The sequence below is a fragment of the Actinosynnema sp. NPDC091369 genome (assembly GCF_044757065.1).
GTDB lineage: Bacteria > Actinomycetota > Actinomycetes > Mycobacteriales > Pseudonocardiaceae > Actinosynnema.
Window position 1 is genome coordinate 1 of record NZ_JBIVUG010000002.1, and the last position, 56589, is coordinate 56589.

Consider the following 56589-nt stretch of genomic DNA (forward strand, 5'->3'; position numbering starts at 1 on the left):
CATCCCCGATCGACTACGAGAACACCCTCACCCCGACACCGGCTACGCTGACCTCAGCCGCATAACCCCGTGTCCAACATCCGGGGTGAAGTCCCGTGGTCGTGACGAGCAGTGTGCCGTCCGGGGCGAATTCCACGGCGTTGATCATGCTGTCGATGCCGCTGATCGTCGCGATCGGACTGCCGTCGAAGAAATCCCGTAGGTGCACGACCCCTTCGGTCCTCGACGGGAGGTCGACGGTCCCAATGCCTCCTTCAAACGCGAAACCCTCCAAGGCGCCCAGAGTTGGGGCAGTGCAAGGGAAGCACGCCTGACGGTGTTCGGCTGGGCACACCGCTACAACACCCGACGACGCCACTCCCACCTCGGCCAGATGTCCCCGATCGACTACGAGAACAGCCTGCTACCAACACCGGCTACGCTGACCCACGCCGCATAACCCCGTGTCCAACATCCGGGGTGAAGTCGCGACCTCCTTGCCCGCCGTCATGCAGCCGGATCCCGTCCCAAGCGTCCCGGCCGCCCACGAACCTTCCGCTCGATCCGCCTCCTGGTGCTGAGCCTGGCACACGAGAATCTGGGCTGGGGCTACCGCCGCATCCAGGGCGAGCTGCTCGTTCTCGGCATCACAGTCGCCGCCTCCACCGTCTGGCAGATCCTGTGGCCTGCACCGCGCGACGGAAAGCCCGCACCGACTGCGGACACGTCCGTCAGGTGATAGCCCGACCGGCCACGGGACTGCTGTGCAGCGCGTGCCGGTGCAGGCACCCGGACACGCGGGCGGCGAGCGCGGCGCTGGCCGGACGACAGCGAACGGCGTGCTCACCCACCTCGACCGTTCCAGGCCCGTGTGGGTCAGGTGCGGCCGAGGAGGGTGCGGGCGGCGGGCAGGTCGCGGTGGCCGGTGAGGAAGTGCTGGACGGCCGTCTCGAATTCGTCGCTGTTCAGGGTGCCGTCGGCGTTGTGGTCCAGGTCGTGCAGGGCGGCGATGAGTTCGTGGCGGCGGGGGCTGTGGTCGAGCAGGCGGCTGTACTCGACCTGGCGGACCTCGCCGTTGGCGTCGCGGTCGATCAGGTGGCGGATCGCGGCGGCGACGGCGCCGTAACCGCGTTCGGGGTCGGGTGGGCCGGGGTAGCGGTTCTCGGCGAGGGCCGTGCGGTAGGCGGCGAAGGTGACGGCGCCGTCGCGCGGGGTGCCGGTGGCGGTGAGCAGTTGCGACCACCAGGACTGGAAGGCGTCGTGGATGATGGTCTCGTCGTCCTCGTCGAGGTCGAGGTGGGAGCTGAGCTCACGCGCCATGGCCAGCAGGTCGCTCCACCGCAGCACGCCGTCCCCGGTCTGGTCCAAGACGGTGGTGAAGAACGACTCCGGGGTGAGCTCGACCCGGGACCGCGGGGTGGCGGCGGCCCTGATCGACGCGGAGGCCAGCGGCAGGTAGCGCCACGGCTTGGGCAGCAGGTCGGCGGCCAGGCGCGCCGCGTGGTGCACGCCGGTCACGAGCAGTTCCGCGCCGGGGACCACGGTCAGGCGCAGGCGTTGGCGGTAGGTCTCGGGCAGCGTGGCGACGGTGGCCTGGACGGCGGCGGAGACCAGCAGGTGCCGCAGCGGCGCCCAGACCAGCGCGGGGATCGGCAGGCCGGGCGGTGGCGGGACGCGGTGGATGCTGCCCGACAGCAGGTCGCGGACCGTCGCGTTGTCCTCCAGCACGTCGGCGACCGTGCGGTCGAAGTAGTCGCGGAACTCCTCGGGTGTGGCGGGCATGTCGTCCTCGGCCAGGCCGAAGACCCGTCCGAGACCTCGCCACTCGTCGTAGAAGCGGCCGGTCTCCTCGGCGGACAGGGGATCCCCTCCCAGCCGCTGCATGGTCAGCACCGAGTCGAACAGGGTCAGGTGCACCCACGCCCGCGCCGGCACGTCCGCGGCGGTGAACGCCCGGCCGTGGTCGTCGGTGCCCTGCATCCGGCGGTGCAGGCGCTCGAGCCGGGCCAGTTCGCGGCGTTGCTCCGACGCGCTGCCGTAGACGTAGGTCTGCAGGCTGTCCACCGTGCGGATCAACCGCCGCCACGGGTGGGCGTTGTAGACGGAGAAGCGGCTCACGGCGGCGCCGATCGCCGGATGGGCGGCCTGCAGCACCAGCGACCGGTGCATCACCAGCAGCAGCCGCCACTGCCCGAGTCGTTCCCACGTGGCCGATCCCGGTCCCAGCGGCACCTCGGCCGTCATCCGCCACCTCCGCACGGGTACCTGAACGGTCCCAAGCTAGCGGCACACGTCCACGACGAGGACACGTTCCGTGACAGGTTCACTGGATGTGATGGCCGAGGTTTGGCGCACGGTCCCCACGTCGACTTCCCGCGCACGACGTCCTCCTTCACCGAGGTGGGAAATCCAGACCCCACATGGCCCGGTGCCGCCGCCCGCAATCGCCCGGTGTGGTGACGTACCGGCGGCCGGGCCGCGGCAACAGGGTCACCAGGAGGAACTCCACGACGACCTGCACGTGCGGCTCACGCCGAGCAGCGCGACGTGCTCGACCACTGGTGGCGCATCGCCACCATCATCCGGTACGACCCGGCAGCCCACCGACGAATGCTCGCCCGCGTCGACCAGGCCCTCACCTACCAAACCCCGCCGCGGCTGCGGACATGGGACGAACTGCGAACGGGATCGACGGCGGACGGCCCGGCCGCGCCTCATCGGTCAGACCGTCCAGGCGGTGCTCGAGAAACCTCGTGCGCCACTTCGTCACCTTCGTGGGGTGAACCCTCGAACCCTCGGCGATCCGCTTGTCGGACAGGCCATCCGCGCACGCGAGCACGATCCGCACCGCAGTCCGATCCGCGTCATCCACCCACACCAGCTCTGATAGGCGGAGTTCCGGCGGGGAACACCAGCTGATCACCGTGCCGAACGGAGAACGCCGGGCCGTGCTCGTCGCCGGCTCACGGCCTCGGGTGGGGGACGTGTCGCCGGAGGAAGGCGACCTGGTCTTCGACAGCCGACTCGAACGTGGGGTTCTCGAAGCAGTCGAAGTGGCTTCCGGCGTAGCGGCGCAGTTGGCCGTGTGGTGCGCTTACCGCCGTGGCCGCCGCGTCGGCGGACGAGACGACCGCGTCTTGCAGCGCGATGCCGACGAGCAACGGAGTGGTCAACCGCGACGCGGAACTCCCCGGGCGGTACCGCAGCAACCCCAGCAGGCCCCGTGCTCTGATCTGGTTGCGCCACGCCGGCGCGTCTTGGGCCAGCCGGAGCAGCACCCGGCGGTCCGTGGTGTCGCGCACCAGTGCCGTGCGACCGGGTTCGCCGATCACCGGGATCATGACGGGTGACAACCCGAGTCGGCTCCGCGCGGCATCGAGCAACCCCGCGGTGAGCAGTCGCGCCGTTTCGAGCGGTCGCCGCAGCGCCACGTCGGAGGTCATGCCGACGAAGGGGGTCAGGGCGATGACCGCCACGATCCGGGCGTCGTCCGCGGCCACTTCCAGCACGTGTCCGCCGCCCAGGGAGACTCCCCACAGCACGATCCGCTCGGGATCGATGCCGGCAGTGGATCGCGCGCACCTGATCGCCGCCCGGTAGTCGTCGGCCTGGCGTCGCGGGTCGACCAGCAGGCGTGGCTTGCCGGTGCTGGATCCGAACCCCGCGTAGTCGAACGCCAGCACCGCCATCCCGTTCGAGGCGAACCGCTCGGCGTAAGCGGGCAGCCCGAGGTCGCGGGTGCCGCTGTAGCCGCTGGCCATCACGACGCAGGCGACGTCGCCCCTCTGCCGGTCCGGGAGGTAGAGGACCGCAGCGCAGACGGCGTCCCCTGACGCGAAGGTGACATCTCGGTGGTGCACCACGCCCGACTCCCCGTTGATCACGACTCCGGCGTGTCCGTTTTGATGCCGCACATGAGCGCGATCACGGCCTGCGTCCGGTCTGCCACGCCCAGCTTGCGGAAAATCGAGTGGAGGTGATTCTTGGCCGTTTGCTCCGAGATGTCCAGCGAACGCGCGATCATCCTGTTCGACATACCTTTCCGCAGCAAGTCGGCGACGTTCCTCTCACGCGGCGTCAACTTCTCGTAGCAAGTTTCGCAGACGAGGTCCGGATACTTCTCCCAACCTCGGACGAGGCGCCGGACGATCAGCTCTTCCACCTGTATGAGGAGCTTCACGGTCCGGTGCCGGTGGGCTCGCACGGAATGCAGCAGGTCCAGCAGGACCTGCTCATCGTCCGAACCGGATCCGCCGGACGAAGGTGAGACCACGGATCACCCCGCGAACGTCCCGATCCGAACCGCATGGAATCGATTCCCGCCTGCACTGCGGTGATGTCATCCTCTCACTTCACGTCCCGAGTCCGGAATCCTCCGTTCGAAGGTCCGGTGACGCCACGGCATCATGAGATGGAATACGGGCGGAAGAAGACAGCCCGAGCAACTCCTCGGGCACGTCGAGCAAATCGTGCAGTACCCGCAGGGCCGGTGCCACCCGTTCACAAAGCCCGTTGCTCGCCTCGTCGAGCCGGCGGACCTGGGCCACCGTGAGCAGCCCTTCGCAGAGGTAGAAGTCGGCATGCGCGGCCACCTCGTCCAAGGCGTGCATGGCGGCCAGCGCACGCCCGGCCTCGATCGCGACCGCCGGAAGGCTCTCGACCGAGTCGAGCACGGCTTCGACCAGGAGGCGCGCAACGTGGGCTTCCACGAGTTCCTTCCCTCCCAAGCTCCTGTTGTTCCAGGCGTCGAAGCCAGTCTGCCCTCGGCGACGAGCCAGCCGGAGGGCGTCGACCAGTCTTTCGTGCAGGACGCGTTCCCTGGCGCGGACGAGGACGAGCCACAGCGGCGGGGCGGACAAGTCCGCGTCGTCGGTTCGCCCCTCCTCCGGAAGCGGAGGGGCGTAGTGGTCGCCGGCCGCCATGGCACGCGCGGCCTCCAGCGTGATGAGGTAGCTGTCCCCTGCCGCGGGCCCGAGCATGTGCGCCATGCCCTGGTAGTCGACCCACCGGCCCGAGGTGAACGCGCCATGAGCTCCGCACCGCAGGCCGCACGTGGTGATCACCCGCTCGGCCACCTCGTTGGCCACTGCCTTGACCAGGCCGTACGTGCGGTTCAGCCCGGGGCCCGGCAGCCAGGCGGAGCCCTCCACGTCGACCGGCAGGCCGGCCGCCGATCTGACGCGCGCGGTTTTGACGCGATCGACCAGGCAGGTCAGCGCGTACGTCGTGGACAGGGCGCCGAAGAGAGGGCGTTGCTGCGCTCGGTGGTCCAGCACGGGCCGCTCCGAGGTGAACGGGGACACCGTCACACGTGTCTGCGCGTACCGCAGCGCGGTGACCACGCCCACCCTGGTGACCGCGGCCAGCGCCGCTGCCGACGCGATCCAGGCGTTGTGCCGGATGTCCAGCGAGCGCCGGAGACGGCGCTCGGGGTGCTCAAGGGGGTCGTGCAGCGTCCCGTCGGCGTCGAGGCGGGTGTCGTCCGACAACAGCGCCGTGCGGGGTAGCCGGAGGCTGTCGAACTCGATCAACGCGTAGTCCAAGGGGAGCATGGGCGCCTCCGGCAACGCGGTCACCCGGACGCCGGGCGCGAGGCCGTCCGCGGTGCGGATCCGCGCCACGAACGGGAAGACGCCGTGATCACGGCCCCGCACCCGCAGTCTGGCGTACACGACGCCGGTCTTGGGTGCTCCGGCGAGCCCGACGTTGGGCATGAACTTCCGCGCCGCGCTGTCGGGTGTGCGCAGCACGAACTGCTCGGTGGTGGCGTCGTAGTCGGCCACGGTGCGGATGCCCAGGTGGCTGTTGCCCCGCCCGGCTTCGGTCACCAGCAGGGCGCCGAAGGCCGACATGTCGTCGAGTTCACGGACGTGGTTCTGCGCGCCGTCGCCCCCGAACTCGACCAGGGCACCCAGGCTGAGGCACACGTGCAGCGTCAGGGCCAGGAACACCGGCGGGTCGGCGACGGCGGTCCACTCCAACGCGGTGAACAGGCGGGGCAGGTCCCGCAGCAGAGCGCTGCCCGGGGGCAGGTGCTCGCCGACGACGCGCAGCCGGGTGTAGGTCAGCTCGCAGCGCTGCCGGTAGTCCAGGCCGCTCCGAGGCTGGAACGCCTCGTGCCGGAACAGCTCGGCCAAGAGACCGCGGAAGTCGTCGTCAACCGGTGACACCATGCAGCTCCTTGCCTCGTGGCGCGGTGTCGACGGCCCGCACACCGGTCAGGGCCACCAAGGGGGTGCCGTCGGGCGCGAGGGCCGTGGCACCGTCGGCGTCGGCGACGGTGACGCCGGTGCCGTGTCGCGCCAGCAGTTCGACGTCGTTGTCACCGGTGAAGAGGGCTACCCGCTCCACCGCCGTCGGTATCGGCAGGTGGTCGTGGTCGGGCGGGCGGGCGGGCGGCGATGAGCGAGCACTGGACCAGCGCGTCGATCAGCAGCACCGGCAGGTGCAGGCCGGCGAGCCGTTCGGTCCAGCTGTCCAGGTGCGGGCGGAACGATGCCGAGGCCCGTCCTTCGCCCGCGCGTACACCTGCCAGGCAGGCGAACGGTCCGTCGAGCGCCACCGGCCCGGTGGGGGCGTAGCGGAAATCAACCTCGGGCAACTCTCCGGCCAGGCGGTGGTGGGCCGCCTCCGGCACGGGGCGTCGTCCATCGAAGAGCACGACCGCCTCGGCGTGCGGGCGGTCGCGCCGGACCACGCGGCCGTCCGGCACGACGAGGTCGCCCAGCACGCTGATCCGCGTCGCACGGCCCACGTCTTCGGACACGTCGACGTGGTAGGACCGGTCCGGTTGCCCGAAGAGCCTGATCGGCGCGTGGAAGACCAGTCCCGCCACCTCGACCGGCGTGTCGTCGCGCCCGTCGCGCAGAGCGGCCGCCACCGCGAGTTCGGCGATCCACGCACCGGGCAGGGTCGGCAGACCGTGCAGCCGGTGGTGGTGCAGGTAGCCGTCGAGTTCGAGCTGCGGGCGCCAGACCAGTCGCCGGCCGTCGGCGGAGGGCTCCAGTTCTACGGTGTGCCGGCGGTTGGTCGCGAGCAAGCGCTTCTCCGCGGCGCCTAGGCAGGTCACCTCCGGATCGGGCAGTCCCCGGCGCAGCTCGCCTCGACGCCGTACCGCTCGCCCTCCCCTGGAGTGCGTTTCCCGTGGGCTGCGCCATCGGCGGGCGACCGCCGCGCTGGAGAGCTGCGTACCGCGTCCGGACGATGTGATCTGTGGTTGGGTGGGCTCCGAGTGGTCGGAGGTTGCCATGGACGGTGGCGTGTTGGGATCGGGTGACGTGCTGGCGGCGGCCGAAAGCGCACCGCCGGTGGAGTCGGTCGAGGTGGTCGCCCGCGACCTGGCGAAGCGGTTCGAGGCGTTCGACGTGTCGTTCCTGCTGGTGGACCTGGTCGACGAACGGCTGGTGCGGTTGACGTCGACCACGCAGGGCCTCAGCGGAGACAGCGCGGACAGCGTCAGCCTGCGGGGCAGTGCCTACGAGGAGGTGCTGCGCACCCAGCGGCCGTGGCAGGAGCAGGACGGCGACGGGGTGCGGGTGGTGCTGCCGGTGACCAACCGCGGCGACTGCGTCGGCGTGCTGGAGGTGACCGTGCCTTCACTGGACGAGGGCAAGCTGGCGCAATTGGGGGAGGCCGCGCACGCGCTGGCCTACGTCATCGTCACCGACCGCCGGTTCACCGACCTCTACCACACCGGCCGTCGCACCACCACGATGAGCCTGGCCGCCGAGATCCAGCACCAACTGCTGCCCACGGCGTCCTGCTGTGAAGCCGCCCAGTTCACCGTCGCAGGCGCCTTGGTACCCGCCGACGACATCGGCGGCGACACCTACGACTACACCCTGGACCACGACACCCTCCACCTGTCGATGACCGACGCCGTCGGTCATGACGTGGCCTCGGCGCTGACCGCGACCCTGCTGGTCGGCGCGCTGCGCAGGGCCCGCCGAGCAGGCCACGACCTCGCCGAGCAGGCACGGCAGGCCAACCAGGCACTGCTCGACCACAGCGGGGGATCGCTGGCGACGGGGTTGCTGCTGCGCGTGGACCTGCACGAAGGCCGGGTCGACCTGGTCAACGCCGGTCATCCCGCACCGCTGCTGCTGCGCGACGGCGTGGTGCGACCGGTCGAACTGGAGATCGACCTGCTCTTCGGCGTCCTGCCGCACCGGTACCGGGTGCAGCGGCTCGACCTGCGCCCCGGTGACCGGCTGTTGCTCGTCACCGACGGCACATTCGAACGCGACGCCGCCGACGCCGACCTGCCGGCGCTGCTCCGCGACACCCAGGAACTCCACATCAGAGAGGTGGTGCGGGCGATGACCAGGGCCGTGCGCCACGCCTGCGGCGACCACCTCCAGGACGACGCCACCGTGCTCTGCCTGGACTGGCACGGGACCAACCGGACCGAACGCCACGCCGACAACGGCGCCGACCCGGACACCGCCTCACCCGCTTGAAGCTTCGCGCGATCGAGCAAGGCCGCCAAGCCCGCATCAACCGCCAACGAGTGACATCGGGACGACCCGCTCGCGCCTCGGCCCTCCTCCTTGCCGTCGACGCCCTCCCGGAACCTGTCGACGACACGGGCGGACACGAGGGTCCACGAGCGGTTGCGAACACCTGTTCGCATGACACCCGAGTTCGATGGTGAACCGATTGGCCCCACCGCGTATGGGTTGCACAGGTTTCGGGGAACCCCATCCGATGAACGATGCCCGTTCGAACCTCACCGCAGGAGACACTCCGACCACGGACAGCGTGACCGGGTCACGTGACGCGGCGACGATCCCGCACGACCAGCGCAGCGCTGACGGTCAGGCCGACGCCGGCCGGACCACAGGCCAGGTTGCGGTCGACACCCCGGTGCACTGCGACGACCTCGCCACCGTGCGCGACCGTATCGGCGAGGTACTGCACGCGTGTGACGAGGACTTCATCGTGGACGTGCAGCTGGTGGCTACGGAGCTGGCGTCCAACGCCTGCGACCACGCCGACCACCCCCGACACCTGCTGCTTCGCCGGGAAGTCCACCCCGACCGCGGACCCGAACTCGTCGTCGAGGCCCGCGACGCCACCCCCGACCGCACCCCGGTCGTCGGCTCCTCCAGCATCAGCCCTGAAAGGGGCAACGGCATGAAGATGGTCGAGACGATCTGCAACGACTGGGGCGTCCGCCACGAGGACCGCGGCAAAGTCGTCTGGGGCCGCATCCCCATCCCCTGAACGGTTCACACCTCACGCCCCCCGTGCCGCTACCGGTTCCCCTAAGCAGCCGCCCACCAGTCGACCAGGACACGCCCGAACCGCCGCCCTTCCACCGCCGTCAAGGTGACCAGGCAGGCTTCAGGCCGCCCGAGCCGTTCCGGCGCTTCCACCGGGTGCGCTCGACGGAGGTCCGCTCCCACGAGGGCAGCGGCGGGCGGTGGACACCGTGGACATCGGCCGCACGGCGGACGGTCACGATGCGGAGAGGACTCCCCCACGACCGATGAGCTGACCACCACGCTGCTCGGACACCCGGGCGGCACCACCGACCTCGTCGTCCGGGGAGAGATCGACTTCGCCACCGCGCCCCAACCTCCGGCAGGCGCTGACCGACGCCGCCACCTCGGGCGCGACCGCACTCGTGGTCGACCTCCGCGAGATCACCCACCTCGACAGCGCAGGCATCGACCTCCTCTTCGAACACGCCCGACACGTCCGGCTCACCGTCGCGCGCAGCAGGCACCTCTGTCGCGTGCCGCAGATCAGCGGCCTGGTCGGCGTCGCGCCGAACGGACCGCTCAGGTCGTTCGCCGCGGCGGCGCTCCCGTCGAGCCATCGGCGGACGCCGACCCACCGTCCGGTGTCGCGGTCCCGCGACTTGGTCACGGGCCGAAGTCAGGTGTCACCCGGTCGGGCCTTGTTCCACCTTAGATGGACTGAAACCGCGAGCGACGGGAAGCCGTGTGACGAACCGTTCCGAGGAGGTGGGCGACCGTGCGCCACGGTGTCCGGATCGCGCGCTGTGCCGCACAGCCGATCCTCGTCATCTCACCTCCCGGCCTGCTGACCACCGCCGTCGGGTTCGACCTGCTGCGCATCCTCACCCACCGCACCGGATTCGACGCGACCGCGGCCCACCTCATCGCCGCCGGAGTGGTGATGGGAATCCTCAGCACAGCGGCGGCGTGGATCGAGTGGTCCGTGTCCACCCCGCCCCGCAGCCCCGTTCGACAGGTCGGCCGGCTCCAAGCCCTCACCAACGTCGTCATGCTGACGCTGTTCGCGAGCAGCTGGCTGCTCAGGGCCGAGCAGCCCGCCTGGCAGGCCACCGGCCCCGCGCTCGCCCTCGCCTCCACCGGGGTCCTGGTCGGCGCGATCGGCGGCTGGCTGAGCGGTGAGCTCGTCGAGCGGCTCGGCGCCGCGGCGCACAGCCGAGCCAACCTGCCCAAACCCATCATGAAACCGGCCTACCGAGGCTGACCACCCCACGAGTGCGCCCAACCGCCCCTCCCGAACCACGCAGGTCGGCCCACGACACGACACGGTGCCGAGGTAAAGAAGCGCACATCGAGACCGTGGACGTCGAAAGCTCCCCCACTGGTCGAATGACTGCCGACGGGAACACCGGCCCTGATCGAACCGCCGGAACACCGATCACCCGGACTGCCGGCGACGCCGCCCCACGGCGGCAGGCGGGCGGGACCGAACCGGCGCAATGCCAATTTCGTCGACCGGACGCGGGCGGGTGCTGTGGTGACCATGACGGCGCCGACAACCGGAACGCCCCATGCACCCAGTGCGCACCCATCCGCCGCCGACACACCCTGGGCCTGACCCGTTTTGACGGACATCCGAGATCAGGGGACGCGGGTCCCCGGAAGGTGGTCGGCTGGGCCACCGCGGACCACCTGCGCACCGACCTCGTCGCCCAGGCCCTGGACAACGCCGTGCGCCACCGCCGCCCCGATCCCGGGGTGATCTTCCACGCCGACAAGGGCTGCCAATACCCCCCGCCTACGAAGCCACCCGGCACCACCCGGTGGACCGGGTAGCCTGACCACACCCGTCGACCCTGTCCGTCAAAACGGGTCAACCCCACCCGACGGCACGATCCTGTGGGTGTCAGGCCAACTGCCGGGCAGCACCCATGACACCGCGGCCGCCCGGATCTGGAACATCCTCGCCGCGCTGCGCGACGCCGGACCGATCGCCTTGGCCGACAAGAGCTACCACGGCTACGACCAGACCGGCCACCAGGTGATCACCCCGTACAAGGGAACAAACCCGAGTCCCAGGAGGAAGCCAACCGCGCCCATGCCCGCCTACGCGGTCCTGGCGAACGTGCCAACGCCCAACTCAAGACCTGGCGCATCCTCCGCAAGCTCCGCTGCTGCCCCCGCCGCGCCGGTCGACTGGCCAAAGCCATCCACGTGCTACAGAACTACGAGGTCACCGCCGGGCAAAAAGGGCTCAGTGCATGGTCAACGCCGCTCACGCGGCCCAGCGCACACCGGGCGAGCGGGCCGGCGCCGCGCTCAAGAGCTGGAGGTTTCTGCGCGAGCAGCGCTGTGGCTCGCGCCGGGCCACTGCACTCGTGCAGACCGTCCAGGTACTCATCCTCGCTGGTTGAGCCCCACTGAACGGGCTCGCTGTGGCCCGGGTTCCACGAGCGGCGGCCGCAGCGCCAGGAGTCGGAGCACGATCCGTCGTGGTCCAGCGTGCTGGGCTCAGCATGGAGATCCGCGCTGTCGACCGGGTTCGCTCAGCTGTCGATGTCCTCGGTGGGTGAGTCGCCCTGCTCCTCAGGTGCGTCCGTCCGCAGGGAGCAGTCGCCGGCCTGGTGGACGTCAAGGCCGCTGAGGATCTTCCGGGTGATGGCGTCGAGGGCCGACTGTCCGTCCTGGCCCAAGGGCTCGAAGAACAGTGACTGGACAGCTCGGATGTGCGCGGGGGCAGCCGCGGCAATGAGAGCGAAGCCCTCTTCGGTCAGGACGACGTCGGGGTAGCGGGTGTGTGCCGAGGTCACGCGGCTGATCAGGCCGCGCTTACCGGTCCGGGCCAGTTGGTGGGACAGGCGGCTCGGCTCCCAGCCGGTGCTCTCGGCGAGGGTGGCTACCGGCAAACGGCGTCCAGGGGCTTCGGAGAGGCGCGCGAGCAGCTCGTACTCGGGTACCGACATGCCGCACTCGCGCTGAAGGTGCTGGCGCAGGTGGCGGTCGAGTTCTCGGACCATCCTCAGGTAGCCCCGCCACGTGTCCTGCTGGGTGTCGTCGAGCGAGGGGTCAGCAACCATGGCGATCAGTCTACAAGCGGGATTGACACGTCAAGCAGAACCTGTCTACCGTCTAGCTTGACACATCAACCTAGAGAAGTGGGCCACGATGGGCGAGAAGCGCATCATCACCGTGCTGGGTGCGACGGGGAGTCAGGGCGGCAGCGTCGTGCGCGCGATCGCGGCTGATCCCACCGGTGGGTTCGTCGCCCGCGCGGTGACCCGGAACAAGGAGAAGGCCGAGGAGCTCCTCGCCTTGGGGATCGAGGTCGTCGAGGCTGATCTGGACGACGAGGCAAGCCTGCGTCGTGCTTTCGACGGCGCCCACGGTGCGTTCGTGGTAACGAACTGGTGGGAGCCGCCGACCGCGGATTCGGCCTGGAACTCCCGGACCGAACGTGAACAAGGACAGGCCGGGAACGCAGCCCGCGCGGCCGCCGCGACCGGCCTGCGGCACGTCGTCTGGTCCACGCTGGCTGACACTCGGCCCTACCTGCCGGACGCTCCCCGCCAGGAAGCCGGTTACACCGTGCCGCACGCCGACGGCAAGGCCGAGGCGAACGCGTTCTTCCTCGACGCGGGTGTCCCCACCACTTTCGTCACCGCACCGATGTACTACGAGTCCCTGTTCACCTTCAACGCCCCGCGGCGCGCCGAAGACGGCACCATCGTGCTGGCGATGCCGATCGGCTCCGCCCAGGTGGTCAGTGGCACCGTCGAGGACGTCGGGCACACCGTGTACGCGATCTTCCGCAGGGGCGACACCCTCGTCGGCCGCACGGTGCCCATCGCGAGTGACCTGTGCGCCGGAGAGGACTTCGCCGCCGGAATTGCCGAGGCGCTCGGCGAACCCGTGCGCTATGTCCCGGTTGACCCGGCCGCACTGGCCCACTCGGGCATGCCCGACGCCGGCGAAGTGGCCAACATGTTCCAGTACTTCATCAATGCCGAGAAGGACCTGACACAGATCGACTTCGACTGGCTGCGGGACCTCAACCCGGGACTACAGCCGTTCAGCACCTGGGCGTCCGCCAACCGGGACCGCTTCCGGGCACTGAGCCTGTGATACCCGAGGAATACCCGTGAAGAGCCTGGGTGTGGATCTCCACGCACAGCGGGAGAGCACGCCGTCGTCGGCTGCGACCGCAGCGCGCGGTGACTGCCGGTAGCAGTCACGTGGGGCCAGGAGACACCACTTCCTGACCGGCCGACACGGTGAGCGTCTCCACCAGTCTCACGAGATGGTTCTGTGGTTGGTGGACGCGTTCAGGGCAGAGCGATGGACAAGCACACGGAGCCCCTGGTGGCGAGCGCTGATCTCGATGATCGCGATCCCACCAGGGGCTTCTGCACCTTCCCGCCACCGCCACGTGCACCCCTGTTGCCCCTGGGCCACTGTTGCTCGGGAGGTGGGAAAAGGGCTGAGTGACTTGTCACGCAGCCTTGGTCGGGTGATGGGTCCAGGAGGGTGAGTCGGTGGCGAAGCCGGTCTTGGGTTCGGCTCGGGCGTTGCGCCGGTGGGTGAACGAGGTGATGGCGGCGTTCTGTTGGGCGTGGCTGCGGTGGTCGGTGCTGTTGAAGGCGAAGTAGCGCAGGGCGGCGAACTCGGCCTCGATCCAGCTGGAGCAGCTGGAGCAGGTCGGCGGGAACACCGGTTCGGCGTCGTTGTCGGCGGCCCACTCGCCGACATCGGGGTGTCGATGTGGGGAGGAGTTGTCCATGACCAGGTAGAGCCGCTGGTCGGGCCACCCGGCGTGCAGGGCCTTGAGCAGGTCGAGGAACTCGCGGTGGCGTTTGCGGCGCCGGATCCGGTAGTGGGTCTTCCCCGTGGCGAGGTCGAGTGCGGCGAGCACGTGCACCACCCCGTGACGCCGGTTGTAGGTCGCCCGCAATCCGCGCGGACGGGTCGTCCGCAGAGGTCGAGGCTGCGATGTCGGCGAAGTGGCAGCTGGGTGAATGCCTGCCGGAGCGTCGACCGATACGCTGGATGAGCACCGCCACCGTTCACCCGACCAGGGGAGCTTTCATTGGCGCGCCTGCGTTTTCTCGCTCACGCCACCGGTGCCGTGGTGCTGACGGCCGTCTTGTCCGCCGCCGTCCTCACCGGTACCGCCAGTGCGTGCAGTTGTCTGCCCTATGACACCGAACCACAGCGCTACGCACGGGCCGACCACGTGTTCAGCGGCTACGTGTCCGCGTCCACCGTCCTGGAGCGCGGCAAGCCCGACTACGTCTGGGACGACCTGCGCGCGTACACCGTGCAGGTCGACCAGGAGTACAAGGGCGACGTGCCGGCCACCGTGACCGTGACGACCAACTACGCCGGGTCCATGTGCGGGCTCTCGCTCTACGTCGGCGAGTCGTACCTGGTGTTCGCGTTCGGCGACTCCGCCGACGGCGAGGTGTCGTCCCACTACTGCTCCGGCACCCGCCCGGCAAACGCCGGCCCACCCGTGACGACCACGGCGATGGCCGCCCCAGCCGCGGCATCCGCCTGCACCGCCGCCGCTGCCTGACCGCCCCCGGACCGGGTGTGGGTGGCCGCCACCACCTACACCCGGACATCGTGTCGCAGTGCCTCGGTGACATCGGTTCACCGCTGACGGCGACCTCGACCCCGTCGTCGAGCGCGGAGCACCGCGTGCCGGGCCCCGGTGACCAGATGTCGCTCCCGTCGGGCTCGCACGCGGCCGTGCCGGGCGGCGTGGCACCCGCAGCCGGACGACGGACCGTGGACGTGCTCGTCGCCCTCGAACATGCGCCGTCGATCGGGTTTGAGCAGTGGGACACGGATGCGTTCGCAGATCGGCATCCGCGGTGTGCGGACGGCGGGCAGGCCGAGGTCGTCGACCGCCCAGAGCGCTTCGCGGTCGATGACCGACCCGGCGCATTCGGGCGGCAGGACGGTACGGCGGAGTTCGCTCATGTTTCCGTGGACTCCAGTGCTCGTGCAGGAGGCGTGGTGCATCGCCTCGGGACCAGTGGTGTGCGGCCCGGCTCCGATCACGCGGTGCGGGCTTCGAGCGGCACGGCGGAGGGCGGCGGGAACGAGCCCGCGGAGACCTCTCCGGCAATCACTGGTCACTGCTGCATGTCGGCCATGATGTCCAGCCCACCGACCGCCGTCAACGGGCTTTCGGGGAAGCCCCCGGCTCGACCGGTCGGGTCAACCCGCGCCGGACCCGGAAGAGCGCGGCTTCCGTCGTGCGCCCGTTGGCCTGGATGTCGGTGATGAAGGTCGACAGGTTCCCGAACCACGGTCGGTGGATGACGTCGCGCGCGTCGTCGACGTAGAGGTGGGAGTCCGACTCGAAGGTCACGTACAGCGAGCCGGCGGCGTTGACGATGCCCTCGGACATCGACGGGGCGTAGGTGAAGCGGTCGCCGGCGAAGCCCTCGCCGCGCTCCCGGGCGGTGATGCGGCTCCAGCAGTCGCGGTCCCAGCTCTGGGAGAAGACGAAGTAGTCGGGGGTGACGACCAGCCCCTGGACGTTGCCCGGAATCCCGATGCCGGCGCCCCACTGGTCGGTGCTCGGGGTGGGGTTGCCCGACGTCGGGTTCATCGGCCAGGTGTACGGCCTGCCGCGGTCGGTGTATTCCTTGTCGTTGGTGTGGCTGCCGAAGTAGCGCTCGTTGTCGTGGATGGTACGAAGGCCCCGGAGCGCTCGGCAACGTCTCCATGTCGCGCTGCGGAAGGGTCTCGCCGTGGCCGGTGGTGGCGATGTCGGCAAGCCGGTACTTGCGCAGCAGCGTGGTTCCGGTGCTGCCGGTGTCGATGGGGTAGAGCCAGTCGCGCCAGGCCACGACGCCGCCGACGCCCGTTGATCTTGACGGCCTTGAGGTGCCTGCCTTCGCCGCCGTGCACCGCGAAGCGGCTGTTCGCCGGGTCGGAGTCGTCGTAGTAGCTGACGAAGAAGCGGGTGCCGTGCCCGTCACCGGGCCAGTACGCGATCCCCTGGGGCACGTGGGTGTCCCGCAGGGTCGGCAGGAAGTCGGTCTTCGGACTGGCCAGGTAGTTGGTGATCCTCACCCCGTTTGACGGAGGCGGGTTGCCGGAGTTCCGGCTACTGGAGCGATCCTGGTGTGTCGGAGTTCGTACTCGATCGGTGTGAGTACCCCGACGAGTTGAGGACCCGTGTTGTCCGGTTGTACCGGGCGTCCGACCCCAAGCCGGTGATCAAGCGCTTGGCCGAACAGTGGGGCGTGCACCCCGAGGCATTGCGCAACGGGATCCGGCAGGACGAGGCCGATCGCGGCGAGTGGGACGACAGGCCCACCGCGACAGCGAACCGGGACTCAGCGCTCCCTCGCCGGGCCGATGACACCCGCAACGACAACCCCTCTGACGCAGGGGCATCAACGCCCTGATGGAGAACATCTTCTCCGCGCTGAAGATCGAGCTGGTTGACCGGCGATCCTGGGCGCACCCGTGACGAGGCCGAGAACGAGCTCTTCCTCTATATCGACGGATCCACGCATCCAGAAGGACCTCGGCTGGCTCAGCCCCGACGACTACCATCCCGCCGCCACTCGCCCGACCCAGGTAAACCGCCTCGAGTCATCGGGAATTCCTCACCGCGCTTGTGCCGGGGACCGAGCTGCCTCGACCTGTTGCAGAGCGGGGCTCTCACCTTCACCATCCTCTGGAACACCGGCCAGGTCTCGACGATCTCCTCCAACTACACCGTCGCGGCGCAGTCCTGTGCCCCGGCGGCGACACCGCTGCCACGCAGACGTTCCGTCGCAGGCACCAGCAACGGGTGTGGCACGCAGGCGAAGAACGACAACCGTGCCAGGGCCTCGGCATGAGGGAGGACGACGTGGTCCAGCCAGTCGGCGAGTCGTTCCCACCCGAATTCGGCCTTGGTGTTGGTGCACGTGATCGGTGATGCCGATCCCATGCTGTCCTCCCTGTCTCACTCGAGGTTGGTGTGGCGGGCGAACATGTCTTCGGCGGACACCCTGGTCGCTCGCCGCATGACCATGACGAGGCAGTCGAAGAAGACGAACGCGGCCTGTTCGAACAGGGTGCCCACGAATTGGGTCGACACCGACGGTTCGTGCTGCAGTACTGGATCGGCCCGGACAACTCCTTCGACACCGACCGGCTCAAGGACCGGGCACCTGCCGAGCTGCACGCCGTGATCGAGGACGCCGGCCGGATGTTCGCCCTCGCCCCGCAGGACGTGCCGTCGACGACCGAGGCGGGCGTCGCGGTACTCGTCTCCTCGAACACGATGCTCTACCTCGACCGTCCCTACGCGGACCCCGCGGCCGACGACGACTCGGAGCGACGGCGGCAACGCGCCGGGCACGCGGACTACGAGGCGCGCAGCCCCGAGCAGGCGTTCGACTGGCATCCGGGCACCCTGCCCGAGATCGCGGCGGCCGGAGCGCGGGTCGCCGGTGTCGAGGCGGCGATCTGGTGCGAGACGGTCGACTCGTTCGACGACCTGGCGTTCCTGCTGCTGCCGCGCCTCGCGGGTGCCGCGGAGAAGGCATGGACCAGGCAGGTCACCGACTGGCACGACCACGCGTCACGCCTCGCGCCGCACGTCGGCACGTGGAGCGCCATGGGTTTCCACGCCGCGTACCGGCCGGCCACTCGATTCCCCTCTCGGTAGCCGCGGACCACCGCGAGAACCGGTCCCGGCGGCGTGACGTCCTCGACGACGTCCACCCCGCGCCGTGTACGCGAGCACCATCACCCGATCGGGTTCGGAATGGCACGCGCTGATCAGGGCATCCGCTGCTGCTTCAGCCCGGTGTGGACGGCGGGGGTTCGAGCAGGGCGGTAGTGAGGCGTGCGGTCCGTCGCCGAACACCTGTCGCCGCCGCGACATCGCGTCGACGAGCTCGTAGAGTCCGAGCTCGGGAGGTAGGTGACGAACACCGCGTCGCACGCGACTGTGAGGAGTACACCATGACCTCGCCCGCGGACTCCGGCGACCGGTCGGACACCGCCACGCGGCGTGCGACGACCGCCGGTGTCGTGCGCGAGTGGGTCGGGCTCACGCTCCTCCTCGCCGCACACGGCCGCCGCAGGTCGCGCGCGGTCGCCACCAGCGCGTCCACCTCCTGCTGGGAGTAGCCGACCAGCTCCGGGTCGTCGACGGGCGACCCGAACCCGCCGGCGCCGGCGTACTTGATCCAGTCCGCACCGAGCCGGGACTCCGTGCGCACGGCACGGACGACCTCGTCGACGCCGTCGGCGAGCACGCCCACCTCGACGCCGAAGCGGTCCGGCAACCCGGCGGACTTGTCCCCGTGCCCGCCCCGACCGGAGATGATGTGCGGAGCGACGACCAGCCGGGGACCTTCAACGACACCGTCCCGCTGCGCGCGCCTCGGGTCCACCGTGATGGGCTGGTCGGTGCAGCCCAGGTCGCGCACCGTGGTGAAGCCGTTGTCCAGCAGCGCGCGCAGTGCGGGCAGCGCCGCGAGGGTCTGGGAGCTGACGGAGTTGTCGGGCGGCAGCTGGGGCACGACGTGGACGTGGCAGTCGATGAAGCCGGGCAGCAGGGTGCGGTCCCCCAGCTCTACGACGTCCGCTTCCGCGCAGCCGGTCAGGTGCTCGCCCACGGCCACGATGCGTTGTCCCCGCACGAGCACCTGGGCGCGCCCGGACGGGCGGTCGGACACCCGTCCCAGAAGCGGTCCGCGATCAGGAGCGTCGGTCTCGACTTGTCGGACATTCCACCCACTTCTCCCGAGAAGGCCGACGCAACCGCTCGACTGGATCACTTCGGCGTCAGTTGCCCGATCGGAATCCACCGCGAAAGGAAATGATCACGGCGTATGGATCCGACCCCGCCCGGACGACTCCCGACAGGACCAGGCGGACGACCGGCCACAGACGTCCGGCTCCCTCTGCCGCCGCCGTACGGCCCCCGAACACCGCAGACTCCGGCTGGACGGGACAGTCGCTTCACCGCCCCCTCCGACAACTACCTCCGGGCACCGACACTCTGACCGACAACCAGGTCCGGACACCGACAATTCCAGCCGGACAGGACATCCCTGTCCGGTCCGGGTGATGGTGGCGGCGGCGCGACCGCCTGACCCGTGGTCCGCCAGGTAGGTCAGACACCCGACAGCCGGTTGACCATGACCGGGCCGCGGCCGCGTTCGGGCGCGGCCAACCTGCCCGCGACCGGGAACAGGTTCGGGCTGCCGTCGCCCGGGGCGGTGTGGAGATCGCATTTCTGGGTAGGTCGAGGCAATGAGCGCAGTCGAGCAGGCGGGCCCCGAGACGCAGGATGACGGACGTGGAGGCGAACGGGGTCGGCTCGTGCTGACCATGGACCTGCCGGCCTCGTGGACGCCGTCACAAGAGCTGCGGCGGTGGGTGCGGGCGGCGCTGTACCAGGAAGACGAGGATTTCACGGGAAAGGTCTGGTTGGTTCTCGCGGAACTGGCGGCCAACGCCCATGACCACGGACGGTCACCGGTCGGAGTCAGGGTCTGGAGGTCGACGGCCTCGTCGACGGTGCGGATCGAGGTCGAGGACGCGTGCCCCGAGATGCCCATCCTGGGGGTCTCCCGGTCGGGCGGGACGCGGAGCTTCGGCCTGGTCCTCGTCGACGCCTTGGCGCGCCGGTGGGATGTCGACGCCCATTCGGCGGGCAAGACCGCATGGGCCGAACTGGTCTGCCGTGCGGCCGGGGCCGAGCCCGACCCCGTGGACTGACAGCAATCCCTACCTGCGGCAGTCATCCACGACCCGTGGCTCGCAGCAGCGCGAGAGGTCCGCCTGAGTACGCGATCGATCAGCCGAACCGAGCATCGGAACCGGGGGTGCCGATAGCCGGGTTCCGACCAGGGCCGATGAGACTGCTGCCCAGGTGAACAGTGTGACACCGGAAGATCGTCTGCGCGACGTTCTACGTGTGACACGACCCCACTGCGGGACGGGCCCCGGATCTGTCCGGAACTGGCCGCGTAGAACCAGCCGATGGACTGGTGAGGCCCCACGTGCCCGGGTCCGTCGCGCCACAGCCGCTCGATTTCCCGCTGCCCGAACTCCACGCCGCCGGAGTAGCTCGCGGTCATCACGCCGAAGCCGAACTGCGGCAGGTCCGCCGGGTCCAGCTCGGCGTCGGGCAGCGCCGGCACCGCGCCCGCCAGCGCGAGGTGCGTGAGTACACGGCACTGGGTTACATGCACCCGCTCGGGCGGGCCATCAAGATCGAGCTCAACCCCGACACCCCCACCGCCAAGACCCTGCTCGACGTCCCGATGTTCGACTTCCACGACCAGCAGGTCCAGGTGCTCCCCACCCCGGTCGACGTAGGACCTGGGGACAGGCTCCGCATCACCTGCACCCACGACGCGACGCTGTGCAAGCGGTTGCCGGAGCTCCAAAAGTCCCCGCCGCGATACGTGATCTGGGCCAACGGCAGCACCGACGAGATGTGCTCGGGGACCTTGTCCTCCTCACCGAAGAGTTGACACGATCACTGCGGATGGTGCACCCCTACGCGATCCACCGGTCGGGGCGGTACAAGTGCTCGGGGTCGACCACTTGGTCCTGCGGCGTCCGCCGCTCCACCAGCGCAGCATGGTCGAGCCCTACCGCGACCATGCGGCGCCGCCTGGCGCAGCGACCCGCGCGAACCTCCTGGCCCGACTCCCCTGCCCGTCACCACCGCACTCTTCCGAGACGCGCACGACCTGCGTGCCGGCGGTGCGGCATCGGGTTTCCCATTGACAACCGACGGCGACCGTACGTGTAATTCTTTCAAATGTCACTCTGCCCACCCGCTCCTGTACGCAGAGTAAAGGTAGGTGCGATCGTGTCGTTGTCACACCCCACCCGATTACTGGCCTCTACGGTCGGCGCCCTCGTGGTCACCGCCGGCCTGATGATCGCCCCCGCGCACGCCGCGCCGGCCGAGACCACCGCCCCGGCGGACTCCGTCGCCGCGGTCACCGACCGGATCGCCGCCCGGCTGGCGGGCGAGTTCGCCGACGAGGCCCGGCGGTCCGGATTGCTGTCGGCCACCTCGACCGACCCCGTGCTCCTGGCCCGTGCCGCCGAAGGCACCGCGCTCGGCCGGGCCGTGCGTGACGCCGACCGGGAAGTCCTCGCGGCCAAAGGGCTGCCGCAGGACGGCACGTCCCTGCTCACCATCCGCCTCGCGCACGCCGACATGGCCGCCGCGCTGCGCCGCGGCACCGCGCCACTGGTCGCGTCCTCCCCCTCCGACGACGCGCCGACGACCGTGACGGCCTACGACCACACGGGCCGGCGGATCGCGCTGGCCGCCGACCGCGTGCCGCTGCGCCCGGTGTACCTGGTCGAGGTCGACACCGCGACCGCGTTGGCCAAGGGCACCGAGGTGCTGCGCTCGACCCTGTCGCAGCGCGGCCTGTCCCCCGCCACCGCACGCGCGGCCGTCACGCCCGCTGCGGGCTACTGGGCCACGCAGCTCACGTCGATCCACCTGAACGACGACCACGAGCCTTGGCACAAGGGCGACGCGGAGATCTTCACGATCACCGCCGGGTTCGGCCTGGACGGCAAGGTCAAGGTCGACACCACCCAGCTCCCCTACCTGGACGAGGACGGCACGACCTACTACCCCAACCAGCTCCTGGTCCACTTCTCCGACTACAAGTACGACCTCGCCGACATCGTGATGATGGAGGAGGACGGCGGCACCAACTACCGCGACCTCGCCCTCGCACTCACCCAGGCGTTGCTGACCATCGTCGACGGCGGCGCGTACATCCCGCTCGTCAACGCGATCATCAACGCCCTGCCGGACGACTGGTGGACCGACGACCCGGAGTACGTCGACTCCTGGTACACCCTGTCGACCAGCACCGGTGGCACCCTGCGCGGCGCGGCGGGCAACGGCACGATGACCGTCGCCCCCTACTGGGTCGCCCCGCTGTAGCGCGCCTGCCACCCACGCACGGCTTGCCCTGATCGCACGGCTTTCCCCGTGAAGCCCCAGCACGAGCACTCCACGTCGGGAAGGGGCGGAACAGGCGCCACGCTGTTGACCGGGCCGCGTCGCCGACCACCCCTTCCCGCGTGACGACTCGAACAGCTCCCCGCCCCCGACGAACCCGACCTCGACCGTTCCAAGGGGACGAAGCGCGTCGGAGACATCCCTCCGGTCGACGATCACCGACGCGATCGTCGAGGCCACCCGCCGCGTGGCAGCAAGGTCCACCAGCTCGACGACACGCGCCGCATCACCACGAGACCGCCGGTGATCGCCGAGCGCCAATCGGAGGTGAAGCAGCTGTTCACCTGTGGCGGTGGTCAGCCGGCTGCACCTGAATGGCGCAAGCGGCGTGGCAAGCCGGCGGCGCAGCCTGACAGCAGGGTGGTCGATCTTGACGTAGGGCGCGGTCAGGAGCGTGTTCAGGTCGGCCCTCACGAACCGATCCGGACCGGCACCCGAGACGGTGCAGCGGTCACGGCTGACATCGATTTCGGCCGAAGAGGTTTCGCTCGAACAGCACTGTGAGCGGGCCGACGAAGGGCGTGACGGCGTCCGCGCGGTCGCCCGCGCCCGGTCGGCGACTGCGCGCTGAGCCGACGCTGTCGGTGGGAGCTGATTGACTGGTGTCCTGCGCCTGAGGTTCGTTGATGAATCGTAGGGTTGCCGGATGGCTCGCAGGGGTCGGCCGGTGGCCGTGGTGACGTTGACGGACGAGGAACGCGAGACGCTGACACGGTGGGCTCGGCGGGCCGAGTCGTCGCAGGCGTTGGCGCAGCGGTGCCGGATCGTGCTCGGCTGCGCCGACGGCAAGTTGACCGAGTTGCGGCACCAAGTCGGCGGTCCTGTGGCCTACGAACCCGACGACTACCTGCTCCAGCACAAGGTGGACCAACGACCGGAGCCCACTCGTGGTCGGAACTCATGGACGTCATCGACGCCGGAGTGGTCGCGCGGTATGCGGAAGACCCGCTGGTCGGTGGGCCCGCCGTGACCCGCCGCGCGGTCCGCTCGGGCACCGCCTACCACGTGTCCCGCGCCCTCGATCCGGAGAGCTTGGACGAGTTCGTCGGACGGCTGCTGGACGACGCGCGCGTCGAATCGTCCGGCGGCGGAGCGGGACTGGACGTGGTGCACCGCGCGAAGGACGGCACCACCCGGGTCTTCGCCCTCAACCACGGCGACGAGAAACGCCGCGTGGCGGTGAAGGGGGTCGAACTGGTGACCGGGGAGACCGTCGACCACGAACTGGTCGTGCCGGGCCGCGAAGTGCGGGTCGTGCGGGAGAGCCGGTGAGCGGTACCGGACTGTCGTGACCGGTCGGCCCGCCGGGGTGACGACGGGCCGACCGGGTCCTGTCGGGGTGCCGGGTGGTTACGGCGTGACGGAGAGCAAGTGCGCCTTGAGACCCTCGCCGACGCCGGGTTCGGGCGTGCCGTTCCAGTCCTTGATCAGCACGGCGCCCGTGGCGCAGCCCCACGGGTTCCAGGTCCACGCCAGGTAGCTCAAGTGGTGGGCGTCGGCCCAGTCCACCAACCGCTGCATGTAGTCGAAGCCGCAGTCGTCCTGGCCGAACTCGCCGAGCACGATCGGCACCTGCTGCGCCAGCGGCGCGATCTGGGCGTCCCAGCAGGTTTCGGTGGCGCAAGCGTTGAAGCTGTAGGCGTGCCACGACGCGGCGACGTTGTCCAGCGGGTCGACCGGCTTGTGGGCCGGCCATTCGCGCATGTCGTTGGCCCACTCCAGGCCGCCCAGCATCAGCACGTTGGTCGCGCCGGTGGCCCGGACCGCGTCGACCAGGTCCTGCATCCCGGCGACCTCGTACGGGAGACCGGTGCAGGTGCCCCCGTCCCGCCAGCACTGCCAGCCCAGCGTCTTGTCCCAGCCGGCGGCCATCTCCGGGTACGGCTCGTTGAACAGGTCGAACACGACCGCGTCATTGCCCTTGAACGCGGTGGCGACGCCGGTCCAGAACTGCGGTGCGTACCGCGCGTCCGGCATCGGCTTCTGGCAGGTCGCGTGCTCGTCCTTGCAGTGCCAGTCCGGGCTGTCGGGGTACGCGCCCCAGGTCCAGTGCAGGTCCAGGATCACGTTGATGCCGTTGCGCACCATCAGGTCCACGTAGTCCTTGACGTTCTGCTGGTAGGCGGCGCCGCCGGGCGAGCCGTAAACGCCCAGCCAGCACTCCTCGTTCAACGGGATCCGCACCGCGTGGATGTTCCACGTCTTCATCGCGTCGACCGACGCCTGGTCCACCGGACCGCCGTCCCACATGCCCTTGCCCTGCACGCAGGCGAACTCACCGCTGGACCGGCTCACGCCCAGCAGCCGGTACGGCCGGCCGTCGGAGGTGACGATCCGGTTGCCGGAGACGCGCAGTTCCGGTGCGGGACCGCCGGCCGGTGGAGTGGTGGTCGTCGTCGTGGTCGTGGTGGTGGTCGGGTTGACGCCGGTGCACGTGGCGCCGTTGACGGCGAAGTCCGTCGGTTTGGCGTTGTCGCCGCTGTAGGAGAAGTTCGCGCCCGCGGTGACGCTGCCCTTCGCGGGGATGGTGCCGTTCCAGCTCGCGTTGGTGACGGTGACCTTCGTGCCGGACTGGGACCACGCACCGCTCCAACCGTGTTGGAGGGTCTGGTTGCCGGTGTAGCTGTAGGTCAGCGTCCAGCCGCTGACCGCCGACGAACCGAGGTTGGCGATGGTCACGTTGGCGCCGAACCCGCTGCCCCAGTCGTTGGTCGTGTAATCGACCCGGCACGTGAACGCCGGTGCCGCGCTCGCGCCGCTGACCCACGACCCGGCTGCCGCTACCAGGACCGTGCCCGCGATGGAGACCACCGCGCCCAATGCGGCGAGTGCGGTGCGGCGTTTTCTGCTTCTTCCCAACATCAGCACTCCTTTGTGCAGGTGACCTACCCTGGGAGCGTTCCCAGAAGACCCGTGGCAAAGATGTCGCGAGACTTGAATTCGTTGAGGTTGAAGAGTCCGGGTGAAGCATTACTTTGAATTGTTCACGAGATTCCGGAGTCGATCGATCAGCTCGTCGGCGTTATCGACCCCGCACTCCGGTCGCACGGACGAGCACTTCTCGGCTCCACGTTGGAGCGGGTCATGTCAGCCCTCCTCCTCGTCGGTTGCCGCCACGACCCGGGCCACACAGAGGGTTACCCAGGTAGCCGAAGTAAGTCAACATCCTGGGCAGGAGAGCTGAGGTGCACCGTAGTGACGTCGACCGGACAGGACCGTCAGCACGCTTGACAGCTTACTTAGGTAACTTAATAATGGCGGCGCAGGCGGTTGTGGGCACGCCGCGCCCCACGTCGAGGAGGACGTTGTGAGGTGTCGAGGGGTACCCCGCACGGGTGCGCGGGCCGCAGCCACCCTGCTCGCCGCGGTGGTCGCGACCACGGGCTGCGGCCCGTCGGACACCTCCGCCGGGCCCGCGGCGTCGACCCTGGCGGCGCACACCGGTCAGTCCGACGACTACCAGGTCAACTTCAACCCGTACGTGCCCACCAACATCCGCGGCACCGGGACGATCTTCCAGACCCTGTTCTCCTACAACGTCGTCCGCGACGAACCAACACCGAGGTTGGGCACCGAGTTCACCTGGAACAGTGACTGCACACGGCTTCTACAGCACCGCGCAGGCCGCCGAGGTCGGCGCCGAACCCGGCCCGAACGTCAGCCGGTTCTCCGACCCGCCGGTCGACCGGCCCTCGACGCCCTCAAGCTCCTCGACCCCGCCGACACCGCTGCCCGACAGCCCCACCTGGACACGATCCAGACCCGCACCGAGCAGGCGATGCCTACGTCGTCGTGCTCACCCAGGGCACGATCAGCATCCACCACGACGCCAAGTTCACCGGCTGGCCGACCTAGGACGACCTGTACGCCTTCCCCGCCGTCTGGGCGCACCCCCGACCACGCGGAAGTCCTCCTCCGCCTCAAGCCCACCGGCGGGTGAACCCGGTCCCGCGCCGCTACTCCCCCGTGCTCCGAGCCCGGGCTGACGGCGGGTGGTCAGGTGCCTCGTCCGCGCCCGCGGACACCGACTGGGGCTCGTTCGCGGCGCGACCGCGGCCGAGCGTCAACTCGCTCTGCAGGACGAGGACGGCCCCGCCGATCGCCGCCGCGTCCGACCCGTTGACCGACGGCACCACCCGCACCGGGTGCGCCCGCCGGGCGAACAACCGGCGGTCCAACTGTTCCTGGATCACCGCCTGGTAGATCGACCCCGCCACGGTAAAGCTCTGCCCGGCCAGCACGACCGCGTCCAGGTCGAACAGGACCGCCAGGGTGACCGCGGCGTGACCGAGGTAGCGCGCCGACCGCTCGACGAGCTCACGGGCCTCGGGATCACCGGCGTTCGCGGCTGCCGCGATCCGCGAGAACTCGGTCAGGAAGTCCTCGTTGGCCGGGTCGAGCGCCAGCCGCCGGGCGAGGGCCGGGGTCGCCGACGCCTGCCGGACCACCGCCGACGGGCCGGCGTAGTTCTCCAGGCACCCGACGTTGCCGCACGTGCACTCGTCGCCGTGGACGTCGATCGAGACGTGGCCGATCTCCGCAGTGTTCGACGAGCTGCCCCGGTACACCTCGCCCGCGACCACCACCCCGCCGCCGATCCCGGTGGCCATGTAGATGCAGCCATAGGTGCTGCGCGGGTCCACCGCACCCATCCAGTACTCGCCGATGGCGGCCGCCGCGGCATCGTTGTCGAGCAGCACGGGCAGGCCGAGGTGCTCCGAGAGGCGCCGCGCGACGGGGTAGTCGCACCACTCCCCGGTGGGCTGCGGCGTCAGCAGCACACCCGCGCGCCGGTCCTGCGGACCGTAGCTGACCAGACCGACCCCGAGCACCTTCTCGCGGTCGACGGCCGCCGTCGTCAGCAGGGCGTCCACCTGTGACGCCACCAGCGGGAGCGCCCGCTCCGGCGGCATCGACGCCACGCCGTGGAACGAGGTGCGCGCGACCGGCCGGCCGGCCAGGTCGACGACCACGATGACGCACGCGTTGCGTTCCAGCTGCACCCCCACGCCGTAGCGGGCCGGCGGGTTGAGCTGGACCAGCGTGCGCGGCTTGCCGCCCGTCGGGGCGCCACGCCCCACCTCGATCACCAGGCCGTCGCCCAGCAACTCGCGCACGACCTCGGAGATCGTCGCCCCGGTGAGGCCGGTCGCCGCGGCGAGCTCCACCCGGCTGATCGTCCGCGCCGCCCTGATCACGTCCAGCACCAGGCCGCGCGTCTTCGGCCGGCTCGCCCACACCGGGCTCCTCGCCACGGAACCTCCTCCACCCGCCCCCTTTGCCAGGTTACTTCACTTACGGTTCGCTGGGCGTTCGCGGCGGTTACCGGCGAGCCGCTCACCTGCGATTTCGGCAGGCGCGGAGGCACTGCAGCAGGGGTGGGTCGGAGCCTGGCGTGGTGGTCAGGCACCGTCGACGTCGACCGCCCTGGCCGAGGCCGACATGGTCGAGCCTCCTCGGTGTTCGTGTCCCAGGTCAGTTCGATGACCATGGCGATGGGCAACGCCGTGCGGCTGCACCGCAACGCGCCTGACCGGCCGCCCTGGGCCGCGAGCCCCGGGGCGGCCGACGGGCGTCAGCGGGACGGGGTCGTGGCGACCGGGGTCCAGCGGACGCCCTTCCACATGCCGTCGGCGGTGGTGCTGCGACCGACCACGACGCCGTGGTTGTTCAGCGCGACCGGCGTGCTGTAAGCGCCGCCCAGCGAGTCGAGGTAGGTGAGCTGCCCGTCGCGCCAGAGGAACACGCGGCTCGACGAGTAGTCCGGTGACGAGGCGTGCCCGATGATGTCGCCGCGCTCGTTGATCGCGGTCGCCACGGAGTTGCCCGGCAGGCCGAGGTCGACCTGCTTGCCGCCGGCGGGCCACAGCACCGCGCGGGACGTGCCGCCCTCCAGCACCCAGCCGACCGCGTCGCCGCGCTCGTTGAGGGCCTGCTCGCCGTGGGCGAGCCGACCGTTCTCCGACAGCACGGTCACCTCCTCACCGTCCCAGCGCAGCGCCACCATGCCCCGGTTGGCCACGATCACACCGGCCTCGTTGATCGCCTCCGGGTCGTACGTGCCGTAGCCCGGACCCGGTGCCAGCTTGGTGCACTCGCCGTCGGTGCAGCGCAGCGCGGCGAACTCCTGGAAGGAGGCGAAGGCGTAGCTCGTCGCGACGACACCGGCGTCGTTGATCGCGTACGCCGACACGTGATCACCGGACACCGGCAGTTGCACGTGCCGCTCGCCGTCCCACAGGGCGAGGTGCTCCTCGCCCCGGGGCGACGTGGCGTACGACATCGGCACGCGGCCGTCGTCGTTGATCACCTGCGCCCGCGCCCACGCGGCTCCCGGCGGGGTGATGGCCGTCCGCTGACCCGCGAACCAGACCCACGGCTTCTGCGTGTCCGGCACGCCGTCGGAGGTCAACCCGAGCACCCTGCCGCTCTGGCTGATCGCGCCGGCCAGACCGGGGCCGAGGTCGGTCGCTCCGCCGCGCGGCGCCCACAGCACCGCGCGCGTCGGCCCGTCGCCCTGGGCGCTGCCGATGACCTGGCCGAGGTCGTTGACACCGGTGGGGTGGTAGCTGAGGTTGTCGGGCAGGCCCGCGACGCCCGGCAGTTCGGCGATGACGTGCGTGGCGGACGCGACCGCCGCGGGAGTGGTGGCCAGTGGCAGGGCAGTCGCTAGCGCCAACACGGCCAGCGACGCGCGTAAGTCGGGCATGATCGCTCCGTTGCGAGTATGTCCTGAAGTGGTACTGGATCGATCAACGGTAACCCTCGCGCGCCCGCGGCGGTGTCGGCCGGACAGCGGAACCGGGTCGCAAGACCGTCGGATCGGCACCCGTCGCCCGCACCCGGTAATCCGCGATTCCACTGTCCGACACCGTCCGCCAACCTCCCCCGAATGGACGGCGAGCAAAGGATCACCGCACGGTGTGATACCTGCCCGCAATCGTCGGGCCTGCTGTTGCGACGTCCGGCAGCCCGGAACTCGCGGTCACGAAATCTGCGGTTCCGCCCTCGATGGCGCAGACGGAAAGTGTCATCGCATTTCGCCCGTTCGGCACGCCACCACGCGATTACAGTGCGATCCGGTGGAAGTCGCAAAAGCGAGGAGTGCTCCGATGAGGGCGGCGAAGATCGGTGAACTGGTGTCGGCGGCGAGGCGGGCCTTCGTGGGCGTCCTCGTCGCCATGTCGGTGGTGTCCGCCGCGCCCGCGGCCCAAGCCGCGGAGGTCGAGTTGCTGTCGTGCGTGGGCAGCGGCGCCAACACCTACCAGCCCGGGGTCACCGCGCAGCCCCGGGTCGTCTCCATCGCGTCCAGCGCGGACTACGGCTCCTGCGTCTCCAGCGGGTCACCCGCCATCACCTCCGGCGGGTACGCGCTCGCGGCGAACGGTCTGGTGTCGTGCCTGGGCGGTGGTGTCTCCATCACGGTGACCATCACCTGGAACACCGGTGAGACCACCACCGTGGCCGCGGTCGGGCTGGTCGTCCTGCGCCCGGCCAACGAGGTCGTGGTGGTCTACCAGGGCACGGTGACGGCGGGCAGGTTCACCGGAGCTGCCGTCGTGATGACCGCGGCGCTGCTCAACACCACACCGGCTCAGTGCTTCACCCCCGAAGGCGTCACCGGCACCAGCGGACCCGCCGCCATCACCATCACCCAGCTCGCCTGACCCGACCGTCACCGGACTACATCTGCTCGGTCTCGACCGTGGTCGCGGGCCGGTGGTCGGGCTGGTCGCGGTTCTCGAGGGTGATACCGCACTTGCTCGCCAGCGCGACGCCGGTACCGATCACCGTCACCACCGGAGCGGCCAGCGCGGCGACCAACCCGAGGGCCACCGGCACCTCCAGCACCACGTCTTCCTTGCTGTCACGCACGACCACGCGGCGGTTGAAGCCCTCGCCGACCAGTCCGCGAACAGCGTTGACCACGGTGTCGACGGTGACGCGGGCGGACTCGGGCTGGAACTCGTTCATGACTCTCCTCGGACAGCGGACGTTCGTTGATGCGTCCAGCCTGCCCGCGGTCGAGTGCCCCGCCATCAGGGGTCTCCCTGACCTCCGCCTGATTCACCCCTGACCCCGGCACGCGGGTGACCGTCCGCCGCCCGGCCCGGCTCGGACGGTGGAGGAGCACCGACGCCATCGCCCGTGCTCATCGCGGTGGACGGGCGGCTTGGTCGCGGCGGCGGGCTTCGTCGTGCGGGTCGGTGCCGGCCAGCAGCACCAGTTCGCCCGGGCGGACGTAGGCGCGCCCCTCGGTGTTGAGTTCCACGACAAGGTCGTCGGACACCTGGCCGTTGCGGTCCATGGAGGTGCTGCCCGTGCGCCGCACCCAGTAGAACTGGGCCAGCCGCCGATAAGTGGGGAGGTCGGCGGCGCGCACGGATTCGAGTGGGCCGCGGGCGTTCGGAGGCCAGTCCGCCGTGCCGCGGTGCAGCAGGTGCGGTGGCACGGAGTCGAAGTCGACCGAAGTCAGGTTGCCCGCCTGGTTGTAGACGAGCACTTCCCGGTCCGATCCCCACAACGCCGTGTCGCGGGCCGTGCGGACCTGGCCGGGGCCCGCGGCGAGCACCGCCTCGTCCAGCGTGGTCTGCTGGCCCGCTTCGAGGTGCTGGTGCAACCGGTCCAGTTCCGCGCCGAGCCCGGGCTCGACGTCGTCCAGCCGGGTGTAGCCGTACCGGTCCTCCTCGAACGACCACACCCGGACGCCCCAGCCGTTGTCGAACCGCCGGAACGCGGGCCCGCTCGGGCACCCGCCGTTGAACTGGTGCCAGTCCGCCAACGAGGTCAGCTCCGCGATCATCCGGAGCAGCAACCGTCGCAGGTCGGCGCCCGGCATCCCGGTCACCACCACCGCCTCGAACTCGGGCACGCCCGCAGGCCGCGTCGAGGACGCCGCGGCCTGCCGGATCACCGCCTGATCGGCCACCGGGACCCGGTTGTACCCCGACCACGCGCTGCGGGACACCAGCGCGAGCTGCGGCGTCACACCGCGGGCCAGCCACCAGTTCATGGTGGCGACGCCGAGCCTGCTGCTGCGCACCGCCCGCTCCTCGGCCGCCTCCTGACCGGCACGCACCTGCTGGGCCACCTCCAGCACGATCCGGACAACCTCGATGGCGGCGAGGATGCCCGCGCCGACCCGCGTCGACACCGGCGTGTACACCGTGCCGTCCGGGCGGTACGCGGTGCGGCCGGCGTGCTCGGCCCGCGCGACCACCTCGTTCAGCTCCATCTGCCGGGTCAGCGACTCGGCGAGCACCGCCCGGAACTCGGCGCTGCGGTGCCGCGCCGCGATCCGCGCCGACGACTGGCGGGTGAACTCCTCCAGCCGCGGCATCCAGTCCACCCGCACCGCTTCCCACGCGCCGCGCACGTGCTCGGCGACCGCCGAGGCGCCGAGCACGCCCCGTGCCGCGCGGACCAGGTCGATGTGCTCGGCGCGGTGCCGGTAGAGCTGACCGATGTTCTCCGCTTCGAGGGCGGCGACGAGCTGGATGGAGTTGAGGTAGAGCCTGCTGTAGAGGCTCATCGCCCTGGTGTGCCCCTCCAGGTCGTTGCGGGCCTGGTCGATGCCGGCCCTGATGGCCGAGACCTGCGCGGAGATCCGGGTGAGTTCGGCGACGGCCTGGGTGAGGTCGGCGCTTCCGTTGACCCCTCCCGCGGCGTTCGCGGCGGTGTGCAGTTCCGCCCAGAACCGGGCGGTGGCGGCGCGCAACGTCGTCTCGTGGGCGCGGAGCGCGGCCTCCGTGGCGGTCACCGAGGACGTCAACGCGGCCGGTGCGCCCGCCGATCCCAGCGCCGTCCGCGTCGCCTCGGCGTCGGCACGCAGGCCGATGCACTCGCCGAGCATCCCGTACGCCCGGCGCAGCGGGGTGTCGCTGCGCTGGATCGCGTCCAACGCCTGCTGCACGCCGGCGGTGTCGACCGTGACGCGGTCCAGTGCTCGACCCCGGGCCCTGGTGACCTGGGTCCGGCCGGACCCGGCCGGTGACGGGTCGCCCTGCACCATCTCCGGCGACAGCCCGGCCGTGTCGAGGAAGTTGTACGTGCGGCTGCCCGCCCGCGAACCGGTGGACGCGAAGCTCGCCGTCGTCTGCGCGACCAGCCGGAGCGCGTCGCCGCCCGCCTCGTAGGCCATCTCCAGCATGCGCAGGAACCCGGCCGTGTTGTCCGCGCCCGCCTGCTCGCCGAAGTGGTGCGGCGCTTCCATCACGCGCAGGTTGCCGCCGGGGCCGCCGAGGACCCGGCGGAACGCGTCCGCGCCGATCGCGTTGACGATCTCGGTGAACTGCCTGCCCTCGGCGTCGGCGGTGAACACCATCCGCTCACCGCTGACGAGGTCGTGCACCACGACGACCGGGCTGGACCGGTTGCGGTTGTAGGTGGACGTGCCGCTGCGCATGAGGTCGGAGTGCGCGTCGACCGAGCGGTACTCGATCAGCTCCATGTTGTCGACCACGCGCCGCTGCACGTGCACGCCGCCCGCCGCGCCGACCACGGTGATCTCGACGAGCTGCTGGGTCGGCTGGACGGTCAGGCCGGCGACCTTCCACGCGCCGCTCTCGGCGGTGCGGAGCTGCTGCTGGGCGACTTCGACGGCGGTGTTCGAGAACGCCGCTTGCTGCATCAGCGCGCGCACCGCGTTGTAGTGGTCGGTGTCGGCGTGCGACACGAGGACCCGCTCCGGCACGGCCGCCGGGCCCGAGGTGACCGCGCCGACGGCTTGGACCAGCCGTTGCACGCTGGGGGCGCTGACGCTCGTGGTGACACCGGTGCCCGCGTCGAGCTGCACGCTCCGACCGCCGATCGACGACACCAGGATCGCCCGGCCCTTGGTCGGCAGCTGGAACAGGAACGCCTCCACCGCAGAGGCCGGGCCACCGGTCGCCGGTCGCACCTGGAACGAGGTCATCCGGTAACCGTCGAGGCGCATCCCGAACCGCAACCCGAGCACGACGGGTTGTGCCGGGCCGAGCGTCAGGCCGTGCGGGAAGGCTTGGGCGAGCGCGGCCCGGTCGTCGTCCCCGAGCTGGACACCGGCACTGGTGAGGGCCTGGGCCGACGCGGCGTCGAGGGCCTGGGCCGACGCGGTGGGCGCCGGTGCGGGCGCGCCGCCGTTCGGCGGATCGCGCTGCACCACGGCTCTCGCAGCCGCTTCCGCACCCGCGAACCGCTGTGCGACCGCCCGGTTCCCGGCGGCCCGCTGGAGCCGTTGGACGTGCGCGACCGGGGCGTCGTCGCCCGAGTGGCCGACGGCCGCGACCCCGTCGCCGCCGCGGTGGGCCGTGCCGTGGTCGTGGCCCGCGGGCGATTCGGGTAGCCGTTCACGGGACATCTGACCATTAAGCGCCGATCGGGGCGCGCGAGCCATCCGCGTGCGGACGGCCGTGAGGGCACGGGGAGCTGCCCTGGCGGTCGTCCCACCGGTGCCGTCCGGCCGCACTCCACTCAACCGGCCGACGCCCGCTCGGATCGGTTGCAGCCCGTGAGGTGGGTTGCCGTCGACGGGATGAGTACTCCCGCCCGGTCGGGTGGATCGCCCGCGGCACGGCTGATCGGCGATGTGGGTCCGGTACTCCTACGGCATCAAAGGTTCCGCGACACGGGAGACCCAGCATGGCGATCATCAAGAAGCCCTTCGACACCTACTCGATCGTCCACTCCAGCAACAACTCCCAGTACGAAGCCGACATCGCCTGCTTCGTCACCGGCACCGTCGACATGATCGGGAGAATCCTCTTCTTCAAGGACGACGGTCCCCTGCCGTCGAACGTGATGCTCGCGTACGGCCCGGAGATCCACTTCCCGCTCAGGCGGTTCGGGGAAGTGGTCGGCACCTTGCGCCAGGAGAAGCCCCTCTACCTGTGGTTCGACACCGCGTCGCTGGTCGGATCGGTCGGGACTGGCGACAAGGAACCGGTCGGGGAAGAGGAGGGCTGAGGCCCTTGGTCAGGGCGCGACCGGGCCCGGTTCGTGGTGCAGGCAGGAGCCGACCCAGCCGACCGCGTCACGGGTCGGGCGGGTCGGTGGGGTGGGGCGGAAGTTGGTCGCGTCGTCGTCGCGCGCCGGCCGTGCGTAGTAGTCGAGCAGGCCGCGTGGCGGACGGTGCTCGGCGGCTGTTCAGGTGTAGTCGGGGAGCGTGCGGGCCACGTCGTGCGGTGACGGCATGGCGGCCACCTCGGCGGCCATCGCGCGGGCCGCGTGGCGCACGGCTTCGTCCGTGAGCAGCCGCCGCGCCTTGGTGGTGATCGCCTCGGCGGTCACGTCCTCGGGCAGCAGGTGGTCGCCCAGACCGGCCTCGGTCACGACCTCGGCGTTGTTGAACTGGTCGGCCGCCTGCGGCAGGACGAGCTGGGGCACGCCCGCGCCGAACGTTCCCAACGTGGTGCCCGCGCCGCCGTGGTGGACCACGAGGTCCGCGTGGAGCAGCACGTCGGCCTGGGCCACCCACGGGAGCACCACGACGTTGTCCGGCAGTTCCCTCAACGCCTCGGTATCGGCCCTCCGCCCGGCGGACACGAGCACCCTCGCGCCCACCACCGCCAAGCCGTCGATGGCGGTGCGCAACAGTGCCGCTTCGCTGAACGCCGTACCCAACGTCAGGTACACCAGAGGCTCCCGGTGCTCCACGACCCACGATGGCAACTCCCCCGGTGCGGCGAACGCCACCGGTCGCAACGGGATCCGGTGCGCGGACGAGGCGAGGAACGCGGGGTTCTGCACCGAAGGCGGGCAGATGTCGAGGTACGGGTGACCCAGCGCCATGGGGTCGGTCCGGGGCACCTCGACGCCGAGCTCCGCGCCGAGGGCGGTGAGGAAGTCGCGCGCCGGCTCCGCGAAGTCGGGTTCTTGCCACATCCGGCCGTACGAGTGGCACAACGCGGACACGCCCGCGGCCTTCGCGGCCAGTCCCGCGCCGGGGTTGCCGAACTCGTGCACGACCAGGTCGGGCTTGCGCTCGGCGAGGACCGGCGCGAGCCCGGTGGCGAAGCTGCGCGGCAGCACCGAGGCGAACGTGAACGCGACCCGCTCGGCGTCGACGTCACCCGGTGCCCCGGGCTTGACGCCCGCCATCGCGGACTCGAACGCCTTGCGCGGCGACATGCCACCCTTGATGTGCTCGATGCCGTGTGCGGCCAGGACGTCCTTGAAGAGCCCGCCGGTGAAGTAGTCGACTTCGTGGCCGAGCTCGCGCGCGGCGACGGCGAGCGGCAGCAGCGGGAAGGTGTGGCCGTACAAACCGAGGCTGGAGAAGAGGATTCGCACGCGGTGAGCCTAGTGCTCGAGCGGCGCTCGGGCGCTGCTCCGCAGAACCGCGCCGGTCGCCTGGGCGGCACCGAAGTGGGTGCGCAGGAACGCCGCGACCTCGGCGCGTGCCTCACGGGCCGCGTCCACCACGCCCGACATGGCGAAGAAGCCGTGCGCCACCCCGGCGTAGCGCTTCGCGACCACGGGCACGCCGGCTTCGCGCAGCCGTTCGGCGTACTGCTCGCCCTCGTCGCGCAACGGGTCGTGCTCGGCGGTGATGACGAGTGCCGGCGGCAGGCCGGTCAGGTCCTCGGCGAGCAGGGGCGAGGCCCGCGGGTCGCGGCCGTCGTCCGGGTTCGCCAGGTAGTGGCCCCAGTACCAGGCGACGGATCGGCGGTTGAACGTGGCGGGGTCGTCGTTCTCGCGCATGGACTCCGTGTCGCCGCGGTGGTCGGTGTTGGGGTAGACCAGCACCTGGGCGGCCAGCGCGGGCCCGCCGGGGTCGAGGGTCGCCACGGCCGCGAGGTTGCCGCCGGCGCTGTCGCCCGCCACGGCGAGGCGGTCGGGGTCGACGCCGAGCTCGGCCGCGTTCGCGGCGATCCAGGCGACGGCCGTGCGGCAGTCGTCCACGGCGGCGGGGAACTTGTGCTCGGGTGCCAGCCGGTAGCCGACGGTGATCACCTGGCACGGCACCGCGTTGGCCAGGGCGCGGCAGATCTCGTCGGAGGTCTCGATGCTGCCCAGCGCCCAACCGCCGCCGAAGAAGTAGACCACGGTGGGCAGCGGCCCGGCCCCGTCCACCGGGCGGTAGACCCGGATCGGCAGGTCGCCGCCCGGTCCGGGCAGGTGCCGATCGGTGACGTGGCGCACCGGCTCGCCCGCGCCCGCCGCCGCCCGGATCGCGGCGAGGTCGGCCTCCCGCGCCTGGTCGATCGAGAGGGTGTAGAGCGGCGCGGAGGCCGACTTCCCGAGCGGCGGGTCCAAGGGCATGCGGGCCTCCGTCGTCACTGCTTGAGCACCTTCCCGATCGCGGCGGTCAGCTGGGAGCGGTCGGGTTGCACGGCGAGGTCGAGCCCCAGGGCGAACGGCACCACGGCGCCGTCCGGCCTGGTGACCCTGACGGGCGGCACGACCAGGTCGCACCGCTCGGCCGCGGTGGCGATGACCTCGGCCGCGATGCCGCACATGCGGTTGGAGTCGTCGACCACGACCAGCCGACCGGTCTTGGCCAGCGAGGCGGCCAGCCCGTCCCAGTCGAAGGGGTACACCGTGCGCGGGTCGAACACCTCCACCGAGACGTCACCGGCCATTTCCTCGGCGACCGCGAGCGCGTCGTGCACGAGGTGCCCGACCGCCACGACCGTGACGTCCTCGCCCTCGCGGTGGACCCGGCCGACACCGAGCGGCACCGGCGCCAGCCCTTCGTAGTCGAGGTCCACCCGGACGCCGAGTGCCGCCGCCGGTGCGAACACCACCACCGGGTCGTCGTCTCGGATCGCGGTGGCCAGCAGGCCGTAGGCGTCCTCCGGCGTCGCCGGCACCACCGTCTTCACCCCGGCGTGGGCGAACAGGGCGTACGGGTGGTCGGAGTGCTGGCCGGCCCAGCCCGTCTTCGACCCGGAGCCGGGCACCAGGTACGTCACCGGCACGCGGGTCTGGCCGCCGGTCATCAGCGAGAACTTGTGCGCCTGGTTGACGATCTGCTCGAACGCCAGGTACAGCAGCGCCGGGATCTGGAACTCGATCACCGGTCGCCGCCCGCTCAGCGCCGCCCCGGTGGCGAAGCTCGTGAACGCCTGCTCCGACAGCGGCGTGTCCAGCACCCGGTCCGGCCCGAACCGCTTGAGCAGGCCCGCGGTCACGTTGGAGACGGCCACCCGGACGTCCTCGCCCAGCACGAACACCGCCGGGTCGCGGGCCAGCTCGTCGGCCAACGCGCGGTTGAGCGCCTTCTGGTAGGACAGCCACGGCATCACCCACCACCGCCCGGCCGCGCCCGCATCCCGGTGGCGTACAGGTGGTCCAGCGCGCCGACGGGGTCGGGGTGCGGGCTGTCGAGCGCGAACGCGACCGCCGCGTCCACGACGGCCTCGACCTCCGCCTCGACCCGTGCCCGTTCGTCGCCGGCCAGCCGCGCACCCTGGATCTCCACCGGATCCCTTTCGCGTCCACTTCGGACTTCGTCGTCCTCGCGGTAGCGGACCCGGGCCTTGTGCTCCCACGTGTGGTGCGCGTCGAACCGGTAGGTCAGGCACTCGATCAGCGACGGCCCACCGCCCGCGCGGGCGCGGTCCACCGCCTCGCGCGCCGCGTGGAGCACCGTCCGCGGGTCCATCCCGTCCACGGTCACCGACGGCATGCCGAACGCCGCACCACGCCCGGTGATCGTGCCCGCGACGGCGTCCGACACGGTCAGGGTGGTGGCGTAGCCGTTGTTCTCGCAGACGAACAGCACCGGCAGCCGCCACAGGGCGGCCAGGTTCATCGCTTCCAGCAGCACGCCCTGGTTGACCGCGCCGTCGCCGAAGAAGCTCACCGCGACCCGGTCGCCGCCTTCCTGCCGGGCGGCCCAGGCCGCGCCCGCGGTGATCGCGCCGTTGGCGCCGACGATCGCGTTCGCGCCGAGGATGCCCAGCGCGAAGTCCGCGGCGTGCATCGACCCGCCGCGGCCCTTGTTCAGCCCGGTGGCGCGACCGGCCAGCTCGGCGAGCACCCGGGCGGGGTCGGCGCCCTTGGCGAGCACGTGCCCGTGCCCGCGGTGGGTGCTGGTGATCACGTCGTCCAGGCGCAGCGCCGCGCACGCACCGGCGGCGATGGCCTCCTGCCCGGTGTACGGGTGGATGCCGCCGATGATGTCGCCGGAGCGGACGAGGTCGACCGCCCGCTCCTCGAACCGGCGGATCAGCCGCACCGTGCGGTACAGGCCGACGTCGGAGTCCGGCACGTGCGCCGCCACGGCGGTCAGGAGCGCCACACGGGCGGGCAGAACTCCGGGTCGGCGTAGTCCGGCTTGCCGTCCGGGGTGCGCCGCACGAGGGAGTCGTGGTTGTAGAAGGCCAGGTTTCCGTCCGACAGGGGGAACTCGCGGTAGGCGTTGTCGCCGTCCTGCAGGTGCAGCGAGATGGCCTGGCGGGGCCGGGTGGAGCGGTTCGGCCCGCTGCCGTGGTAGGTCCGGCAGTGGTGGAAGCTCATGTGGCCCTTGGGAATGATCATCGGGATCTTGGTGACCCGGGTGCCGTTGTGCGTCGCGTTGGCCGTGAGCAGGTTCTCCAGGTGGTCCGGGTCCCGCTCGGCGAAGTGCTTGGTGGCGCTGTCGTCCGAGCCGACCTCCTCCCACAGGTGGCTGCCGTCGACCATGGTGATGGTGCCCAGTTCCTCGTCGCAGTCGTGGAACGGGACGAACGCGGTGAGCATCCGGTCCGACGAGGACGACGACCAGTAGTGCTTGTCGAAGTGCCAGGGCACGACGTTGGACGGCTCCTCGGCGATCGGCGGCTTGTAGATCAGGGTCGACTGGAACACCCGGATCTCGTCGGCCTCGGCCAGGCGCGCGGCCACCGCGCCGATCAGCGGCTTGAGCAGCGCTTTGGCGATCGCGTCGCTCTCGTAGTGCACGTAGTCGTTGTGGCGCTGCACGTCACCGTGCTCGGGCGTCCAGTAGGCCAGCCGGGGCGGGCGCGTCGGTAACAGGCGGCTCCGCTCCCCCGCGTAGTACCGGTCGACCGCCGCGGCCAGCTCGTCCACCTCGTCGTCGGAGAACAGCTTCTTCGACAGGTACCAGCCGTGCTCGGCGTAGAACCGGACCTCGTCGTCGGTCGGGAGCAGGGCGCGCTCCTGCTCGGTCAGCGCGAACTCGTTCACGGTGCTCTCCCCTTCAGCCTGCCGTCGTGCCGGACAGTTCGCCCTGCTTCGCCTCGTACAGCGCCTTGATGTTCCCGCTGCCGAAGGTCAGCGCGCCCCGCCGCTCGATGATCTCCAGGAAGAGCGTCCGGCGCACGTGCATCGACTCGGTGAAGATCTGCAGCAGTTGACCCCAGTGGTCCCGATCGACCAGCACGCCGAGCCGGCGCAGCTCGTCCAGCGGCGCATCCAGGTGGCCGACCCGATCCTCGAGCGTGTCGTAGTAGGCACCCGGCGTGCCGAGGAAACGCACGCCCTTGTCGCCGAGCGTGCTCACCGCCTTGACGATGTCGTCGGTGCCGAACGCGACGTGCTGCACGCCCGCGCCCGCGTGCCAGGTCAGGAAGTTGTCGATCTGACCGGGCCGGCGCTCCGGATCCGGCTCGATCAACGTGAAGGTGACGTGGCCGGACGGGCTCTGCACCACCTTGGAGTCCATGCCCTGGCCGCCGACCTCGACGTACTCCTCGAAGATCTGGGTGAACCCGAAGACGTCCACGTAGTACTGGGCGGTCGGGGCGAGGCCGCCCGCGGGCACGCAGATCGCCAGGTGGTCGATCACCCGCAGCAGCTTGTCGTCGGTGTGCGGCTCCGGCTCGGTCACCTCGATCGCGCCGGGCAGGAACTCCTTCGGCGAGCCGTGCCGCTCGACCAGCCGGTGCGTCACGTCGGAGAACCCGGACACCTCGGCCACGACGACCCGCTGGTCCCGCCCGCCCGCTCCCCCGGTCGCGTACTCGCGCGGTGGCGACACCGGCTCGGCGCCGCGTTCGGTGAGGCCGCGGTAGGCGGCTTCGACATCGTCCACGCCGATCCCCACGACCGCCACGCCGTCACCGTGCTTGCGCACGTACTCGGTGGCGGGGTGGTCGGGTACCAGGCCGGTGGTCAGGACGACCTGGATGTCGCCCTGGCGCAGCAGCAACGAGCGACCGCCCTCCAGCCCGGTCTCGGGTCCGCCCTGACCGCAGATCGTGAACCCGAACGCGGTGCACAGGTAGAACGCCGCCTGCCTCGCGTCACCCACGTACAACTCGATGTGGTCAATCCCGGAAATGTTCATCAGGCATCCCGATCACTTCCCGGAGCACGTCAGCGGCTCCCGAGACGGTGGTCATGCGGCCGTACTGACCGCTGTCGAGTTCCATGCGCACGCCGTAGCGCTGTTCGACCTGGTGCACCAGCCAGGCCAGTTCCATCGATTCGATCATCTCGGGGACGTCCTGCGCGGACCTGCCGTCCAGGCTCGCGAGCATCGCCAGGACGTCGTCGCGGTCGGGTGGCACGCTCACCGCGCCACCCCCTGGGCGGTCCGGCGGAGCACCGAGCGGTCGCGGACCAGCTTTCCGGTGGTGGTGCGCGGCATCGCGTCGAGGACCAGCAGCCGTCGCGGTCTCTTGTAGGCGGCGAGCCGTTCGGCCAGAGCCGCTTGGACGGACGCCGCCGTAGCGGGCGCGTCGAGCTGCGTGTAGGCGGTGATCACGTCGTCGTGCAGCACCACGGCCGCCACCACGCCCGGCAGTTCGGCCAACGTCGCCTCCACCTCGGTCAGGTCGACCTTCAGCCCGCCGACCGACACCTGGGAATCCAGCCGCCCCTTGACGGTGACGAGCCCGGTGTCCGGGTCGACCGCGCCCGCGTCCCTGGTGTGCAGCCAGCCGTCCGCCCACCGGTCCGGGTCGGACAGACCGACGTAGGGCGCCTCGGGGCGGCTCACCCACAGCTCGCCGCCGCGTTCGACGACCGACAGCCCGGGCGCCGGGGTGAGGGCGGGCCGGTGCTCGCCGAACAGGTCGGTGGCGATGACGCCGACCTCGGTCATCCCCCACATGTTGCCCAGCGGCACGCCGTACTTCCCGGTGAAGGCGGCGGCGGTCGCGGCGGGCACCGCTTCGCCGCCGGTGGTCATCCGCTTGAGCTGCGGCAGGGTCGGCGGGTCCACGACGGAGGTGAGCAGTCCGATGTGGAACGGCACGCCCAGCACCGTCGCCGGGGTCGGTTCGGCCGCGACCGCGTCCAGCACGCTGTCGCCGGTGAGCCGCTCGGGCGGCCTGACCTGGACACCGGCGTGCAGGCCGTAGAGCAGGGCGCCGACCAGGCCGAGCACGTGCACCATCGAGGCCAGCACGACGATGCGCTCACCCGGCAGCGGCACGCCGTCGATCCGGGTGTACCGCTCGATCTCGGCGACCAGGTCGGCGGCCGTGCGGCCGATCACCTTGGACGGGCCGGTGGAGCCGGAGCTGAGCTGGATCACCGCGTGCGGTGTCGCGGCGGGACGGCCGGAGCGGGCCGTGACGGTCTCCTCCACGTCCGCGAACGGGCTCAGCGGGCTGCTCGTGATCCGGCCCGGCTCGACCAGCACCTGCGGTGCGAGCCTGCCCAGCGCGGCGTCGACCTCGAACGCGGTGAGCCGGTGGTCGAGCAGGCTCACCTGGGCCCCGATGCGCCACCCGGCGAGCAGGTTGGCCACGTACGCGACCGAGGGTGGCAGGCGCAGCGCGAGCGACCCGCCCGCGCGCAGTCCCGCCTCCGCCAGGCGTGCCTGCCGTTGCGCGACGAGCCGACGCAGCGCGGCCCGGTCGACCGGTCCGCCCGAATAGAGGCAGGTATCGTCGTCCGCGCCGCGCAGCAGGATCTCGTCGACCCATTCCGGACTGGCCACGAATACTGATCCGGCCGACGTCAGACCTTTTGTCATCAGTTCTCCCGCCTGACCCGCACATTATTCTTTCGAAAAAGTTGCGCCGGAGTTGCGGCTCAACCGGGGGCCGAGTGAGCCGAATCGTACGTCAGGGTTCACCCGCCGCACCATCGGCCAATCGGCCGTGACGAATCAGGTTTTCCGATCGACCGAGCCGGTCATTGATCAATGCGGCCAGCCGATCGAGGCCGCGATCGATCCCGTCGACCGGAACGACACTGCAGGAAAGGCGGAGCGCGCGGACTTCCGAACTGTCGTCGTAGAAATGCCCCATTGGAGTCCACAACACGCCGTAGTCGCGGGCGGAGCGTTCCAGGAGCGCGTCGTCGACCGGGAACGGGACGGTGACCACGACGAAGAACCCACCGGTCGGCACGGTCCAGGTGACGTGCGTCCCGGGCGGGAAGCGCTCGGCCAGCCCGGCCACGAGGTGGCGCAGGTTCCGGTCGTAGAGCCGCCGCTCCGGCGCGGTCGCCGCGGTGAGGCGGCAGCCGTGCGCCAGCAGCTTGCCGCCCACCACTGCCTGCGCGATCGGCGACGTGTTCACCGTCAGCATGCTCTTGATCTTGGAGAGCTGGTCCGCGAACAGGCCGACCGTGCCGTCGGCGCCGGCCACCCGCTGGTCGGCGACCACGTAGCCCACCCGTGCGCCGGGCAGCACGGACTTGGCGAACGAGCCCAGGTAGACGACCCGCCGACCCTCGTCCACGGCCTTGAGCGTGGGTATCCGGTCCGAGTCGCCGTGGAACAGCCCGTAGGGGTTGTCCTCGATCAGCAGGACGTCCTCGGCGGCGGCCACCTCCAGCAGCCGCCGCCTGGTCGCCAGGTCCAGGCTCAGCCCCGACGGGTTGGCGAAGTCCGGCACCAGGTAGCACGCGCGCGGCCGGCGACCGGCGGCGCGCTCGCGCCGGATCACGGCGACCAGGTCGTCGAGGTCGATCCCGCGCGGGCCGGTGCGCACCGGGCGCACGGGCAGGTCGACCAGCCGTGCCGCGCCGGTCAGCCCGACGTACGTCGGCGACACCGCCAGCAGGACGTCGCGCTCGTCGGCGCGCAGCGCGCGCAGCACGAGGAACATCGCCTCCTGGCACCCCGCGGTGACCACCACCGATTCCGGGTCGATCGCGATGCCCTCATCCAGCCGCAGGTTTTCCGCGACCAGTTCGTGGATGATCCCCTTGGTCCGACCGTACTGCAATACGGTGCGCCGCACCTGTTCTTCGGTGTGCCCGCGCTCGTCCGCGAGATAGCGGCAGAACTCGTGCAGATATCGGTGCACGTCCGCCAGGTCGAAGAACTCCTCGCTCGGCCTGCCGGCCGCCAGCGGTATCGCGTCCGGATAGTGCATCGCGACCTCGTTGAGGAAATTCATCGAGTTGAGCGCCGGATCCTCCAGCGCGCCGAACAACGTCCCGGTGGTCAGGTCGGCGACGTTCTCCGCGGTGACCGGCGGTGGGCTCACCGGAGATCTCCCCCGGGGGTCCGGCGGCGGTCACGAGCGGCCACGACGGCGCGCAGCAGGTCGTCCAGCTCGTCGTCGGAGAGGTCGGCCAGCGCGGCGTCGCGGGCGTCGTCGGGCGGGTCGGGAGCGAGTTCGGCCGACACGACCTCGGCGAGGGCCGCGATCGTGGGCGAGGTGACGATGCGGTCCATGGGCAGGGTGACGCCGTAGAGGTCGGCGACGCGGGCGGCGAACCGGACCGCGGTCAACGACCCGCTGCCGCGGCTGAACAGGTTGTCGTGCGGGCCGATCGGCTCGGTGGTGCGCAGGAGCTCGGCCCAGATCCCGGCCATGGTCTCCTCGATCCGGTCACGTGACGGCACCGGGTCGTCGTCCGCCTCGGGCGCCGGCTCCGCCGCGACGGGCTTGGCCGTGCCGTTCGGCGACGGCCCGGTCACCGCGGACCAGTCCTCCTCGGGGGCGGGCACCGACAGCTCGGCCACCGCGGTGTCCGCGGCGGCGTGCTCCAGCACGGCCACCACCGACCGCAGCACCCAGCGGGCGAAGCTCGGGTCGGTGCGGTGCGCCAAGGTCAGGGCGCCGTTCTGTTCCGCACGCAGGTCGAGGTCGGCTTCGGCGGTACCCGAAAGGACGACGTGGCCGCGCACGGTCACGCCGGGGAAGTCCGGCACCGGCGCGGCCGGCGGCCCGAAGGTGAACCGCGGCGCGGCGGAGAGGTCGACCCCCAGTTCCGCGGCGAGCTTCGGCAGCGGGACTTCGTCGTGCGACACCGCGTGCTCCACGGCGTCCCGCACCCGGACGAGCAGGTCACCGAACGCCGGTGCACCCGCCAACGACACCCGGACCGGGACCGCGTCGGCGAACGGACCCGCGATCGGCTCCAGCTCCACCCGCACCCGCCCGCTCACCGGGACCTCGACCACGAGGTCGTCCCGCCGGGCGTACCGGGACAGCACCACGGCGTACCCGGCGAGGAACGCCGCGGACAGCGTGGCTCCCACGCCCTCCGCCGCGTCGACCAGTCGTCGGACCGCCGCCGGATCGACCTCGGCCGTCATCCGCGTGGCGCGGTGTCCGGCGGGGAGCCGCAGGGGTTCGGGCACCTCGCGCAACACCTCGCGCCAGTGCTCCAGCTGACGCGCCAACTCCTCGCCGCTCAACCGCTCGCGCTGCCACACGGCGTAGTCCCCGTAGTCCATCCACGACAGCGGCAGCGCGCCCAGTCCTTCGCGGTACACAGTGGACAGGTCGTCGACCAGCACCGCCAGTGCGGAGGCGTCGGCGATGACCCGGTGCGCCACCAGCACGAACAGCCACCGGTCGGAGCCGACCTCGATCGCCGAGGCTCTCAGCAGGGGTGCGCGGGACAGGTCGAACGGCCGCTCGACCAGCGCCGCGGCCGTCGACTCGGCCCGCCGCACGTCGTCGGGCAGGACGACGTGCTCGACCACCACGCGCCCGTGCTCCGAGACGGCCTGCTCGCCGGAGGCGGTGACGCTCGTCCGGAGCATCGGGTGCCGCGCGACCACGACGTCCATCGCCCGTTGCAGCGCGACGGGATCGACCGGACCGTCCAGCCAGGTCGCGTGGGACAGGGGCTCGGGCAGGGACAGCGCGTGCGCCTGCGCGAACGACAGCGGATACCGCACGAACTACCTCCCGTGTGGCGTGTCCGCCAGGACCCGTTGCCGCATGAGGAACTTGCGCACCTTCCCGGTCGGCCCAACCGTCAGCTGCGCGTCGGGCACGACGTCGACCCGGCGCACCGTCCGCGCCACCGCCTCGCCGACCGCGGCGCGGACCTCGTCACCCCGGTCCAGCGCCGGATCGGCGCCTTCGTGCAGCACCAGCAGCACATCGGTGATCGGTGGGCCGTCCTCCCGCCCGGTCGCGAGGACCGTGCAGTCGCGGACGTCCGGGCACCGGGCCAGGATGCGCTCCTCGGTCAACGCGGTGTAGAGCCAGTTCCCGTCGCCGAGGTCGACCGCGTCGTTGGCCCGGTCGAGGTGGTAGTAGTAGCCCTCCTCGTCCCGGTACATCAGGTCGCCGGTGAGGTAGTAGCCGTTGAGGCGGTTGCGGTAGGTGGCGGTGGAGTCGTTCCAGTAGCCGGGCGCGAGCGTCGGCGACCTGAGCCCGCACTGACCGACCTCGCCGACCGGCACCTCCTCGCCCGTCGCCACGTCCAGCAGCGCCACCTCCGCGAACGGGTACGGCTTGCCGACGCAGCGGTCGTAGCGGTCGCTGCCCAGCCGGTGGCTGATGGCGAACGCGGCGTGGCCCATCTCGGTCGACCCGAGCGTGTCGATGAACTTCGAGCCCGGCACGTCGACCACGCCGTCCGGCGTCCACACGGGGTGGCTGCCGACCGCGACGAGCTTGCGGATGTGCGCCTCGTGCGCGCAGTCGCCGGTGCTGGACCAGTTGCGCACCGAGCTCAGGTCGCGCCGGGTCAGGTCGAACCGGGCCAGTTCCGCCCAGGTGACCGCGAAACCGAACACCCCGGTCGGCCGCCACCGCTCGATGGCGTCCAGGACCACCTCGCCGCTGTGCTCGAACGGCCCGCCCTGCCCGGACAGGCACAGCAGCTCGTACCCGTTGCACAGGGCTTGGTTCACCACGATGATCCCCGCGGCGTGCGCGGCCGGCAGCACGGACAGCTCGCGCACCCGCCCGTGCGGCCTGGCTTCGGTGAGCCGCACCGCGCGCACCGCGGCGAACAGGGAGTGGTGCGAGTGCACGACCGGCGTCGGCATCCGGGTGGTGCCCGACGAGTGCGTGATCGCCACCGGGTCGTCGGCGTGGTGGCGGTGAGGCGGGGGCGCCTGGGCGGGATCGCCGGTGCCGGTCTCCGCCGCGTCGCCCAGGACCGGCACTCCTAGGTCGTGGTCCCGCAGCGCCGCGTGGTCGTCGTCGACCACCACGCCGACGCCGCGCAGCCGGCGGACGAACTCCGCGGCGACCTCGATGGGCATGTTCCCGTTCATCAGCGCCGGGATCGCGCCGAGGTGGTTGAGCGCGAAGAAGTTCAGGAACACGTCGGCCGCCGACGTGACGAACACCGCGACGGGGTCGCGTCGGCCGATCCCCTTGCGGGCGAACCAGTCCGCGCGCGCCGCGACACGTTCGGTCAGGTCGCGCAGCGACAGCGGCGTCCAGGCGGGTATGCCGTCCACCTCGACGTCGAAGGTCATCCGCGGGGTGTCCGGGTCGGCGCCGTGCTCCAGCAGCATGGGCAGCACGTTGCCCGCGCCGACCCGCATGTCCTGCGCCAGCTCGGCGCGCAGGTTCGCCCGACTCATCAGACCTCCCGGTTCGCGAAAGAACAATGGACCACCGAACGGGCACGACCAAGTCGGGTTCCCGCATCGGTGGCGGTGGGGGTTGTGGGTGTGGCGCTTCGCGGACTGCGGCGCCGATCGCCGGTCTCGTGAACCTGGCGACCGCGGGCGCGGGCGTGTGATCCGAGACTAGGTTCGCGGTTCTCCTGTGGCAATCGGGCTTTCGGACGTGTTCGTGGTCGGTGCGGGCGACTTCGGGTTCCCGGCGAGCCGGGCCGTGATCGCCGCGCCGATCCGCGCGACCGGCGCCGGCAGCAGCATGTGCTCGTGCAGGCAGTCCACTTCGACCACGTCGACCGGTCCGCTCACGCAGTCGTCCCACGAGCCCACCTTCGCCCCGGTGGTCCGCTCGTCCTCGGTGGCGGACACGAACAGCACCGGGCCGCGGACCCGACCGGGGCGGTGGCGTTGTGCCACCGCGAGGTTGTTCCTGATCACGTGCGGCAGGGCGAGCAGTTGGCGATCCGGCCAGTCGTGCAAGCCCAACCCCGGCCTGCCGCGGACGACTTCCAGCAGGCGTAGCGCCGGGTCGGGGTCGTCCGGCTCGACCACCGGCTGGTAGCCGAACTCGCGGAGCACGAAGTCGCACACCAGCCACAGGTTGTCGTCGGCCACGCTGAGGCTGTTCGGCAGGCCGGGCATCGTGTCGCCGAGGACGAGCAGGCCGACCTCGTGGCCGCGCCGCTCCAGTTCCTCGGCGATCGCGTGCGCCACGTTGCCGCCGATCGACCACCCGAACAGGTGGTACGGGCCCTGTGGCTGGACCAGCCTGATCCGGTCGGCGAAGTCCCGCGCCACCTCGGCCAGGTCGACCGGCAGCGGTTCGGGCCTGCGCAGCCCGCGCAGTTGCAGGCCGTACACCGGGTGCTCGGGCGCGAGGTGCGGCAGCAGCGCGAGGTAGCACCAGCTCGCACCGATCAGCGGTGGCGCGCAGAACAGCGCCGGGCCGGCACCGCCCTCCCGCAGCGGCAGCACCAGGTCGAGGACGCCGCCCGCGCGGCGGATGTCGGCCCGCCGCTGCCTCGCCCAGGCGAACTCCTCGGCCGCCGGGAGCGCCTTCACCCTGGACCCGTCCACCGGACCGTCCTCCCGCTCGCGTGTGGTCACGTGCCGGACGCCAACCCGACCAGGTGGGCGGCAGCCGCCGCCGCTCCACCGGCGGCGGCGAACTCCGCCCCGATCCGGCGGGCGTGGCGCCGGTAGTCCGGCTCGTCGAGCACCGCCCGCACCGCGGCGTCCAGTTCGGCCACCGTGACGTCGAGGATGGACACCTCGATGCCGGCGCCCGACCGGGCGACCTGCCGCGCCAGCGCCACCTGCTCGGCCCGGACCGGCGCGACGACCATCGGGACCCCGAAGGTGAGCGCTTCGTTGACGGCGCCGCCGGCGTGGCACACCACCGCGTCCAGCTTCGGCATCAGGTCGAGCATCGGCACCAGCTCGGCGGTGATGGCGTTGGCCGGGAAGGACTCCGCGGCCACGCCGGAGGTCACGAAGATCGCCTGCACGTCGTCCGCCATGGGTGCGAGCACGGCCGCGGCGCGGTCGTAGAAGTCCCCGATCATGTGGCCGACCAGCGTGCCGACCGTGACCAGCACGTGCCTGCGGTCGGGCTCCCAGAGGTGCCAGGGGAATTCGGGCGCGTTCGGCCTGGCGCCCAGCGCCGCGCCGGTGAGCACGCAGCGGTCCGGCAGCGCGGCGTCACCCACGAGCCCGGGCGTCATCAGGGCGATCACCAGGTGCGGCGAGAACCGGGGGTCGATCGGCTCAGCGGACAGGCCCGCCATCGCCACCGCCTGCGCCATCTTGTCGGCCAGGTAGTCGTCGAACCCGACGAGGTCCTCGGGCGGCGTCAGCTCCAGCGTGCCCGTGCACAGGGTCGCCCACGGCACGCCGTGCCGGTGCGCCACCAACGCGCCGGCCAGCGCGTACTGCTCGGTGACGACGACATCGGGCTTGTGCTCCAGCACCGCCTCGTCGACGGGGCCGAGGGTGAAGCGGGTGAACGGGATCAGGTACCCGTCCCACATCGCCCGCACCCCGGCCATGCCCGTCATGTCGTAGCGGCGGTAGGCACGGGTGCCGGTGGGGTGCACCGTCGCATCCGGACCGACCAGCGGGCGCAGCACGTTCTCCGGACCGCACCACACGACGTCGTGACCCGCGCGGGCGAGTTCCTGCCCGATCGCGAGCATGGGGTAGAGGTGGCCTTGCAGCGGCAGCACGACCAGCAGAAACCGCGACACCGCAACATCGTGGCACACATTGACGTTCCCGGGAACGACGTGGTGGGATCCCGAAGTGTGACCGCTCTCGACGCGGTGTCGGTGTACACACCGGCTTTTCGCGTTCCCCTCGAGGACTTGGCCGAGCCGCTCGGCCTGACCGACATCCAGGTCAGGCTCTTCCGCCGGTTCCACGGGCTCGACCAGGTCCGGTTCGACCCGGACCGGTCGCCCGCCGGGTTGTTGCGCGCCGCCGTCGAAGGGCTCGCCGAGCTGCGCGGCCAGGAGCACCGCGTCCGGTACGTCGTCCACGGCCGGGCGATGCCGGTCGTCGTGCCGTACCCGCACAACCCGCTGCACGACGTCTGCCGTCGGCTGGGGCTCGGTCACGCGCTGGCTTTCACCGTCACGCAGCAGAGTTGCGCGAGCGGGCTGCTGGCGGTCGAGCTGGCCGGCCGGCTGCTGGCCCGTGATCCGGATGAAGACGCCTTGGCGTTGGTGCTGACCGGCGAGAAGGCGTTCACCCGCCACGCGCGGCTGCTGCCGGGCACGTCGCTGTTCGGCGAGGGCGCGTCCGCGTGCCTGGTGAGCGCCAACGGGCGGCGCGACCGGATGCTGTCCTTCGTGTGCGCGCAACGCGGCGAGTTCGACGGCGAGTTCGGCGACCGCGAGGACGAGTTCCAGCGCCAGTACCGGCCGTCGCTGGCCGAGGTGATCAACCGGGCGGTCGCCGACGCGGGACTGGCCCTGGACGACATCCGGTTGGTCCTGCCGCACAACGTGAACGTCGTCACCTGGCAACGGCTGTGCACGCTCATGGGTTACCCGGTGCAGCGCGTGCTGCTGTCGAACGTGCCCGACAACGGCCACCTGTTCTGCACCGACGCGTTCGCCAACTACCGCACGGCCCGGGAGCGCGGCCTGCTCCGCGAGGGCGACCACTACCTCGTCGCGACCGTCGGCGCCGGAGCCGGGGCGACCTTCTCCGCGATGGTGTTCCAGCACTGATCCCACGTCCTTCCAGGAGGCCGACATGACCGCACCCGACGCCCAGCTCGACATCGCCTTGCGGAACTGCGTGGTCCAGGCCATGACCACCGTCCTCAAGCGGCTGGTCGAGCGCGAGGGACCCATCACCGAGGACATGCACATGGCAGACGAGCTGGGCGTCAGCTCGTCGCTGGGCTTGGAGCTGCTGCTGGAGGTCGAGGAGCAGCTCGGCATCCAGATCGACGTGGAGCGGATGCGCCCGGACGAGCTGCTGACCGTGGGCGAGCTGGCCACGTTCATCGCCGGCCACAGCCGGCCCTGGTGATGCGCCTGGTCCGCGCCGGGCGCAGGGCGTTCGCCGGGAACGCCGACGTCCTCGCCGACGACGACCACCGCGCGCAGGTGACCGACTACTTCGCGGACCTGGTCCGGCCCTTCGGCGCCGGACCCGTCACCGACCTGTCCGGCCAGTCCTACGGCGAGATGGCGCGGGCGTTGGTGGCCGAGGTCGTCCCCGCGGCGGAACCGGTCGACCTGCTGGTGCTGGCGTTCTCGATCCACGACGTGTGGCCGGGCCGGGCGACCGCGACCTACCTGAGCCACGTCTGCCCCGGCACGCCGACGTCGTTCGCCGTCTGCGACCAGGGCAGCGCCTCGCCGTTCACCGGTCTGCGCGTCATCCGCGACTACGGCGTGCGGCGGGCGCTGCTGGTCGTGGTGGAACAAGCCGCGCTGCCCTACGAGTCGGCGGCGGCGACACCGGTGGCGCACCAGGGCGTTGCCCTGCTCTACGAGGAGGAGGCGGGCACCCGGGCGACCGAGGTCCGCCAGTACCCCGACGTGGGGCCGGAGGCCGTGCCGGAGCTGGCCCGCCTGGGGGTGGCCGAGCTGTCGGCCGGCCACCCCGGCGCACGGGTCGTGCTCAGCGACTCGCTCGCCGCCGCGTGGCCCGACAGCCCCGACCACACCCGCGCGCCGGCCGGGCAGCCCACGACGGGGGTGTGGTGGCACCTGGCCGGTCCGCGCGAGGGCGCGGTGCTGGTGGGCGACTACGACCGGGAACTGCGCTACCTCTGCTTCGCCGTGGTCGCGCCCGACTAGTCCTCAGTGGACCGCGAACGGGGTGTGGCGGGGTTCGCCCGGATCGCCACTACCCCGGTCCGGTGCCGGTTGCGGCCGGTCGGGGTCGTGCGCCGGCCGGCACGTCCGGCCGGAACGCGGCCTCGATGGCCACCTCCTCCACGAGGTGCAGCATCGCTTCCACCTGCTCGGCGGGGAAGACCTCGGTGTCGCTGACCACCTGGAGGTACACGGTGTCCGGGTGGTCCTCGATGTTGACGAACAGCTGGTCGGTCCACCGGTAGACGAACTTGTGCCACTTGAGGTGCGTCTCGGCCGTACTCGCCCTGATCTCGTCCTCGGTGGGGCGCGCGGCCTCGGCCACCGCGTCGGCCCTGGCCCTGGTGCTGAACCGCCGATCGTTGATGCGGCAGGTGATCCGGGCCGGGTAGCCGCGTTCGGCGTCCAGGCGCGCGGCCAGCTCCGCCAGCTGGTCGGGGTCGTAGTAGGAGTTCATCAGGGCCGCGGTCGTGGCCTGGCGCGCCTGCGCGAGCACGTCGTCGACCGTGCCGTCGAGGTCGAGGGTGAGCACCGCGTTCTGCACCACCGAGCCGATGACGTCGGCCAACCCCGGCCGGTACCGGTTGCCGGCGGCCACGTGCAGGGTCAGCGGGTTGACGCCGGTGGTCCGGGCGATCGCGGTGGCGATCACCGCGAGCAGCACCCGTCCGGTGTCCGTGCGGGTCCGCCGGGCGATCTCGACCACGGCCAGGTAGGCGGCCCGTGACTGGAACCGCACGTTGCGGCACCGCCGTCCCGCCTCGTAGTCGGGCGCACCCGACCCGCCGAACGTCAGCGGCGGCAGCGAGCGGAGGTGGGTCTCCCAGTAGCGCATCGCCCGGTCGCTGACCCGCCGCAGCTCCGGCGTCGCCTCCCGGCGGGCGAGGTCGGCGAGCCGGACCGCGTCCGGGTCCACCGGGCGGCCGACCAGCTCGCCCAGGTCGAGGTCGGTCATGAGCAGCAACCCGCCCACGCCGTCGACGACCAGGTGGCCGAGGGTGAGCACCAGGTACACGGCCTCACCCCGGTACTGCATCACGCCCATGCGCAGCGGCCATGGGGTGTGCTCCTCCAGCGGTGCCGCCATCCACTTGAGCCACAACCGGTTGCCGTGGTCGACGGCGTCGGTGCGGTCGAGGTGGTCGGCGACGGTCATGACCTCCAGGTCGATCTCCCCGGACCCGTGCACCACCTGGCACGGGTTGCCCTCGTCGTCGGTGCCGAACCGCGTCCGCAGGGCGGAGTGCTTGCCCATCAGCCGGCTCAGGCGTTCGGCGACGTCGGCGACCGTGAGGCCCTCCGGGAGGTAGTGCGCGCCGCTGATGTTGTAGGTCCAGTCGCTGTTGCGCATGTCCTGGAGGATGGTCTTCTGACCCCAGGACAGCGGTGCGGTGCCCGCGCCGGGACCGGAGAACGGCACGGTGACGCGGGAGTGGACGATCCGTTCACCCATCGGCACTCCCGAAGATCACGCTCACGTTGTGGCCACCGAAGCCGAACGAGTTGGACATGACCGCGTTCACCGCGGCGGGCAGCGCCTCACCGCGGACGTGGTTGAGGTCGCAGGCCGGGTCGGGGTCGTCCAGGTTGTGGGTCGGTGGGAGCAGTCCCTTGCGCATGGCCACGATGCCGATCGCCGCTTCGACCACACCGGACGCGCCGAGCATGTGCCCGGTGACCCCCTTGGTCGAGCTGACCGGGGGCATGGCGGCGCCGAACACGCCCCGGATCGCGGCGGCCTCGGCGGAATCGCCCGCCTTCGTGCCCGTGCCGTGCGCGTTGAGGTAGTCGATGTCGCCTGTGGACAGTCCGGAATCCCGAAGTGCCCTCCGCATGCTCTCCGCCGCGCTGGAACCGTCGGGCCGGGGCGTGGTCGGGTGGTGCGCGTCACTCGTCGCGCCCCAACCGAGCACCTCGGCGTGCACCGCCGCACCGCGCGCCCGCGCGAAGTCGGCCCGTTCCAGCACGAGCACACCGGCGCCTTCGCCGAGCACGAAACCGTTGCGGCGCCGGTCGAACGGGCGGCTCGCGGTGGTCGGGTCGGTCCAGCCGCGGGCGAGGGCGAGCGCGTTGCCGAAGGCGTCGGCGAACGTGGGGAACAGCGGCGCCTCGGTGCACCCGCACACCACCGCGTCCGCTTCGCCCGCCCGGAGGATGCGCATGGCCTCGCCGATGGACTGCCCACCGGCGGCGCAGGCCGTGCCGGAGGACGACGTGTACCCCCGGATGCCGAACTTGATGGCGACCCGCGCCGCGGCCATGTTGGGCAGCACACCGGGCAGCAGCAACGGGCTCACGCCCAGCCGGCCGCGCCGGGACCGCTCCACGGCCTGCTCCGCGAGCGTGGCGAGCCCACCGACCCCGGACAGCACGACCGCGACGCGGTACGGGTCGACGTCGCGGCCGATCTCGATCCCGGCGTCGGCCAAGGCGTCGTCCGCGGCTCGCACGGCCATCACGATCGAGCGGTCCACGACCCGCGCTTCCCTCGGTGGCAGAACGCTTTCCGGGTCGATGACCGGCCCGATGGCGGCCGCGTCGAGCACGCCGTGCAGCGGGTGGTCCTCCGGCGGGCGCACGATCGCGGACCGACCGGCGCACACCGCCCCGAAGACCTCCTCGACCACCGTGCCGACCGGGCTGACCAGCCCGATCCCCGTCACGGCGACGCTCACGCTCACGTCGCCGTGGCGGTCTGCGCGCGCCGGGCCACCTCGGCGCAGAACTCGCCGACCGTCATGGCGGCGAACCGCTCAGCCTCGTCCTCGTCGAACCGCACGCCGAAGTGGTCCTCCACCCGCAGCGAGAGCTCGGCCAGGGCCAGCGACTCGAGGTCGGCGCCTGCCGGGCCGAGCACCGTGTCGTCGTCCATGTCGGCGGTGCTGTACTTCATCACCGTCAAGGACTCGAAAAGGAACTGGCGGATCTCAGAATTCATGGCGGCACTTCCCCTCTCCGGGAGGTCAACGGGAATCTGCACCACCGGGGTCGAACCCGTCAAGCACCGGCCCGCAACCGAATACGGGCTATGGACCACGGTTCGGAACAGCCGCAGAATGTGCGCCATGCCCTCGGCGATGCTGGATCTCGTGACGCGCGGAGAAGCGTCGCCGCAGTCCCCTGCCGTCCACCTCGTCGGCGGGGAGACGCTGTCGTACGGCGACTTGGCCGCGCTCGTCGGCGAGTCCGAGCGCGCACTGCGCCACGACACCAAGGCGTTGGTGCTGTGCGCGGGAGATCGTGACCTGCCCACGCTGTTGACCTACCTGGCCGCGCTGCGGCTCGGCCACACGGTCGCATTCCTGCCCGCCTCGTCCGAAATACTTTCGAAGTACCACCCGGAATTCGTCGTGCCGGGGCCCGGTGGCGGGTCGGATCTGGCCGCCCTCGGTTACGCGCCCGCCGGAGAGGTGGGAGGTTCGCACGTCTTCCGCACACTTTCGGCGCAACCGGCGGGTGACATCTTCCCCGACACGGCGGTGCTGTTGTCGACTTCCGGAACGACGGGGAGCCCCAAAGCGGTGCGGCTGTCGTACGACGCGGTGGCCGACAACGCCGCCGCCATCGTCCGCGCGTTGGGCGTCACGGCCGCGGAACGCGCGCCGACCACGTTGCCCATTACCCATGCCTATGGGTTATCGGTGGTGAACAGCCACCTGAGTGCGGGTGCGAGCATCGTGCTGACCGACCGGTCGCCGTTGTCGCTGGCGATGTGGGACCACGTCATCCGGGCGGGCGCCACCTCGTTCGCCGCCGTGCCGACGACCTACGCGGCGTTCGGCCCGGCGCACGTGAACCTGCTGGAACGCACCGCGATCCGCACGATGACCCAGTCGGGCGCACGCCTCGGTGACGAGCTGACGATGCGGATGGTGCGGATGATGGAGCGGCGGCAGGGCCGGTTCTTCCCCATGTACGGCCAGACCGAGGCCACCTCGCGGATCACGTGCCTCGACCCGGCCGCCCTCCCGGACCGCCTCGGCTCGGTCGGCACGGCGGTGCCGGGCGGCGTCATCACCATCGTGCCCACCGAAGCGCACGACCGGGCCGCACCCGGCGAGGGCGCCGTGCACTACCGCGGTCCGGGCGTGATGCTCGGCTACGCGACCGACCGCGACGACCTCGGCCGGGGAGCCGAGGTGGACGTCCTGGACACAGGCGACCTCGGGTACCTGCGCGACGGCTACCTCTACCTGACCGGCCGCACCAAGCGGATCGCCAAGGTGCTCGGCGTCCGCACGAGCCTGGACGACCTGGAGCGCGTGGTCGAGCGGTCCGACCACCCGTCCGCCGTGGTCTGCGGCGAGGACGACGTGGTGTACCTGTTCGGCGCGGGCGACCCGGACGTGCACGAGCAGCAACGACGACGATTGGCCGAGGCGTTGGGGGTGCCGAGCCGGCACGTGGCGGTCCGCCACGTCGACCGCCTGCCCCAGACGCCCGGCGGCAAGGTCGACTACCGGGCGCTGACGGCGGCCGTGGACACCCGGGAGGTCGGGCCGTGGAACTGACGCACTGGCGACAGCTGTCCGATCGCGGACCGGACCTCGTGCTGTGCCTGGACTTCCCCGGTGGACGGGCCGCGGCCGGGTTCGCGGACCTGGCGTCCGGTGTCGCGGTGGACGCCTGCTTCCTGCACATCGCCCAGCCGGGCTCGGGGCCGCTCGACGCGTGCGTCGACCGCTGGGTGGCGGAGGTGACGGCGACCGGCCGCCCGGTGCGCGCGGTGCTGGGGTTCTGCGCCGGGTCGTCGCTGGCGACCTGCGTCGCCGACGCCGTCGCGAAGTCCGCCCCCGCGCCGGTGACCCTGCTCTTCGACGCGGTGGTGACCACGGCGGGATCGTTGGGCCACCAGTTCACGTCCACCCTCGAAACCTCCGCGGACCACCTGACCGACGAGGAGCTGGAGGGCGCGCGCGCCCTGGCGGACGAGCTCGTCGAGGCGCACCCGGACGACCTGCTCCGCATCGCCACCGCCCTGGTCGACCGGTACGACGCGTTGATGGGCGAGGTCGCCGCCCGGCTGTCGCTCAACCAGTTCTTCCGGCAGCAGCTCACCGGCGGGTTCACCGCCTACGTGGACTACATGCTGCTGGCCGCCCAGGGCCGGTTCGACACGCGCTCCGGGACGCCGTTGTTCGTGTCCTCGAAGGACCAGGAGCCTCCCGTGGACGGCGCCCGGCTCCTCGCGCTGGACTTCGACCACGCCGACCTGCTGCGCGAGCCCGCGGTGCACGACCTCGTCGCCGAACTGCTGATAGGAGAGCGCCCGTGGTGAACGTGGCCGAGATAGCCGACGTCCTGTCCGCGCACCCCGGTGTGAGCCGGGCCGAGGTCGCCGTCGTGCGCCACGACGGGCGTGACGTCACGGTCGCCGCCGTC

57 protein-coding genes and 3 pseudogenes (1 of these 60 only partly in view) are annotated in these 56589 nt (G+C 71.1%); 26 read left to right on the forward strand and 34 right to left on the reverse strand.

Annotation, left to right across the window (positions count from 1 at the left end; genetic code table 11):
- Positions 1-244: 244 nt before the first annotated feature.
- Together ACIQMJ_RS08365 and ACIQMJ_RS08370 are read left to right on the forward strand one after the other, a co-directional pair.
- Positions 245-439, forward strand: a pseudogene (locus ACIQMJ_RS08365) (integrase core domain-containing protein); the annotation flags it as partial.
- Between the two features lie 114 nt (positions 440-553).
- Positions 554-718 carry a hypothetical protein gene (locus tag ACIQMJ_RS08370; RefSeq protein ID WP_499760273.1) on the forward strand — a complete coding sequence of 55 codons (165 nt, stop codon included), beginning with the start codon at positions 554-556 and terminating at the stop codon, positions 716-718.
- Positions 719-855: 137 nt separating this feature from the next.
- Here ACIQMJ_RS08370 and ACIQMJ_RS08375 read toward each other — a convergent pair whose 3' ends face one another.
- On the reverse strand, positions 856-2223 hold the full coding sequence (locus ACIQMJ_RS08375; RefSeq protein WP_499760274.1) for an oxygenase MpaB family protein: 1368 nt from the start codon (positions 2221-2223) through the stop codon (positions 856-858).
- 303 nt (positions 2224-2526) lie between these two features.
- Between ACIQMJ_RS08375 and ACIQMJ_RS08380 the strand changes: the two are divergent.
- Positions 2527-2604 (forward strand): annotated as a pseudogene (locus tag ACIQMJ_RS08380) (hypothetical protein); the annotation flags it as partial.
- Between the two features lie 10 nt (positions 2605-2614).
- Here the strand turns inward: ACIQMJ_RS08380 and ACIQMJ_RS08385 are convergent.
- The 6 genes from ACIQMJ_RS08385 to ACIQMJ_RS08410 form a co-directional block, all read right to left on the reverse strand.
- Entirely contained in the window at positions 2615-2851 is a 237-nt protein-coding gene (locus ACIQMJ_RS08385; RefSeq protein ID WP_499760275.1) for a helix-turn-helix domain-containing protein, read from the reverse strand.
- 91 nt (positions 2852-2942) lie between these two features.
- Complete coding sequence (locus ACIQMJ_RS08390) at positions 2943-3863, reverse strand: alpha/beta hydrolase (protein WP_499760276.1); 921 nt, start codon at positions 3861-3863, stop codon at positions 2943-2945.
- The gene (locus ACIQMJ_RS08395; protein WP_499760277.1) at positions 3860-4252 is read right to left on the reverse strand and encodes a LuxR family transcriptional regulator; all 393 of its coding nucleotides are present in this window, start codon (positions 4250-4252) and stop codon (positions 3860-3862) included. The genes ACIQMJ_RS08390 and ACIQMJ_RS08395 overlap by 4 nt, the downstream gene beginning before the upstream one ends.
- 79 nt (positions 4253-4331) lie before the next feature.
- The gene (locus ACIQMJ_RS08400) at positions 4332-6152 is read right to left on the reverse strand and encodes an acyl-CoA dehydrogenase family protein (RefSeq protein WP_499760278.1); all 1821 of its coding nucleotides are present in this window, start codon (positions 6150-6152) and stop codon (positions 4332-4334) included.
- Positions 6136-6330: a hypothetical protein gene (locus ACIQMJ_RS08405; protein WP_499760279.1), complete on the reverse strand. Its 195-nt coding sequence runs from the start codon at positions 6328-6330 to the stop codon at positions 6136-6138. The genes ACIQMJ_RS08400 and ACIQMJ_RS08405 overlap by 17 nt, the downstream gene beginning before the upstream one ends.
- Positions 6302-7018, reverse strand: coding sequence for a hotdog family protein (locus ACIQMJ_RS08410; RefSeq protein ID WP_499760280.1), 717 nt, complete (start codon positions 7016-7018; stop codon positions 6302-6304). The genes ACIQMJ_RS08405 and ACIQMJ_RS08410 overlap by 29 nt, the downstream gene beginning before the upstream one ends.
- Positions 7019-7226: 208 nt before the next feature.
- On the opposite strand from ACIQMJ_RS08410, the gene ACIQMJ_RS08415 reads away from it, so the two are divergent.
- The 5 genes and pseudogenes from ACIQMJ_RS08415 to ACIQMJ_RS08435 all read left to right on the forward strand — a co-directional run.
- Positions 7227-8438: a PP2C family protein-serine/threonine phosphatase gene (locus ACIQMJ_RS08415; protein WP_499760281.1), complete on the forward strand. Its 1212-nt coding sequence runs from the start codon at positions 7227-7229 to the stop codon at positions 8436-8438.
- A gap of 301 nt (positions 8439-8739) precedes the next feature.
- Positions 8740-9204, forward strand: a complete 465-nt coding sequence (locus ACIQMJ_RS08420; protein WP_499760282.1) for an ATP-binding protein — start codon at positions 8740-8742, stop codon at positions 9202-9204.
- Positions 9205-9960: 756 nt separating this feature from the next.
- On the forward strand, positions 9961-10446 hold the full coding sequence (locus tag ACIQMJ_RS08425) for a DUF2231 domain-containing protein (protein WP_499760283.1): 486 nt from the start codon (positions 9961-9963) through the stop codon (positions 10444-10446).
- 401 nt (positions 10447-10847) lie between these two features.
- Positions 10848-11018 (forward strand): hypothetical protein, encoded by a 171-nt coding sequence (locus ACIQMJ_RS08430; RefSeq protein WP_499760284.1) that lies wholly within the window; start codon positions 10848-10850, stop codon positions 11016-11018.
- 46 nt (positions 11019-11064) lie between these two features.
- Positions 11065-11426: pseudogene (locus ACIQMJ_RS08435) on the forward strand (transposase family protein); the annotation flags it as partial.
- 302 nt (positions 11427-11728) lie between these two features.
- On the opposite strand, the gene ACIQMJ_RS08440 reads toward ACIQMJ_RS08435, so the two are convergent.
- Positions 11729-12259 carry a MarR family winged helix-turn-helix transcriptional regulator gene (locus ACIQMJ_RS08440; RefSeq protein ID WP_499760285.1) on the reverse strand — a complete coding sequence of 177 codons (531 nt, stop codon included), beginning with the start codon at positions 12257-12259 and terminating at the stop codon, positions 11729-11731.
- An 88-nt stretch (positions 12260-12347) separates the two neighbouring features.
- On the opposite strand from ACIQMJ_RS08440, the gene ACIQMJ_RS08445 reads away from it, so the two are divergent.
- The gene (locus tag ACIQMJ_RS08445; protein ID WP_499760286.1) at positions 12348-13304 is read left to right on the forward strand and encodes an NmrA/HSCARG family protein; all 957 of its coding nucleotides are present in this window, start codon (positions 12348-12350) and stop codon (positions 13302-13304) included.
- Positions 13305-13671: 367 nt separating this feature from the next.
- On the opposite strand, the gene ACIQMJ_RS08450 is transcribed toward ACIQMJ_RS08445, so the two are convergent.
- Positions 13672-14196 carry a transposase gene (locus ACIQMJ_RS08450; protein ID WP_499761049.1) on the reverse strand — a complete coding sequence of 175 codons (525 nt, stop codon included), beginning with the start codon at positions 14194-14196 and terminating at the stop codon, positions 13672-13674.
- Between the two features lie 111 nt (positions 14197-14307).
- Here ACIQMJ_RS08450 and ACIQMJ_RS08455 point away from each other — a divergent pair, with 111 nt between their 5' ends.
- A complete protein-coding gene (locus ACIQMJ_RS08455; RefSeq protein WP_499760287.1) occupies positions 14308-14754 on the forward strand; it encodes a hypothetical protein in 447 nt (148 codons plus the stop codon).
- A 609-nt stretch (positions 14755-15363) separates the two neighbouring features.
- Here ACIQMJ_RS08455 and ACIQMJ_RS08460 read toward each other — a convergent pair.
- On the reverse strand, positions 15364-15801 hold the full coding sequence (locus ACIQMJ_RS08460) for a hypothetical protein (RefSeq protein WP_499760288.1): 438 nt from the start codon (positions 15799-15801) through the stop codon (positions 15364-15366).
- A gap of 520 nt (positions 15802-16321) precedes the next feature.
- Here ACIQMJ_RS08460 and ACIQMJ_RS08465 point away from each other — a divergent pair.
- The gene (locus tag ACIQMJ_RS08465) at positions 16322-16606 is read left to right on the forward strand and encodes a transposase (RefSeq protein WP_499760289.1); all 285 of its coding nucleotides are present in this window, start codon (positions 16322-16324) and stop codon (positions 16604-16606) included.
- A 548-nt stretch (positions 16607-17154) separates the two neighbouring features.
- Here the strand turns inward: ACIQMJ_RS08465 and ACIQMJ_RS08470 are convergent.
- Positions 17155-17289: a hypothetical protein gene (locus ACIQMJ_RS08470; RefSeq protein ID WP_499760290.1), complete on the reverse strand. Its 135-nt coding sequence runs from the start codon at positions 17287-17289 to the stop codon at positions 17155-17157.
- Between the two features lie 9 nt (positions 17290-17298).
- Here ACIQMJ_RS08470 and ACIQMJ_RS08475 point away from each other — a divergent pair, with 9 nt between their 5' ends.
- Positions 17299-17862 carry a family 20 glycosylhydrolase gene (locus ACIQMJ_RS08475; RefSeq protein ID WP_499760291.1) on the forward strand — a complete coding sequence of 188 codons (564 nt, stop codon included), beginning with the start codon at positions 17299-17301 and terminating at the stop codon, positions 17860-17862.
- A 133-nt stretch (positions 17863-17995) separates the two neighbouring features.
- Here the strand turns inward: ACIQMJ_RS08475 and ACIQMJ_RS08480 are convergent, their stop codons facing one another.
- Entirely contained in the window at positions 17996-18880 is an 885-nt protein-coding gene (locus tag ACIQMJ_RS08480; protein ID WP_499760292.1) for an amidohydrolase family protein, read from the reverse strand.
- 580 nt (positions 18881-19460) lie between these two features.
- Here ACIQMJ_RS08480 and ACIQMJ_RS08485 point away from each other — a divergent pair.
- The 6 genes from ACIQMJ_RS08485 (at position 19461) to ACIQMJ_RS08510 (ending at position 23490) form a co-directional block, all read left to right on the forward strand.
- The gene (locus ACIQMJ_RS08485) at positions 19461-19928 is read left to right on the forward strand and encodes an ATP-binding protein (RefSeq protein ID WP_499760293.1); all 468 of its coding nucleotides are present in this window, start codon (positions 19461-19463) and stop codon (positions 19926-19928) included.
- Between the two features lie 284 nt (positions 19929-20212).
- Positions 20213-20689, forward strand: coding sequence for a hypothetical protein (locus ACIQMJ_RS08490; RefSeq protein WP_499760294.1), 477 nt, complete (start codon positions 20213-20215; stop codon positions 20687-20689).
- Between the two features lie 344 nt (positions 20690-21033).
- Entirely contained in the window at positions 21034-22140 is a 1107-nt protein-coding gene (locus ACIQMJ_RS08495) for a DUF3103 family protein (RefSeq protein WP_499760295.1), read from the forward strand.
- 321 nt (positions 22141-22461) lie between these two features.
- Complete coding sequence (locus ACIQMJ_RS08500; protein WP_499760296.1) at positions 22462-22722, forward strand: hypothetical protein; 261 nt, start codon at positions 22462-22464, stop codon at positions 22720-22722.
- Between the two features lie 142 nt (positions 22723-22864).
- On the forward strand, positions 22865-23188 hold the full coding sequence (locus ACIQMJ_RS08505; protein ID WP_499760297.1) for a hypothetical protein: 324 nt from the start codon (positions 22865-22867) through the stop codon (positions 23186-23188).
- Complete coding sequence (locus ACIQMJ_RS08510) at positions 23119-23490, forward strand: Beta-galactosidase C-terminal domain (protein WP_499760298.1); 372 nt, start codon at positions 23119-23121, stop codon at positions 23488-23490. The genes ACIQMJ_RS08505 and ACIQMJ_RS08510 overlap by 70 nt, the downstream gene beginning before the upstream one ends.
- A gap of 78 nt (positions 23491-23568) precedes the next feature.
- Here ACIQMJ_RS08510 and ACIQMJ_RS08515 read toward each other — a convergent pair whose 3' ends face one another.
- The 4 genes from ACIQMJ_RS08515 to ACIQMJ_RS08530 all read right to left on the reverse strand — a co-directional run bounded on the left by ACIQMJ_RS08515 (position 23569) and on the right by ACIQMJ_RS08530 (position 28927).
- Positions 23569-25080, reverse strand: a complete 1512-nt coding sequence (locus ACIQMJ_RS08515) for a cellulase family glycosylhydrolase (protein WP_499760299.1) — start codon at positions 25078-25080, stop codon at positions 23569-23571.
- A gap of 745 nt (positions 25081-25825) precedes the next feature.
- Positions 25826-25963: a hypothetical protein gene (locus ACIQMJ_RS08520; protein WP_499760300.1), complete on the reverse strand. Its 138-nt coding sequence runs from the start codon at positions 25961-25963 to the stop codon at positions 25826-25828.
- 211 nt (positions 25964-26174) lie between these two features.
- Complete coding sequence (locus ACIQMJ_RS08525) at positions 26175-27473, reverse strand: ROK family transcriptional regulator (protein WP_499760301.1); 1299 nt, start codon at positions 27471-27473, stop codon at positions 26175-26177.
- Between the two features lie 320 nt (positions 27474-27793).
- A complete protein-coding gene (locus ACIQMJ_RS08530) occupies positions 27794-28927 on the reverse strand; it encodes a hypothetical protein (protein WP_499760302.1) in 1134 nt (377 codons plus the stop codon).
- A gap of 403 nt (positions 28928-29330) precedes the next feature.
- On the opposite strand from ACIQMJ_RS08530, the gene ACIQMJ_RS08535 reads away from it, so the two are divergent.
- Positions 29331-29885, forward strand: coding sequence for a hypothetical protein (locus ACIQMJ_RS08535; RefSeq protein WP_499760303.1), 555 nt, complete (start codon positions 29331-29333; stop codon positions 29883-29885).
- Positions 29886-29901: 16 nt separating this feature from the next.
- Here ACIQMJ_RS08535 and ACIQMJ_RS08540 read toward each other — a convergent pair whose 3' ends face one another.
- Both ACIQMJ_RS08540 and ACIQMJ_RS08545 read right to left on the reverse strand, forming a co-directional pair.
- Positions 29902-30192 carry a DUF4342 domain-containing protein gene (locus tag ACIQMJ_RS08540; protein WP_499760304.1) on the reverse strand — a complete coding sequence of 97 codons (291 nt, stop codon included), beginning with the start codon at positions 30190-30192 and terminating at the stop codon, positions 29902-29904.
- A gap of 178 nt (positions 30193-30370) precedes the next feature.
- A complete protein-coding gene (locus ACIQMJ_RS08545) occupies positions 30371-33556 on the reverse strand; it encodes a hypothetical protein (protein ID WP_499760305.1) in 3186 nt (1061 codons plus the stop codon).
- Positions 33557-33837: 281 nt separating this feature from the next.
- Between ACIQMJ_RS08545 and ACIQMJ_RS08550 the strand changes: the two genes are divergently transcribed.
- A complete protein-coding gene (locus ACIQMJ_RS08550; protein WP_499760306.1) occupies positions 33838-34161 on the forward strand; it encodes a hypothetical protein in 324 nt (107 codons plus the stop codon).
- 180 nt (positions 34162-34341) lie between these two features.
- Here ACIQMJ_RS08550 and ACIQMJ_RS08555 read toward each other — a convergent pair whose 3' ends face one another.
- From ACIQMJ_RS08555 to ACIQMJ_RS08615, 13 genes are all read right to left on the reverse strand, one after another.
- The gene (locus ACIQMJ_RS08555) at positions 34342-35487 is read right to left on the reverse strand and encodes a glycosyltransferase (RefSeq protein ID WP_499760307.1); all 1146 of its coding nucleotides are present in this window, start codon (positions 35485-35487) and stop codon (positions 34342-34344) included.
- 9 nt (positions 35488-35496) lie between these two features.
- Positions 35497-36459, reverse strand: coding sequence for a LipP1 family hormone-sensitive lipase (gene lipP1 / locus ACIQMJ_RS08560; RefSeq protein ID WP_499760308.1), 963 nt, complete (start codon positions 36457-36459; stop codon positions 35497-35499).
- A 14-nt stretch (positions 36460-36473) separates the two neighbouring features.
- Entirely contained in the window at positions 36474-37442 is a 969-nt protein-coding gene (locus tag ACIQMJ_RS08565) for an alpha-ketoacid dehydrogenase subunit beta (protein WP_499760309.1), read from the reverse strand.
- A complete protein-coding gene (locus ACIQMJ_RS08570) occupies positions 37442-38443 on the reverse strand; it encodes a thiamine pyrophosphate-dependent dehydrogenase E1 component subunit alpha (protein WP_499760310.1) in 1002 nt (333 codons plus the stop codon). The genes ACIQMJ_RS08565 and ACIQMJ_RS08570 overlap by 1 nt, the downstream gene beginning before the upstream one ends.
- Positions 38431-39330: a phytanoyl-CoA dioxygenase family protein gene (locus ACIQMJ_RS08575; RefSeq protein ID WP_499760311.1), complete on the reverse strand. Its 900-nt coding sequence runs from the start codon at positions 39328-39330 to the stop codon at positions 38431-38433. The genes ACIQMJ_RS08570 and ACIQMJ_RS08575 overlap by 13 nt, the downstream gene beginning before the upstream one ends.
- 13 nt (positions 39331-39343) lie before the next feature.
- Complete coding sequence (gene hppD, locus ACIQMJ_RS08580; protein ID WP_499760312.1) at positions 39344-40432, reverse strand: 4-hydroxyphenylpyruvate dioxygenase; 1089 nt, start codon at positions 40430-40432, stop codon at positions 39344-39346.
- Complete coding sequence (locus tag ACIQMJ_RS08585; protein ID WP_499760313.1) at positions 40413-40661, reverse strand: hypothetical protein; 249 nt, start codon at positions 40659-40661, stop codon at positions 40413-40415. Before ACIQMJ_RS08585 ends, hppD begins: the two co-directional genes overlap by 20 nt.
- On the reverse strand, positions 40658-42034 hold the full coding sequence (locus ACIQMJ_RS08590) for a class I adenylate-forming enzyme family protein (protein WP_499760314.1): 1377 nt from the start codon (positions 42032-42034) through the stop codon (positions 40658-40660). The genes ACIQMJ_RS08585 and ACIQMJ_RS08590 overlap by 4 nt, the downstream gene beginning before the upstream one ends.
- A gap of 127 nt (positions 42035-42161) precedes the next feature.
- Positions 42162-43481, reverse strand: a complete 1320-nt coding sequence (locus ACIQMJ_RS08595) for an aminotransferase-like domain-containing protein (protein WP_499760315.1) — start codon at positions 43479-43481, stop codon at positions 42162-42164.
- Positions 43482-43531: 50 nt separating this feature from the next.
- Positions 43532-45184: a condensation domain-containing protein gene (locus tag ACIQMJ_RS08600; RefSeq protein WP_499760316.1), complete on the reverse strand. Its 1653-nt coding sequence runs from the start codon at positions 45182-45184 to the stop codon at positions 43532-43534.
- Between the two features lie 3 nt (positions 45185-45187).
- A complete protein-coding gene (locus ACIQMJ_RS08605) occupies positions 45188-46834 on the reverse strand; it encodes a class I adenylate-forming enzyme family protein (protein ID WP_499760317.1) in 1647 nt (548 codons plus the stop codon).
- 168 nt (positions 46835-47002) lie between these two features.
- Positions 47003-47980 carry an alpha/beta fold hydrolase gene (locus ACIQMJ_RS08610; protein WP_499760318.1) on the reverse strand — a complete coding sequence of 326 codons (978 nt, stop codon included), beginning with the start codon at positions 47978-47980 and terminating at the stop codon, positions 47003-47005.
- Entirely contained in the window at positions 47977-49119 is a 1143-nt protein-coding gene (locus tag ACIQMJ_RS08615; protein WP_499760319.1) for a glycosyltransferase, read from the reverse strand. The genes ACIQMJ_RS08610 and ACIQMJ_RS08615 overlap by 4 nt, the downstream gene beginning before the upstream one ends.
- A 117-nt stretch (positions 49120-49236) precedes the next feature.
- On the opposite strand from ACIQMJ_RS08615, the gene ACIQMJ_RS08620 reads away from it, so the two are divergent.
- The 3 genes from ACIQMJ_RS08620 to ACIQMJ_RS08630 are packed head-to-tail and all read left to right on the forward strand — an operon-like array spanning position 49237 to position 51189.
- Complete coding sequence (locus tag ACIQMJ_RS08620) at positions 49237-50106, forward strand: 3-oxoacyl-[acyl-carrier-protein] synthase III C-terminal domain-containing protein (RefSeq protein WP_499760320.1); 870 nt, start codon at positions 49237-49239, stop codon at positions 50104-50106.
- Positions 50107-50131: 25 nt separating this feature from the next.
- Positions 50132-50413, forward strand: a complete 282-nt coding sequence (locus tag ACIQMJ_RS08625; protein WP_499760321.1) for a phosphopantetheine-binding protein — start codon at positions 50132-50134, stop codon at positions 50411-50413.
- Positions 50410-51189: a hypothetical protein gene (locus ACIQMJ_RS08630; protein WP_499760322.1), complete on the forward strand. Its 780-nt coding sequence runs from the start codon at positions 50410-50412 to the stop codon at positions 51187-51189. The genes ACIQMJ_RS08625 and ACIQMJ_RS08630 overlap by 4 nt, the downstream gene beginning before the upstream one ends.
- A 49-nt stretch (positions 51190-51238) precedes the next feature.
- Here ACIQMJ_RS08630 and ACIQMJ_RS08635 read toward each other — a convergent pair whose 3' ends face one another.
- Genes ACIQMJ_RS08635 through ACIQMJ_RS08645 form a run of 3 tightly spaced genes read right to left on the reverse strand, consistent with a single transcriptional unit; the run spans position 51239 to position 54145 of the window.
- Positions 51239-52660, reverse strand: a complete 1422-nt coding sequence (locus ACIQMJ_RS08635) for a condensation domain-containing protein (protein WP_499760323.1) — start codon at positions 52658-52660, stop codon at positions 51239-51241.
- Positions 52653-53882, reverse strand: coding sequence for a beta-ketoacyl-[acyl-carrier-protein] synthase family protein (locus ACIQMJ_RS08640; protein WP_499760324.1), 1230 nt, complete (start codon positions 53880-53882; stop codon positions 52653-52655). The genes ACIQMJ_RS08635 and ACIQMJ_RS08640 overlap by 8 nt, the downstream gene beginning before the upstream one ends.
- A gap of 2 nt (positions 53883-53884) precedes the next feature.
- Entirely contained in the window at positions 53885-54145 is a 261-nt protein-coding gene (locus ACIQMJ_RS08645) for a phosphopantetheine-binding protein (protein WP_499760325.1), read from the reverse strand.
- Between the two features lie 151 nt (positions 54146-54296).
- Here ACIQMJ_RS08645 and ACIQMJ_RS08650 point away from each other — a divergent pair, with 151 nt between their 5' ends.
- The 3 genes in view from ACIQMJ_RS08650 to ACIQMJ_RS08660 are tightly spaced (each overlapping or abutting the next) and all read left to right on the forward strand, a layout consistent with a single transcriptional unit that may run on beyond the window.
- Positions 54297-55718, forward strand: a complete 1422-nt coding sequence (locus ACIQMJ_RS08650; protein WP_499760326.1) for an AMP-binding protein — start codon at positions 54297-54299, stop codon at positions 55716-55718.
- The gene (locus tag ACIQMJ_RS08655) at positions 55709-56485 is read left to right on the forward strand and encodes a hypothetical protein (RefSeq protein ID WP_499760327.1); all 777 of its coding nucleotides are present in this window, start codon (positions 55709-55711) and stop codon (positions 56483-56485) included. The genes ACIQMJ_RS08650 and ACIQMJ_RS08655 overlap by 10 nt, the downstream gene beginning before the upstream one ends.
- Positions 56479-56589, forward strand: partial view of a phosphopantetheine-binding protein gene (locus ACIQMJ_RS08660; protein ID WP_499760328.1) — the start only. 399 nt of this gene lie beyond the right edge of the window; the window shows 111 of its 510 coding nt (coding positions 1-111); its start codon is at positions 56479-56481; its stop codon lies off the right edge, out of view. The genes ACIQMJ_RS08655 and ACIQMJ_RS08660 overlap by 7 nt, the downstream gene beginning before the upstream one ends.

Excerpts from the sequence above, each read along its gene's own strand:
- ACIQMJ_RS08445 (WP_499760286.1), top strand. The coding sequence starts at position 12,348 with ATGGGCGAGAAGCGCATCATCACCGTGCTGGGTGCGACGGGGAGTCAG.
- ACIQMJ_RS08415 (WP_499760281.1), top strand. The coding sequence starts at position 7,227 with ATGGACGGTGGCGTGTTGGGATCGGGTGACGTGCTGGCGGCGGCCGAA.
- hppD (WP_499760312.1), bottom strand. The coding sequence starts at position 40,432 with ATGAACATTTCCGGGATTGACCACATCGAGTTGTACGTGGGTGACGCG.
- ACIQMJ_RS08510 (WP_499760298.1), top strand. The coding sequence starts at position 23,119 with ATGGACGTCATCGACGCCGGAGTGGTCGCGCGGTATGCGGAAGACCCG.
- ACIQMJ_RS08540 (WP_499760304.1), bottom strand. The coding sequence starts at position 30,192 with ATGAACGAGTTCCAGCCCGAGTCCGCCCGCGTCACCGTCGACACCGTG.
- ACIQMJ_RS08535 (WP_499760303.1), top strand. The coding sequence starts at position 29,331 with ATGAGGGCGGCGAAGATCGGTGAACTGGTGTCGGCGGCGAGGCGGGCC.
- ACIQMJ_RS08530 (WP_499760302.1), bottom strand. The coding sequence starts at position 28,927 with ATGCCCGACTTACGCGCGTCGCTGGCCGTGTTGGCGCTAGCGACTGCC.
- ACIQMJ_RS08485 (WP_499760293.1), top strand. The coding sequence starts at position 19,461 with ATGAGCGCAGTCGAGCAGGCGGGCCCCGAGACGCAGGATGACGGACGT.
- ACIQMJ_RS08565 (WP_499760309.1), bottom strand. The coding sequence starts at position 37,442 with ATGCCGTGGCTGTCCTACCAGAAGGCGCTCAACCGCGCGTTGGCCGAC.
- ACIQMJ_RS08545 (WP_499760305.1), bottom strand. The coding sequence starts at position 33,556 with ATGTCCCGTGAACGGCTACCCGAATCGCCCGCGGGCCACGACCACGGC.
- ACIQMJ_RS08625 (WP_499760321.1), top strand. The coding sequence starts at position 50,132 with ATGACCGCACCCGACGCCCAGCTCGACATCGCCTTGCGGAACTGCGTG.
- lipP1 (WP_499760308.1), bottom strand. The coding sequence starts at position 36,459 with ATGCCCTTGGACCCGCCGCTCGGGAAGTCGGCCTCCGCGCCGCTCTAC.
- ACIQMJ_RS08440 (WP_499760285.1), bottom strand. The coding sequence starts at position 12,259 with ATGGTTGCTGACCCCTCGCTCGACGACACCCAGCAGGACACGTGGCGG.
- ACIQMJ_RS08645 (WP_499760325.1), bottom strand. The coding sequence starts at position 54,145 with ATGAATTCTGAGATCCGCCAGTTCCTTTTCGAGTCCTTGACGGTGATG.
- ACIQMJ_RS08400 (WP_499760278.1), bottom strand. The coding sequence starts at position 6,152 with ATGGTGTCACCGGTTGACGACGACTTCCGCGGTCTCTTGGCCGAGCTG.
- ACIQMJ_RS08460 (WP_499760288.1), bottom strand. The coding sequence starts at position 15,801 with ATGAACCCGACGTCGGGCAACCCCACCCCGAGCACCGACCAGTGGGGC.
- ACIQMJ_RS08635 (WP_499760323.1), bottom strand. The coding sequence starts at position 52,660 with ATGGGTGAACGGATCGTCCACTCCCGCGTCACCGTGCCGTTCTCCGGT.
- ACIQMJ_RS08505 (WP_499760297.1), top strand. The coding sequence starts at position 22,865 with ATGGCTCGCAGGGGTCGGCCGGTGGCCGTGGTGACGTTGACGGACGAG.
- ACIQMJ_RS08515 (WP_499760299.1), bottom strand. The coding sequence starts at position 25,080 with ATGTTGGGAAGAAGCAGAAAACGCCGCACCGCACTCGCCGCATTGGGC.
- ACIQMJ_RS08375 (WP_499760274.1), bottom strand. The coding sequence starts at position 2,223 with ATGACGGCCGAGGTGCCGCTGGGACCGGGATCGGCCACGTGGGAACGA.
- ACIQMJ_RS08605 (WP_499760317.1), bottom strand. The coding sequence starts at position 46,834 with ATGAGTCGGGCGAACCTGCGCGCCGAGCTGGCGCAGGACATGCGGGTC.
- ACIQMJ_RS08550 (WP_499760306.1), top strand. The coding sequence starts at position 33,838 with ATGGCGATCATCAAGAAGCCCTTCGACACCTACTCGATCGTCCACTCC.